Origin of the sequence: Pseudoalteromonas sp. BZB3 (genome assembly GCF_040104455.1) — a bacterium.
Taxonomy (GTDB): domain Bacteria; phylum Pseudomonadota; class Gammaproteobacteria; order Enterobacterales; family Alteromonadaceae; genus Pseudoalteromonas.
Genome location: NZ_JBECOS010000010.1, coordinates 288,357 through 346,027, shown reverse-complemented (window position 1 = coordinate 346,027; position 57,671 = coordinate 288,357). Strand labels below are relative to the sequence as shown.

At 40.1% G+C, this 57,671-nt stretch carries 57 protein-coding genes and 1 other RNA gene (2 of these 58 cut by a window edge); 46 read left to right on the top strand and 12 right to left on the bottom strand.

What is annotated here, in order from left to right; translation table 11 throughout:
* From pyrH to ABMY35_RS11825, 17 genes are all read left to right on the top strand, one after another.
* On the top strand, positions 1 to 542 hold the 3' portion of the coding sequence (gene pyrH / locus ABMY35_RS11905) for a UMP kinase (RefSeq protein ID WP_138481234.1). It extends 196 nt beyond the left edge of the window; the window shows 542 of its 738 coding nt (coding positions 197-738); its start codon lies off the left edge, out of view; its stop codon occupies positions 540 to 542.
* A gap of 23 nt (positions 543 to 565) precedes the next feature.
* A complete protein-coding gene (frr, locus tag ABMY35_RS11900; protein WP_349286405.1) occupies positions 566 to 1,123 on the top strand; it encodes a ribosome recycling factor in 558 nt (185 codons plus the stop codon).
* A 76-nt stretch (positions 1,124 to 1,199) separates the two neighbouring features.
* Positions 1,200 to 1,973, top strand: a complete 774-nt coding sequence (locus tag ABMY35_RS11895) for an isoprenyl transferase (RefSeq protein WP_349286404.1) — start codon at positions 1,200 to 1,202, stop codon at positions 1,971 to 1,973.
* Positions 1,974 to 1,984: 11 nt separating this feature from the next.
* Complete coding sequence (locus ABMY35_RS11890) at positions 1,985 to 2,851, top strand: phosphatidate cytidylyltransferase (RefSeq protein WP_349286403.1); 867 nt, start codon at positions 1,985 to 1,987, stop codon at positions 2,849 to 2,851.
* Positions 2,848 to 4,038, top strand: a complete 1,191-nt coding sequence (ispC, locus tag ABMY35_RS11885) for a 1-deoxy-D-xylulose-5-phosphate reductoisomerase (protein ID WP_349286402.1) — start codon at positions 2,848 to 2,850, stop codon at positions 4,036 to 4,038. The genes ABMY35_RS11890 and ispC overlap by 4 nt, the downstream gene beginning before the upstream one ends.
* Positions 4,039 to 4,040: 2 nt before the next feature.
* On the top strand, positions 4,041 to 5,393 hold the full coding sequence (rseP, locus tag ABMY35_RS11880) for a sigma E protease regulator RseP (protein WP_349286401.1): 1,353 nt from the start codon (positions 4,041 to 4,043) through the stop codon (positions 5,391 to 5,393).
* 68 nt (positions 5,394 to 5,461) lie between these two features.
* A complete protein-coding gene (gene bamA / locus ABMY35_RS11875) occupies positions 5,462 to 7,933 on the top strand; it encodes an outer membrane protein assembly factor BamA (protein WP_349286400.1) in 2,472 nt (823 codons plus the stop codon).
* A 10-nt stretch (positions 7,934 to 7,943) separates the two neighbouring features.
* Positions 7,944 to 8,462, top strand: a complete 519-nt coding sequence (locus ABMY35_RS11870; protein ID WP_349286399.1) for an OmpH family outer membrane protein — start codon at positions 7,944 to 7,946, stop codon at positions 8,460 to 8,462.
* The gene (gene lpxD, locus ABMY35_RS11865) at positions 8,462 to 9,493 is read left to right on the top strand and encodes a UDP-3-O-(3-hydroxymyristoyl)glucosamine N-acyltransferase (protein ID WP_349286398.1); all 1,032 of its coding nucleotides are present in this window, start codon (positions 8,462 to 8,464) and stop codon (positions 9,491 to 9,493) included. Before ABMY35_RS11870 ends, lpxD begins: the two co-directional genes overlap by 1 nt.
* A 17-nt stretch (positions 9,494 to 9,510) precedes the next feature.
* Complete coding sequence (fabZ, locus tag ABMY35_RS11860; protein ID WP_138481217.1) at positions 9,511 to 9,963, top strand: 3-hydroxyacyl-ACP dehydratase FabZ; 453 nt, start codon at positions 9,511 to 9,513, stop codon at positions 9,961 to 9,963.
* Positions 9,963 to 10,736 carry an acyl-ACP--UDP-N-acetylglucosamine O-acyltransferase gene (gene lpxA / locus ABMY35_RS11855; protein ID WP_349286397.1) on the top strand — a complete coding sequence of 258 codons (774 nt, stop codon included), beginning with the start codon at positions 9,963 to 9,965 and terminating at the stop codon, positions 10,734 to 10,736. Before fabZ ends, lpxA begins: the two co-directional genes overlap by 1 nt.
* 80 nt (positions 10,737 to 10,816) lie before the next feature.
* Positions 10,817 to 11,974, top strand: a complete 1,158-nt coding sequence (gene lpxB / locus ABMY35_RS11850) for a lipid-A-disaccharide synthase (RefSeq protein ID WP_349286396.1) — start codon at positions 10,817 to 10,819, stop codon at positions 11,972 to 11,974.
* Positions 11,964 to 12,560, top strand: coding sequence for a ribonuclease HII (rnhB, locus tag ABMY35_RS11845; RefSeq protein ID WP_349286395.1), 597 nt, complete (start codon positions 11,964 to 11,966; stop codon positions 12,558 to 12,560). Before lpxB ends, rnhB begins: the two co-directional genes overlap by 11 nt.
* A complete protein-coding gene (gene dnaE / locus ABMY35_RS11840) occupies positions 12,560 to 16,051 on the top strand; it encodes a DNA polymerase III subunit alpha (protein ID WP_349286394.1) in 3,492 nt (1,163 codons plus the stop codon). Before rnhB ends, dnaE begins: the two co-directional genes overlap by 1 nt.
* A gap of 14 nt (positions 16,052 to 16,065) precedes the next feature.
* The gene (gene accA / locus ABMY35_RS11835) at positions 16,066 to 17,022 is read left to right on the top strand and encodes an acetyl-CoA carboxylase carboxyl transferase subunit alpha (protein WP_130257115.1); all 957 of its coding nucleotides are present in this window, start codon (positions 16,066 to 16,068) and stop codon (positions 17,020 to 17,022) included.
* A gap of 53 nt (positions 17,023 to 17,075) precedes the next feature.
* Complete coding sequence (gene tilS, locus ABMY35_RS11830; RefSeq protein ID WP_349286393.1) at positions 17,076 to 18,401, top strand: tRNA lysidine(34) synthetase TilS; 1,326 nt, start codon at positions 17,076 to 17,078, stop codon at positions 18,399 to 18,401.
* Position 18,402: 1 nt separating this feature from the next.
* Positions 18,403 to 18,744, top strand: coding sequence for a hypothetical protein (locus tag ABMY35_RS11825; RefSeq protein WP_349286392.1), 342 nt, complete (start codon positions 18,403 to 18,405; stop codon positions 18,742 to 18,744).
* Positions 18,745 to 18,791: 47 nt separating this feature from the next.
* Here the strand turns inward: ABMY35_RS11825 and ABMY35_RS11820 are convergent, their stop codons facing one another.
* Positions 18,792 to 19,688, bottom strand: a complete 897-nt coding sequence (locus ABMY35_RS11820; protein WP_349286391.1) for a GGDEF domain-containing protein — start codon at positions 19,686 to 19,688, stop codon at positions 18,792 to 18,794.
* A 144-nt stretch (positions 19,689 to 19,832) separates the two neighbouring features.
* On the opposite strand from ABMY35_RS11820, the gene ABMY35_RS11815 reads away from it, so the two are divergent.
* Complete coding sequence (locus ABMY35_RS11815) at positions 19,833 to 21,806, top strand: cation:proton antiporter (protein ID WP_349286390.1); 1,974 nt, start codon at positions 19,833 to 19,835, stop codon at positions 21,804 to 21,806.
* A 49-nt stretch (positions 21,807 to 21,855) separates the two neighbouring features.
* Here ABMY35_RS11815 and ABMY35_RS11810 read toward each other — a convergent pair whose 3' ends face one another.
* Positions 21,856 to 23,007, bottom strand: a complete 1,152-nt coding sequence (locus ABMY35_RS11810; RefSeq protein WP_349286389.1) for a patatin-like phospholipase family protein — start codon at positions 23,005 to 23,007, stop codon at positions 21,856 to 21,858.
* Positions 23,008 to 23,158: 151 nt separating this feature from the next.
* Between ABMY35_RS11810 and ABMY35_RS11805 the strand changes: the two genes are divergently transcribed.
* The 8 genes from ABMY35_RS11805 (at position 23,159) to ABMY35_RS11770 (ending at position 31,008) form a co-directional block, all read left to right on the top strand.
* Positions 23,159 to 24,049 carry a DUF3014 domain-containing protein gene (locus ABMY35_RS11805; protein WP_349286388.1) on the top strand — a complete coding sequence of 297 codons (891 nt, stop codon included), beginning with the start codon at positions 23,159 to 23,161 and terminating at the stop codon, positions 24,047 to 24,049.
* 132 nt (positions 24,050 to 24,181) lie between these two features.
* Positions 24,182 to 24,278: signal recognition particle sRNA small type (ffs, locus tag ABMY35_RS11800), an RNA gene on the top strand.
* Between the two features lie 126 nt (positions 24,279 to 24,404).
* Complete coding sequence (locus ABMY35_RS11795; protein WP_349286387.1) at positions 24,405 to 24,605, top strand: hypothetical protein; 201 nt, start codon at positions 24,405 to 24,407, stop codon at positions 24,603 to 24,605.
* Between the two features lie 387 nt (positions 24,606 to 24,992).
* Entirely contained in the window at positions 24,993 to 26,042 is a 1,050-nt protein-coding gene (locus ABMY35_RS11790) for a hypothetical protein (protein WP_349286386.1), read from the top strand.
* A gap of 1,284 nt (positions 26,043 to 27,326) precedes the next feature.
* Positions 27,327 to 28,376: a hypothetical protein gene (locus ABMY35_RS11785; protein WP_349286385.1), complete on the top strand. Its 1,050-nt coding sequence runs from the start codon at positions 27,327 to 27,329 to the stop codon at positions 28,374 to 28,376.
* Between the two features lie 266 nt (positions 28,377 to 28,642).
* Entirely contained in the window at positions 28,643 to 29,692 is a 1,050-nt protein-coding gene (locus ABMY35_RS11780) for a hypothetical protein (RefSeq protein WP_349286384.1), read from the top strand.
* Positions 29,693 to 29,727: 35 nt separating this feature from the next.
* Complete coding sequence (locus ABMY35_RS11775) at positions 29,728 to 29,925, top strand: leukotoxin secretion protein D (protein ID WP_349286383.1); 198 nt, start codon at positions 29,728 to 29,730, stop codon at positions 29,923 to 29,925.
* Between the two features lie 33 nt (positions 29,926 to 29,958).
* Complete coding sequence (locus tag ABMY35_RS11770) at positions 29,959 to 31,008, top strand: hypothetical protein (protein WP_349286382.1); 1,050 nt, start codon at positions 29,959 to 29,961, stop codon at positions 31,006 to 31,008.
* A gap of 790 nt (positions 31,009 to 31,798) precedes the next feature.
* Here ABMY35_RS11770 and ABMY35_RS11765 read toward each other — a convergent pair.
* Positions 31,799 to 32,344, bottom strand: coding sequence for a TetR/AcrR family transcriptional regulator (locus ABMY35_RS11765; protein ID WP_349286381.1), 546 nt, complete (start codon positions 32,342 to 32,344; stop codon positions 31,799 to 31,801).
* A 201-nt stretch (positions 32,345 to 32,545) separates the two neighbouring features.
* Here ABMY35_RS11765 and ABMY35_RS11760 point away from each other — a divergent pair, with 201 nt between their 5' ends.
* Positions 32,546 to 33,118 (top strand): NAD(P)H-dependent oxidoreductase, encoded by a 573-nt coding sequence (locus ABMY35_RS11760; RefSeq protein ID WP_349286380.1) that lies wholly within the window; start codon positions 32,546 to 32,548, stop codon positions 33,116 to 33,118.
* Between the two features lie 860 nt (positions 33,119 to 33,978).
* On the opposite strand, the gene ABMY35_RS11755 is transcribed toward ABMY35_RS11760, so the two are convergent.
* A complete protein-coding gene (locus ABMY35_RS11755) occupies positions 33,979 to 35,718 on the bottom strand; it encodes a hypothetical protein (protein WP_349286379.1) in 1,740 nt (579 codons plus the stop codon).
* A gap of 707 nt (positions 35,719 to 36,425) precedes the next feature.
* Between ABMY35_RS11755 and ABMY35_RS11750 the strand changes: the two genes are divergently transcribed.
* From ABMY35_RS11750 to ABMY35_RS11700, 11 genes are all read left to right on the top strand, one after another.
* Positions 36,426 to 36,851 carry a DUF6882 domain-containing protein gene (locus ABMY35_RS11750; RefSeq protein WP_349286378.1) on the top strand — a complete coding sequence of 142 codons (426 nt, stop codon included), beginning with the start codon at positions 36,426 to 36,428 and terminating at the stop codon, positions 36,849 to 36,851.
* A 176-nt stretch (positions 36,852 to 37,027) separates the two neighbouring features.
* Positions 37,028 to 37,411 (top strand): hypothetical protein, encoded by a 384-nt coding sequence (locus ABMY35_RS11745; RefSeq protein ID WP_349286377.1) that lies wholly within the window; start codon positions 37,028 to 37,030, stop codon positions 37,409 to 37,411.
* 554 nt (positions 37,412 to 37,965) lie between these two features.
* A complete protein-coding gene (locus ABMY35_RS11740; RefSeq protein ID WP_349286376.1) occupies positions 37,966 to 38,436 on the top strand; it encodes a hypothetical protein in 471 nt (156 codons plus the stop codon).
* A gap of 119 nt (positions 38,437 to 38,555) precedes the next feature.
* On the top strand, positions 38,556 to 39,080 hold the full coding sequence (locus tag ABMY35_RS11735) for a suppressor of fused domain protein (RefSeq protein ID WP_349286375.1): 525 nt from the start codon (positions 38,556 to 38,558) through the stop codon (positions 39,078 to 39,080).
* Positions 39,081 to 39,185: 105 nt separating this feature from the next.
* Positions 39,186 to 39,503, top strand: a complete 318-nt coding sequence (locus ABMY35_RS11730) for a hypothetical protein (protein WP_349286374.1) — start codon at positions 39,186 to 39,188, stop codon at positions 39,501 to 39,503.
* 110 nt (positions 39,504 to 39,613) lie between these two features.
* Positions 39,614 to 40,036: a DUF4259 domain-containing protein gene (locus ABMY35_RS11725; protein ID WP_349286373.1), complete on the top strand. Its 423-nt coding sequence runs from the start codon at positions 39,614 to 39,616 to the stop codon at positions 40,034 to 40,036.
* Between the two features lie 71 nt (positions 40,037 to 40,107).
* On the top strand, positions 40,108 to 40,641 hold the full coding sequence (locus ABMY35_RS11720) for a hypothetical protein (protein ID WP_349286372.1): 534 nt from the start codon (positions 40,108 to 40,110) through the stop codon (positions 40,639 to 40,641).
* 119 nt (positions 40,642 to 40,760) lie between these two features.
* Positions 40,761 to 41,525, top strand: coding sequence for a hypothetical protein (locus tag ABMY35_RS11715; RefSeq protein WP_349286371.1), 765 nt, complete (start codon positions 40,761 to 40,763; stop codon positions 41,523 to 41,525).
* Between the two features lie 134 nt (positions 41,526 to 41,659).
* Positions 41,660 to 42,151, top strand: coding sequence for a hypothetical protein (locus ABMY35_RS11710; protein ID WP_349286370.1), 492 nt, complete (start codon positions 41,660 to 41,662; stop codon positions 42,149 to 42,151).
* A 127-nt stretch (positions 42,152 to 42,278) separates the two neighbouring features.
* Positions 42,279 to 42,716: an N-acetyltransferase gene (locus ABMY35_RS11705; protein WP_349286369.1), complete on the top strand. Its 438-nt coding sequence runs from the start codon at positions 42,279 to 42,281 to the stop codon at positions 42,714 to 42,716.
* A 161-nt stretch (positions 42,717 to 42,877) separates the two neighbouring features.
* Positions 42,878 to 43,531: a hypothetical protein gene (locus ABMY35_RS11700; protein WP_349286368.1), complete on the top strand. Its 654-nt coding sequence runs from the start codon at positions 42,878 to 42,880 to the stop codon at positions 43,529 to 43,531.
* An 83-nt stretch (positions 43,532 to 43,614) separates the two neighbouring features.
* Here ABMY35_RS11700 and ABMY35_RS11695 read toward each other — a convergent pair whose 3' ends face one another.
* Positions 43,615 to 44,385, bottom strand: a complete 771-nt coding sequence (locus tag ABMY35_RS11695; RefSeq protein ID WP_349286367.1) for a DsbC family protein — start codon at positions 44,383 to 44,385, stop codon at positions 43,615 to 43,617.
* A gap of 123 nt (positions 44,386 to 44,508) precedes the next feature.
* Positions 44,509 to 45,510, bottom strand: a complete 1,002-nt coding sequence (locus ABMY35_RS11690; RefSeq protein WP_349286366.1) for a winged helix-turn-helix domain-containing protein — start codon at positions 45,508 to 45,510, stop codon at positions 44,509 to 44,511.
* 223 nt (positions 45,511 to 45,733) lie between these two features.
* Between ABMY35_RS11690 and ABMY35_RS11685 the strand changes: the two genes are divergently transcribed.
* Entirely contained in the window at positions 45,734 to 46,642 is a 909-nt protein-coding gene (locus ABMY35_RS11685) for a hypothetical protein (RefSeq protein ID WP_349286365.1), read from the top strand.
* Positions 46,643 to 46,681: 39 nt separating this feature from the next.
* Complete coding sequence (locus ABMY35_RS11680; RefSeq protein WP_349286364.1) at positions 46,682 to 47,188, top strand: GrpB family protein; 507 nt, start codon at positions 46,682 to 46,684, stop codon at positions 47,186 to 47,188.
* Between the two features lie 24 nt (positions 47,189 to 47,212).
* On the opposite strand, the gene ABMY35_RS11675 is transcribed toward ABMY35_RS11680, so the two are convergent.
* Positions 47,213 to 48,121 carry a LysR substrate-binding domain-containing protein gene (locus ABMY35_RS11675; RefSeq protein ID WP_349286363.1) on the bottom strand — a complete coding sequence of 303 codons (909 nt, stop codon included), beginning with the start codon at positions 48,119 to 48,121 and terminating at the stop codon, positions 47,213 to 47,215.
* A 150-nt stretch (positions 48,122 to 48,271) separates the two neighbouring features.
* Between ABMY35_RS11675 and ABMY35_RS11670 the strand changes: the two genes are divergently transcribed.
* The 3 genes from ABMY35_RS11670 to ABMY35_RS11660 all read left to right on the top strand — a co-directional run bounded on the left by ABMY35_RS11670 (position 48,272) and on the right by ABMY35_RS11660 (position 50,303).
* Positions 48,272 to 48,799: a cytochrome b gene (locus tag ABMY35_RS11670; protein WP_349286362.1), complete on the top strand. Its 528-nt coding sequence runs from the start codon at positions 48,272 to 48,274 to the stop codon at positions 48,797 to 48,799.
* An 89-nt stretch (positions 48,800 to 48,888) separates the two neighbouring features.
* On the top strand, positions 48,889 to 49,452 hold the full coding sequence (locus ABMY35_RS11665; protein ID WP_349286361.1) for a YceI family protein: 564 nt from the start codon (positions 48,889 to 48,891) through the stop codon (positions 49,450 to 49,452).
* 47 nt (positions 49,453 to 49,499) lie between these two features.
* Positions 49,500 to 50,303 carry a class III extradiol ring-cleavage dioxygenase gene (locus tag ABMY35_RS11660; RefSeq protein ID WP_349286360.1) on the top strand — a complete coding sequence of 268 codons (804 nt, stop codon included), beginning with the start codon at positions 49,500 to 49,502 and terminating at the stop codon, positions 50,301 to 50,303.
* 71 nt (positions 50,304 to 50,374) lie between these two features.
* Here ABMY35_RS11660 and ABMY35_RS11655 read toward each other — a convergent pair whose 3' ends face one another.
* The 3 genes from ABMY35_RS11655 to ABMY35_RS11645 all read right to left on the bottom strand — a co-directional run bounded on the left by ABMY35_RS11655 (position 50,375) and on the right by ABMY35_RS11645 (position 54,246).
* On the bottom strand, positions 50,375 to 52,354 hold the full coding sequence (locus ABMY35_RS11655) for a TonB-dependent receptor (protein WP_349286359.1): 1,980 nt from the start codon (positions 52,352 to 52,354) through the stop codon (positions 50,375 to 50,377).
* Positions 52,355 to 52,451: 97 nt separating this feature from the next.
* Positions 52,452 to 52,835, bottom strand: coding sequence for a hypothetical protein (locus tag ABMY35_RS11650; protein WP_349286358.1), 384 nt, complete (start codon positions 52,833 to 52,835; stop codon positions 52,452 to 52,454).
* 202 nt (positions 52,836 to 53,037) lie between these two features.
* Entirely contained in the window at positions 53,038 to 54,246 is a 1,209-nt protein-coding gene (locus tag ABMY35_RS11645) for a DUF5074 domain-containing protein (RefSeq protein ID WP_349286357.1), read from the bottom strand.
* A gap of 449 nt (positions 54,247 to 54,695) precedes the next feature.
* Here ABMY35_RS11645 and ABMY35_RS11640 point away from each other — a divergent pair, with 449 nt between their 5' ends.
* Positions 54,696 to 54,911, top strand: a complete 216-nt coding sequence (locus tag ABMY35_RS11640) for a hypothetical protein (RefSeq protein WP_349286356.1) — start codon at positions 54,696 to 54,698, stop codon at positions 54,909 to 54,911.
* A 158-nt stretch (positions 54,912 to 55,069) separates the two neighbouring features.
* Positions 55,070 to 55,468 carry a hypothetical protein gene (locus ABMY35_RS11635; RefSeq protein ID WP_349286355.1) on the top strand — a complete coding sequence of 133 codons (399 nt, stop codon included), beginning with the start codon at positions 55,070 to 55,072 and terminating at the stop codon, positions 55,466 to 55,468.
* A gap of 38 nt (positions 55,469 to 55,506) precedes the next feature.
* Here the strand turns inward: ABMY35_RS11635 and ABMY35_RS11630 are convergent, their stop codons facing one another.
* Positions 55,507 to 56,280 (bottom strand): MipA/OmpV family protein, encoded by a 774-nt coding sequence (locus tag ABMY35_RS11630; protein ID WP_349286354.1) that lies wholly within the window; start codon positions 56,278 to 56,280, stop codon positions 55,507 to 55,509.
* Between the two features lie 145 nt (positions 56,281 to 56,425).
* Here ABMY35_RS11630 and ABMY35_RS11625 point away from each other — a divergent pair, with 145 nt between their 5' ends.
* Positions 56,426 to 56,824: a hypothetical protein gene (locus tag ABMY35_RS11625; protein WP_349286353.1), complete on the top strand. Its 399-nt coding sequence runs from the start codon at positions 56,426 to 56,428 to the stop codon at positions 56,822 to 56,824.
* A gap of 76 nt (positions 56,825 to 56,900) precedes the next feature.
* Here ABMY35_RS11625 and ABMY35_RS11620 read toward each other — a convergent pair whose 3' ends face one another.
* A protein-coding gene (locus ABMY35_RS11620; protein WP_349286352.1) for an alpha-amylase family protein crosses the window boundary here: on the bottom strand, positions 56,901 to 57,671 show its 3' portion. The gene runs 651 nt beyond the window's last position; the window shows 771 of its 1,422 coding nt (coding positions 652-1,422); the start codon falls outside the window, past its right edge; it ends in the stop codon at positions 56,901 to 56,903.

Genomic DNA, 57,671 nt, shown 5'->3' with positions numbered 1-57,671 from the left:
TAGCAGAAGCGGGCATGAACCGCGTAGTTGGCGATCACATGGGCATGCTAGCAACTGTAATGAATGGTTTAGCAATGCGTGACGCACTTCACCGTGCATTTGTAAACGCACGTCTTATGTCTGCTATTCCTCTTAATGGTGTATGTGACGCATATAACTGGGCTGAAGCAATTAGCTTATTAAAATCTGGCCGAGTAGTGATCTTTTCTGCTGGTACAGGTAACCCATTCTTCACAACAGATTCTGCAGCGTGTTTGCGCGGCATTGAAATTGAAGCTGACACAGTAATTAAAGCAACAAAAGTTGATGGTGTATTCAGCGACGACCCAGTGAAAAATCCAGAAGCGACACTTCACCGTCATTTGACTTATAATGAAGTGATCGATAGAGAATTAAAGGTGATGGACTTAGCGGCATTTACGCTAGCTCGTGACCATAATATGCCTTTGAGCGTATTTAACATGAATAAACCAGGTGCGCTTAAACGCGTTATCATGGGTGAAGAAGAGGGTACCCTTATTTCTTCACAAGTAGCTGAATAATCTACAAAGACTAGGATTGAATTGTGATTAACGATATCAAAAAAGACGCTGAAGAGCGCATGAAAAAAAGCGTGGCAGCACTTGCTAGCCAGCTATCTAAAATCCGTACTGGTCGTGCACACCCTGCATTATTAGACGGTATTACAGTTTCTTACTATGGTGCAGATACGCCTCTAAACCAAGTAGCAAACGTAGCAACTGAAGACTCTCGTACATTAGCAATCAATGTATTCGATAAGTCTTTAGCGCAAGCAGTTGAAAAAGCGATCATGTCTTCAGATTTAGGTCTAAACCCTATGTCTGCAGGTACTGTGATCCGCGTACCACTTCCTCCATTAACAGAAGAGCGTCGTAAAGATCTTATCAAGATTGTACGTGGTGAAGTTGAAGGTGGTCGTGTTGCTATTCGTAACATTCGTCGTGATGCCAATGGTGACATCAAGTCGCTACTAAAAGACAAAGACATCTCTGAAGATGAAGCACGTCAGGGCGAAGACGAGATCCAAAAATTAACAGACAAGTATGTTAAAGAAATGGATACTCAGTTAAGCGCGAAAGAAGCTGAATTGATGGAAATCTAACCAGCTCAAATTTATTAGTTTTGAAACGCCGTCTAGGGTATACTAGGCGGCGTTTTTTTTTACCTAAATCGGAATTATGGTTTTAAGTACTGAAACAGTTTCAAAGCAGTCTTTGCCTAAACATGTTGCTATTATCATGGACGGGAATGGGCGTTGGGCGCAAAGCCGCAATCGTCCTCGTACATACGGACACAAAAAGGGTGTAGATTCCGTTCGTTCGGCTGTTCAGTTTTGTACAAAACTGGGTATTGAATCGTTGACGCTTTTTGCTTTTAGCAGTGAAAATTGGCGACGACCTGAAGATGAAGTCAGTACCTTAATGGAACTGTTTTTATTCGTCTTATCTAAAGAAGTTAAAAAACTACATAAGAATAATGTAAAACTGACTATTATTGGTGATATCTCACGCTTTCCTGAATCTTTACAAGATAGGGTAAAAGTTGCACATGAATTAACCGCTAATAATACAGGTCTGAAATTAAATGTTGCGGCAAATTACGGTGGCCGTTGGGATATTGTACAAGCCGCTCAATCTATGGCGAAGCAAGTACAAGATGGCCAACTTACTGTGAGAGATATCACAGAAGACGCTTTGTCAGCACAATTAAGTATGGCAGATCAAAGTGAATTAGATTTGTTGATAAGGACTGGCGGAGATTGCCGCATCAGCAACTTTTTACTTTGGCAGGCAGCTTATGCTGAACTCTATTTTACAGATACACTTTGGCCTGATTTTAATGAAGAAGCTTTTTCTGAGGCAATTGCCTGTTTTGTATCTCGAGAGCGACGCTTTGGTTGTACCGGCGAACAAATAAAACAATTACTTGCCGAGTCCAAAACAACAAGTTAAAGGTTATTAATTTGCTTAAATTACGTATTTTAACGTCAGTGGTACTAGCGCCACTGGCAATGCTTTTGGTGTTTTATACACCCCTATCACTGTTTAGTTTCATAGCTGGTGCGATTACCCTGTTAGGTGCTTGGGAATGGTCTTCATTGATGGGCCTGAAAAAAATGGCGCAAAGAGGCACATTCGTGGCTTTAGTCGCCGTTATTCTTGGCGCACTTCACCTGCATTGGCCCATAGAATATCTATGGCAAAACGGGCAATTACTGTCTGATGCTAACTATGTTTTCACGCTTGCATTTGCCTGGTGGCTTGTTGCTACTTTTCTTGTTGTTAAATATCCAAGCATGTCTCGCGCTTGGTCAGAAGGTCTAGTAATGAAAGCGGTGGCTGGATTATTGACACTCGTGCCGCTTTGGCTTGCACTCAATGTCTTGCGTAGTGCTGAATATCAACAGTCTGAGCTATTCGGTTCAACCCTAATTATGGTGGTATTAGGCATTGTTTGGAGTGCTGATATAGGTGCTTATTTTGCAGGTAAAAACCTAGGTAAACATAAGTTAATGCCAAAAGTAAGCCCAAACAAAACTATTGAAGGGTTAGTAGGTGGTTTACTTACTGCGGTTATTTTTGTTGTTATCTTCTGTGCGTGTGCAGACGTCGAACAAGCTATGTGGCCAGTTTATGCCTTATTAACTGTGTTTATCGCACTGTTTTCAGCCGTAGGCGATTTACTAGAAAGTATGTTTAAGCGTGAAGCGGGTTTGAAAGACTCAGGTAGTTGTTTACCAGGTCATGGCGGTATCTTAGACCGTATTGATAGTCTTACAGCAGCAGCACCAATATTCGCTCTTTGTTATGCGTGGACGGTAGCGTTATGAGCATTCAACAGGTAGCAATCCTTGGCTCAACAGGGTCAATTGGTGTTTCTACTTTAGATGTAATAGCCCGCAATGCTGATAAATTTTCGGTATTCGCCTTAGTTGCAGGTCGTAATGTTGAGGTAATGCGTCAGCAGTGCCAGACATTTAAACCAAAATTTGCGGTGATGCAATGTGAGCAAGCGGCAAAACAACTGAAGGATGACTTAGCAGGATCAGAGGTTCAGGTTCTGACAGGCGTTCAAGCGATGCAAGATGTGGTTTCTCACAGTGATGTTGATATTGTGATGTCTGCGATTGTTGGTGCTGCAGGTTTGTTGCCGACAATCAGTGCGGTTGAGCACAGCAAAAAAGTACTTTTAGCGAATAAAGAGTCTTTGGTGATGTCAGGCCAAATCTTTATGGATAAAGTAAAGCAACATGGTGCAACCTTGTTGCCGATTGATAGCGAACATAATGCTATCTATCAAAGCTTACCAAGTACTTTCCAGCAGCACTCAGATCCTAAATTAAATCAGTTCGGTATTCGTAAAATACTTTTAACTGGCTCAGGTGGACCTTTCTTAAATCGTGATATTGATACCTTAGCTGATGTAACCGTTGAAGAAGCCGTTGCTCATCCAAATTGGTCTATGGGTCAGAAAATCTCAGTCGACTCGGCGACCATGATGAATAAAGGTTTAGAGTTTATTGAGGCAAAATGGCTATTCAACTGTAGTGCAGATGATATTGAAGTGGTTATCCACCCGCAAAGTATGATCCACTCTATGGTACAGTATCAAGATGGCTCTGTTATTGCTCAAATGGGTCAACCTGATATGCGTACACCAATTGCATATGGTTTGTCTTATCCTGAGCGAATTGATGCAGGTGTTGCACCTTTAGACTTCTCACAAATTTGTGATTTTACTTTCACAAAACCGGATTATCATCGTTACCCAAATTTAGCATTAGCGATTGAAGCCTGTAAAACGGGGCAAGCTGCTACGACTGCTGTGAATGCAGCAAATGAAATAGCGGTTGCAGCATTCTTAAATAAACAAATTGGTTTTACTGATATTTATAAAGTGAATGCTGATGTGCTTAATCGCATCGCGATTACAAACCTTTCAAGTATTGATGATGTACTTGCTCAAGATAATGAAGCAAGAGTTTTAGCTAAAAACATACTTAAAACCATGGAGTGATTATGTTTGAGTTTTTCTGGCACTTAGGGTCGTTTATTGTTGCATTGGGTATTTTAGTAACTGTGCATGAATATGGACACTTTTGGGTTGCACGAAAAGCGGGCGTAAAAGTTTTAAGGTTTTCAGTAGGCTTTGGAAAGCCTTTGTGTCGTTGGTATGACAAACTTGGCACTGAGTATGTGATTGCCATGATCCCGCTTGGTGGTTATGTGAAGATGCTCGACGAGCGTGTCGAAGCCGTCGACCCTAGCGAAGCGCATCTTTCTTTCAATAGCAAATCAGTCTGGTCTCGCATTGCTATTGTAGTCGCAGGCCCACTAGCCAACTTTATTTTTGCTATTTTCGCGCTGGCACTCATGTATATGATTGGCGTGCAAAATGCCAAACCTGTTGTGGGTGATGTGCAACCGCAAAGCCGAGCTGCATCGGCACAATTACAGTCGGGCGATCATATTTTAGCCATGGGTGGTCAAGATGTACTTTCTTGGCAAGAAGTCACCTTCAGTTTGATGTCTCACTTAGGTGAGCAATCAGTCGATGTCAAAGTGCAAGATGCACAGCAGCAAATTCAGATTCGTACCATCGATTTAACTGGTTGGAAGCTAGATAAAAAAGATCAACCGCCACTTGATGCGATTGGTATCATGCCATACAGACCAGCTTTAACACTCACTATTGGTCATGTTGCAAAAGGCTCAGCAGCAAGCCAAGCGGGTTTACAAGTAGGGGATAAGCTTCTTACTGCAGATGGTCAAGAAATCGAACAATGGCAATCTCTGGTCAGCCTTGTACAAGCTTCACCTAGTAAAGCCATTCAGCTTGAAGTGATGAGAAATGGTTATCGACAAATCTTATCAGTAACCCCTGAAGCGAGAACTGGACCAAATGGCATCCAACAAGGCTTTTTAGGTGTTGTTCCTCAGTTAGAAAGTTGGCCGCCTGGGTACATTGAAACTAGACATTATGGGCCATTGGATAGTATTGTGCTTGGCGTACAAAAGACCTACGCATTGATCACATTGAGTTTTGACATGATTGGTAACTTAATTACCGGCAAAGTGTCAGTCAATAATTTGAGTGGTCCAGTAGGAATTGCAGTAGGCGCGGGCACCAGTGTCAGTTATGGGTTGGTGGCTTTTCTCAGTTTCTTAGCGTTAATAAGTGTCAATCTTGGAGTTTTTAATTTATTGCCGCTGCCAGTTTTAGATGGTGGGCATTTAATGTATTACATAATTGAACTTATTCGCAAAAAACCAGTCTCTGAAAAGACACAAGAGTTAGGTTATAAAATTGGGGCTATGTTGCTTCTAGGCCTAACCTGTTTTGCATTGCTTAATGATGTTTCAAGGTTATAAGCCAAAATGTCATTTAAAGCCACAAAGCGCTATGTACGCTAATAGTTGTAAAGGATAAAGATAATAAAATGCCGATAAAAAAACATCTCGCAGTAACCAGTTTACTTGGCGCAAGCTTTGCGGCAGCTGGGCAAAGCTCCTTTATCGTAGAAGATTTGAAAGTTGAAGGTTTACAGCGTGTTGCACTAGGTGCAGCACTGACCCATATTCCAATTAATGTGGGTGATAACATTGATGAATATACGATTTCTCAAACAGTCAAAGCGCTATACAAATCAGGCCACTTTGAAGACATTTCAGTTTACCGTGATGATGAACTTCTCATCTTCAAAGTAAGAGAAAGACCAACAATTGCCTCTATTGAATTTGATGGCAATAAAGACATCAAAGATGAGCAATTAAACGAAAGTTTAGAGCAGCAGAATATCCGTGCTGGTGAGCCTTTAGATCGAACTGTTTTATCGAACATTGAGAAAGGCTTGATCGACTTTTTCCATAGCATTGGTAAATATAATGCCAAGATCGAAGTGAGCATCACCGAGCTGCCACGTAACCGTGTGCGTTTAAATCTTGAGTTTGAAGAAGGTGACGCAGCCTCAGTTAGGCAAATTAACTTAGTTGGTAATGAACTGTTTTCTGACGAAGAGCTATTAAACCTTGTTGAATCACAACAAGATTTGCCTTGGTGGAAGTTCTTGTCAAATGATCGCTACCAAAAACAGACGATTGAAGGCGATTTAGAAAAAATCAGAAGTTTTTATCTAGATAAAGGCTATCTGCGTTTCAACATTGACTCAACACAAGTGTCAGTGAGCCCTGAACGTGAGTCTGTGTATGTCACTGCAAATATTACAGAAGGCGAAAAGTACACGGTTAAAGGTTTTGACTTTATAGGTGATTTATTAGGCCGTGAAGAACTTCTTAAGAGCATTATCCCGCTTAAATCGGGCGAGCTTTACAATGGTTCAGTGGTAACTGCTTCAGAAGAATACATTAAAAGCTATTTAGCACGATTTGGTTATGCAAATGCTGAAGTTCGTACTATCCCTGAAATTGATGACGAAAATAAAGAAGTGAAACTAACACTGTCAGTAAATCCAGGTAATCGCATTTATGTTCGCCGTATTATGGTGAATGGTAACCAAATAACCGCAGATGAAGTTGTGCGTCGAGAAATGACGCAACTTGAAGGCGCATGGCTATCTAACCAGAGTCTAGAGCGTTCAAAACTGCAGATTCAACGTCTACCTTATATGGAAAACGTTGAGTTTGAAGTAAAACCGATAGCAGGCATTGATGACCAAGTTGACGTTGACTTCACCGTTAAAGAGCAACCTGCAGGTAGCTTCCAAGCGGGGGTTGCATATGGTTCATATGCTGGTCTGCAGTTCAATATAGGTGTCAGTGAATCAAACTTCTTAGGTACTGGTAACCAATTAGCGTTTAACATCAATACGTCGAAAGGTTCTGACCGCTATAGTATTTCATACACTGATCCTTATTTTACACCAGATGGTGTATCGCAAGGTACCAGCATTTTCTATAGTAATTACGATTCATCTGCTTTTAGTCTAGTGCCTTATAAATCTAAGAGTTATGGTATTGGTTCAAGCTTCGGCTTCCCAATTGATGCGGTGAACCGTATTAACTTCGAAGGTCGCTGGATTGAAGAGAGCTTATCTGACATTGCAGACTATGAGCAAACGCGTATTATGCGTTTGGCATTCTTTAATCCTGAAGACCCAGATGCCGCGTATGAATTTACTAAATATGAGTTAGGTCTTGGTTGGTCCCGCATCACGGTTAACCGTGGTATGTTCCCAACAGCGGGTTCTCGTCAGTCATTAACTTTGAATGCGACTACTCCAAATTCAGATCTTAACTTCTTCAAGATTAACTACAATTCTCGTTTCTATTGGCCAATCAGTAATGATCACCGTTGGGTGTTCTCGACCAGAGCAGCATTTGCATATGGTAACGGGTATGGTTCAACGAACGGGTTTGATCAAATATTACCGTTCCAAGAGTATTTCAGGATCACGGAAGAAGAATTACGCGGCTTTGACAGAAATACAATTCTGCCAGAGGCAATCAGAAGAGTAACTAAACCAATCACAGGTTCTGTTTTACCTGATGGTAGTACAACAGGTACAATTGGTTCGGCGTCAGAGTTTGACCAGCTTACTGTATCAGGCCGAATTGGTGGTAATGCCAAAGCAGTGGCAGGGATGGAGCTAATTGTTCCAACCCCATTCTTAGATGAAGATAAAACAAGTTCTGTTAGAACGAGTTTCTTCGTTGATGCTGCTAACGTTTGGGACACCGAGTTTGATATTGACCGCTACTCAGACCTAGCGGAAGATCAGGTTAATAAATTACGTGACTATGCAGACCCAGGTCGCTTCAGAGTATCGACAGGTCTGTCATTGCAATGGATTTCCCCTATGGGACCAATGCTGATTAGTTTTGCTTATCCATTGAAGAAAGAAGACAAAGACGAAACTAAAACTATCAGCTTTAATATAACGAATACATTCTAAGGAGTTTTTTGTGAAAACGATTATAAAAACAACGGCATTAAGCATTCTAGCAGCATTAATGATGGGTACTTCTGCAAGTGCATTAGCACACAAAGTAGGTATTGTAGATATGCAATCTATCTACCAGCAAATCCCGCAAATGGCTAAAATCGAGCAACAGCTTCAAACGGAATTTGCTGAGCGCCGTCAAGAGCTAGAAAAGCTTCAAGGTGATGTGCGTTTTGAAATGGAAAAATTTCAGCGTGAAAGTGCCACAATGAGCGATGAGCAAAAAACAGCGCTTCGCGACAAAATTCAAGGTATGCAAAAGCAACTTGCAGAAAAAGGTCGTCCTTTAGAGCAAGAAATTAAAGCGCGTCAAAACCAAGAATTGGCAAAAGTACAAAAGCTAATCATTGAAACCATTCAAACTGTAGCTAAAAACGGTAAGTTTGATGAAGTTAAAGTAAAAGATACGACAATTTACTTTAACCCTGATAAAGTAACCGACCTTTCTAGCAAGGTTGTTGAAGCAGTTAGCAAAAAGTAATGACAAAACAATATACCCTCGCTCAAATCAGCGAATTTCTAGACGCATCCCTTGACGGGGATGCGTCTCATTGTATTGAGAAGATAGCAACTTTAGCGAATGCTAAAGAAACAGATATCGCTTTTTTGGCAAATAAAAAATACCGTACTCAGCTTGATGAAACTCAAGCGGGTGCAGTGATTATTTCTGAAAAAGAAGCCTCTCTGTTCTCAGGCAATAAGGTAATCGTAAAAGACGCTTATATCGCTTACGCAAAACTCGCGCAAATGATGGATACTACGCCGGCATGTGCCAATGGTATTCACCCTAGTGCCGTTATAGATGAAAATGCGCAGCTCGGTGAAAACGTCAGCGTAGCTGCAAATGCGGTTATTTCAGCGGGTGTTGTGCTTGGTGATAATGTACAAATTGGCGCAGGGTGCTTTGTTGGTGAAAATACTAAAATGGGACAGGGCACAAAGCTTTGGGCTAATGTGAGTGTTTATCATGATGTTGAGATTGGAGAGCATTGTTTATTCCAATCTGGTGCGGTCATTGGCAGCGATGGTTTTGGTTATGCTAATGAAGCTGGTAAATGGGTGAAAATTCCACAGCTAGGCAGAGTGGTTATTGGCGACCGCGTTGAGATTGGTGCAAGCACAACCATCGACCGTGGCGCTTTAGATGACACCATCATCCATGACGATGTCATCTTAGATAACCAAATTCAAATCGCACACAATGTTGAAATTGGTCAAGGTAGTGCAATGGCTGCTTGTTCAGTTATTGCAGGCAGTACAACCGTTGGTAAATATTGCCAAATTGCAGGTCTTGTCGGTATCAACGGCCATATTGACATTTGTGATGGTGTAATGCTGACCGGCATGACCATGGTGACGAAGTCAATCACTGAGCCGGGTGCATATTCTTCAGGTATGCCGCACACCACTAACAAAGAATGGCGTCGTAATATGGCGCATTTTAGAAATTTATCTGATTTTAAAGAGCGTATTAAAGAGTTAGAAACGCGCTCATCTCAAAAAAACAGTTGATGAATAAGGATACTATTTTGGCTAACGAATTAAACAGTTTTGATGTTCAAGAAATCATGCGTTTATTACCACACCGTTACCCTATGCTTTTGGTAGATAAAGTGGTCGATTTTCAGCCGGGTGATTACTTGCATGCGGTAAAAAATGTTACCGTGAATGAGCCAATTTTTACAGGTCACTTTCCTGACCAAAAAATCTTCCCTGGTGTACTTATTTTAGAAGCTATGGCACAAGCAACTGGCTTATTAGGTTTTAAAACAGTGCAAAATACTGGCGACAACGAGCTATACTTGTTTGCAGGCGTTGATAATGCACGTTTTAAACAGCCTGTAGTACCTGGCGATCAAATGCATATTCACGTTAAGTTTGAAAAAGAGCGTCGTAATATTTGGCGTTTTTCAGCAGAAGCAAAAGTAGATGGTAAGGTTGTGTGTAGTGCAGACCTTATGTGTGCAAGAAGAGAGTTTTAATGTTAATTCATCCTACTGCAGTTATTGAACCAGGCGCCCAACTTGGCGAAAACGTTAAAGTAGGGCCTTACAGCTACATTGGTAATGATGTTGTTATCGGAGATAACACGATTATTGAATCTCACGTAGTTGTTAAAGGGCCTTCGAAGATTGGTAAAGGTAATCACTTTTATCAGTTTGCGTCTATTGGAGAAGCCTGCCAAGACAAAAAGTACAAGGATGAACCAACTCAATTAATCATGGGCGATAACAATATTGTTCGAGAGTGTGCGACTATACACCGTGGCACAATTCAAGACAAAGGCGTGACTAAAATAGGTAGTAATAACTTATTTATGGCTTACACGCACATTGCTCATGATGCAGTGATTGGTAATAATGTCATTTTTTCAAATGGCGCAAGTGTAGCAGGTCACGTTCATGTAGGTGATTGGGCTATTCTAGCTGGTAATACGGGTGTACATCAGTTCTGTAAAATTGGTGCGCACGCATTTATTGGTATGTACTCAGGTGTGAGTAAAGACGTTCCACCTTTTGTTACAACGACAGGTATGCCAGCAAAACCTGCAGCAGTGAATACTGAGGGTATGAAGCGCCGTGGGTTTGAAAGCGATGAAATTATGGCGGTTCGTAGAGCGTATAAAGCACTTTATAGAAAGGGCTTAAAGCTAGATGAAGCTGTGGCTTCTCTGGCTGACGATGCGAAACAGTTTGCAGCAGTGCAAAGCATGATTGATTTCTTAGACACGTCTGAGCGCGGCATTATTCGCTAGCCTCGACGGTTTATTTAGAGCATGTACAAACGCCATACAATTTAACGTGTATGGCGTTTTTATTTAAAAAGAATTAGAACATGACGACAAATACACAGCCAATCACGATTGGTGTTGTCGCAGGCGAGTTGTCCGGCGATATTTTGGGTGCAGGCTTAATCAAAGCGTTGAAAGTACATTATCCAAATGCACGTTTTATCGGCATTGCAGGCCCTAAAATGCAGGCTGAGGGCTGTGAGAGCTTATTCGATATGGAAGAGCTCTCAGTGATGGGGTTAGTCGAAGTTTTAGGCCGACTGCCACGTTTACTGAAAATCAGAAAACAGCTAGTTCAGCACTTTATAGATAACCCTCCTGATGTTTATGTGGGTATTGATGCGCCAGACTTTAACCTTCGTGTAGAAAAGCCATTAAAAGCGGCTGGTATTAAAACGGTGCAATACGTGAGCCCTTCAGTGTGGGCTTGGCGTCAAAAACGCATCTTTAATATTGCTGAAGCAACCAGTTTAGTTTTGTCGTTATTGCCATTTGAAAAAGCTTTTTATGACAAACATGAAGTACCATGTACGTTTGTCGGCCACACCTTAGCGGATGACATTCCACTTGAAACCGATACTAATGCGGCGAGAACGAAGTTAAACCTTTCTGCTGAAGATACCATTTTAGCGCTTCTTCCGGGTAGTCGTGGCTCTGAGGTTGGCTTATTAAGTGAGACGTATCTGCAAACAGCTCAAAAACTTCAAGAGCGTATTCCTGAATTAAAAGTTATCGTGCCTTTAGTAAACGATAAACGCAGAGCGCAATTTACTGAGATCAAAGAAAAAGCCGCACCAAATCTAAAAGTTCAGCTGTTAGACGGTCAATCAAGTGAAGCGATGACCGCGGCAAACGCCGTATTACTAGCCTCAGGTACTGCGACACTTGAAGCCATGCTGTATAAAAAGCCTATGGTGGTCGGGTATAAGTTTAAGCCTGTGAGTTATTGGATCTTCAAAACCTTTTTTACTTTTAATATTAAGTATTTCTCCCTTCCAAATTTATTGGCTGATGCGCCCTTAGTACCTGAATTTTTACAAGATGAATGTAATAGCGATGCGCTAGCCGATGCGCTTTTTCCTATGCTAAAAGGCGATAGCCAAGCATTGATTGATAAATTTTACGATATTCACAACAACATTCGACTTGATGCCAGCAAACAAGCGGCTCTAGCAGTTAAGGAGCTTATAAATGCAAATTGAACGACCAAATGTTAAATATATTGCCGGTGTAGACGAAGTTGGCCGTGGTCCACTAGTCGGTGATGTTGTCACCGCTGCGGTTATTTTAGACCCGAGTAAGCCCATTGAAGGTCTTGCTGATTCTAAAAAGCTTTCAGAAAAAAAGCGTAATGCACTCGCTGCAGAAATTAAAGAAAAAGCGCTTTGCTATCACATTGCTCGTGCCAGTGTGGCTGAAATTGACGAGCTGAATATTTTACATGCGACCATGCTTGCTATGAGTCGTGCTGTCGAAGGTCTGACTATTCAGCCCGAATTTGTATTTGTAGACGGCAACCGCTTACCAAAACTAAGCATGGCAGCGCAGAGTGTGGTTAAAGGCGATAGTTTAGTGGAAGAGATCAGTGCAGCATCTATTTTAGCAAAAGTTGCACGTGACCAAGAAATGCTAGAACTTGATGCACAATACCCAGAATATGGCTTTGCAGGTCATAAAGGCTATCCAACGAAAGCGCATTTTGCAGCCCTAGAGCAATACGGTGCAACGCCACATCATCGCACGTCGTTTAAGCCCGTACAGCGAATTTTGCAAAGTAAGGAGCAGTAATGCCAGCACCGCAGTTTGTTCATTTACGCGTTCACAGTGACTTCTCTATGGTTGATGGTTTGGCAAAGACCAAGCCGATCGTTGCGCGAGCACAAGAATTAGCGCTTCCAGCCTTTGCTATTACTGATCAAATGAACTTATGTGGCCTTGTTCGTTTTTATGGCGGGGCACATGGTGCAGGTATTAAGCCTATTGTCGGGGCTGATATTTGGCTTAAAAGTGATGAGTTTCCTGAAGAGCCATGCCGTTTAGTAGTACTTGCCAAAAATAATGATGGCTACAAAAACCTGACTTTACTTATCTCGAGAGCCTATCAGCGTGGTCATGTATTCCATCGTCCTGTGGTTGATAAACAGTGGCTTGCTGAGCACAAAGAAGGCCTAATTTTACTTTCGGGTGGTAAAGATGGCGATGTGGGTAAGGCGCTTCTAAAGCATAACCATCAATTGGCATTAGATGCCGTTGCTTTCTATGAAGAACACTTCAAAGATCATTTCTATCTCGAGCTGATCCGAACAGGTCGAGCTGACGAAGAAGATTATTTACATGAAGCAGTGAAACTGGCTGAGCAACGTGACTTGCCGGTTGTTGCCACCAATGAAGTGGTGTTTTTACATGAACATGACTTTGATGCGCACGAAATTCGTGTGGCTATCCACGATGGTTACACGCTTGAAGACAAACGCCGTCCAAAACGATTCTCAAAAGAGCAATATTTAAAAACCCCTGAGCAAATGATTGAATTGTTCAGTGATATTCCTGAAGCGCTCGAGAACAGTGTCGAAATTGCAAAACGCTGTAATGTGACCGTTCAGCTTGGAACTTACTTCTTACCAGATTATCCGACGGGTGATTTAAAAATCGAAGACTTCTTGGTTAAGGTATCCGAAGACGGTCTTGAAGAGCGTTTGCAGTTCTTATTTCCTGACGAAGGTGAACGCAAAGAAAAACGCGTTGAGTATGATGAACGTCTTAAAATCGAACTCGACGTTATCAACCAAATGGGATTCCCTGGTTACTTCTTGATCGTAATGGAGTTCATCCAGTGGAGTAAAGATAACAATATCCCTGTAGGACCAGGGCGTGGTTCGGGTGCTGGTTCATTAGTCGCTTATGCCCTGAAGATCACAGACCTTGATCCTCTTGAATTCGATTTACTATTCGAGCGATTCCTAAACCCTGAACGTATCTCAATGCCTGACTTCGACGTCGACTTCTGTATGGATAGACGAGACGAGGTAATCGACCACGTAGCCAAGTTATATGGGCGGGACGCGGTATCTCAGATCATCACTTTCGGTACTATGGCCGCAAAAGCAGTAATACGTGACGTAGGTCGTGTACTTGGTCACCCTTATGGTTTCGTTGACCGTATATCAAAGTTAGTACCGCCAGATCCGGGTATGACCCTAGCTAAAGCCTTTGATGTCGAACCACGTCTACCAGAAGCTTATGATGGTGATGAAGAAGTAAAAGAGCTTATCGACATGTGTCGCATCCTTGAAGGCTGTACACGTAACGCCGGTAAGCACGCCGGTGGTGTTGTTATTTCGCCTACGACCATAACTGATTTCGCCGCGTTGTATTGCGATGAAGAAGGTAAGTTCCCGGTTACACAATTCGATAAGAATGATGTTGAAACTGCGGGCTTGGTTAAGTTTGACTTCTTAGGCCTCAGAACACTGACGATCTTGCAGTGGGCGCTAGATATGACCAACGAGCGTTTAGCTCGAGAAGGTAAAGAGCCTGTAGATATTAATGCCATCCCACTTGATGACAAAGCCAGTATTGAGCTATTACTCCGCGCTGAAACCACCGCAGTATTTCAGCTTGAATCACGTGGTATGAAAGATCTAATTCGTCGTCTTAAGCCAGACTGCTTCGAAGATATGATCGCACTAGTAGCCCTGTTCCGGCCGGGTCCACTGCAATCGGGCATGGTAGATAACTTCATCGATCGTAAGCACGGCCGAGAAGACATTTCATACCCTGATGCACAGTATCAGCACGACAGTTTGCAACCTATTCTAGAGCCAACCTACGGGATCATCCTCTATCAGGAGCAGGTAATGCAGATCGCGCAGGTGCTAGCGGGTTATACGCTAGGTGGCGCTGACATGCTTCGTCGTGCGATGGGTAAGAAAAAGCCTGAAGAAATGGCGAAGCAGCGTTCAACCTTCGAAGATGGTGCCGTGAATAACGGGGTCGATGGCGAACTCGCCATGAAGATCTTCGACTTGGTAGAAAAGTTCGCAGGTTACGGTTTCAACAAATCTCACTCAGCAGCCTATGCACTGGTTTCGTATCAAACGCTGTGGATGAAAACCCATTATCCAGCCGAGTTTATGGCTGCGGTAATGTCGGCGGATATGGATAATACCGACAAAATCGTCACCTTGGTTGATGAATGTGAAAACATGAAGCTGGCCTTATTACCGCCTAACGTCAATGAAGGCTTATATAAGTTTACTGTAAACTTAAAAGGCGAAATTGTTTACGGTATCGGTGCGATTAAAGGGGTTGGTGAGGGCCCGGTTGAAGCCATTCTTGAAGCACGTGAGCAGGGTGGTGAGTTTAAAGACTTATTCGATTTTTGCGCCCGTGTTGATTTAAAGCGTTTAAATAAGCGTGTGGTTGAAAAACTTATTTATGCTGGTGCCTTAGATAAGCTGGGACCTGAGCAAAATCAAGCTGGTCGTTCAATCCTAATCGCGAGTCTACCTGCTGCAATGAAAGCTGCTGAGCAGCATCACAAAGCAGAAGCGATTGGTCAAAGTGACTTGTTTGGTTTGCTTGCGACAGAGCCAGATGAAGTTGAGCAAGCGTTTGAGTCTGCTCTTCCTATGCCAGATAAAGAATGGCTAAACGGTGAGAAAGAAACCTTAGGCTTATATTTAACGGGTCACCCAATCAATCAGTATCGTAAAGAGTTAAAGCACTATACGTCGGGTAAACTGGTTGACTTACAGCCGACTAACCGTGATGTTAGCGCAACGGCGGCCGGTTTGGTGATTAATGCAAGAACGCTGATTAATAAACGAAATCAACGTTGGGGTTTAATAACTTTAGATGACAAAAGTGCCCGAATTGATGTACGCTTATTTCCTGAACAGTACGAAACTTATCAAGAATTGCTGCAAATTAACCAAATCTTGGTAATATCTGGACAGGTCAGCTTTGATAACTTCTCTGGTGGCATTACAATGACAGCCAGAGACGTATGTACCATAGCTCAGGCGCGTGAAAAACGCATCAGAGCAATAAAAATGACTCTAAACATGGTGCAAATTGACGCGAACTTCTTCGATAATTTACGAAAAGTCTTAGAACCTTATAAGTTCGGTACTTGCGAAGTTAAGGTTCAATATCAGCGTCCTGATGCGTTAGCAGAACTAACGTTAGGTACAGAATGGTGTGTGACGCCAACAGATGATCTAATAACGCGATTATCTCAGTTGGCGGCACAAGATATAGAATTAGAATTTAATTAATTAGGTTGTAGAGCATGAGCCTCAATTATCTTGATTTTGAGCTTCCAATTGCTGAATTAGAAGCGAAAATTAAAGAATTACAAAATGTTAGCCGTTCAGGCAGTTTAGACCTGAGCTTAGAAGAAGAAATTTCTCGTTTAAAAGAAAAGAACGTTGAGCTAACTGAAAAAGTATTCTCTGAATTAGGTGCATGGCAGGTTTCTCAACTTGCACGTCACCCGTTACGTCCATATGCACGTGATTACATCGAGCGCATTTTTACTGAGTTTGACGAATTTGCGGGTGACCGTACTTTCGCAAATGACCCTGCCATTTTAGGTGGTGTAGCACGTTTAGATGGTAAGCCTGTTATGGTTATCGGTCAGCAAAAAGGTCGTGATACAGCAGAAAAAATTAAACGTAACTTTGGTATGCCAAAGCCAGAAGGTTACCGTAAAGCCCTTCGTTTAATGGAAATGGCTGAGCGTTTTAAAATGCCAATCATTACATTCATTGACACGCCGGGGGCATACCCAGGTGTTGGCGCTGAAGAGCGTGGTCAAAGTGAAGCAATCGCACGTAACTTAAAAGTAATGGCTGCGTTAAAAGTACCAACAATTTGTACGGTTATCGGTGAAGGTGGTTCAGGTGGTGCACTTGCCATTGGTGTTGGTGACCGTGTAAACATGCTTCAGTACAGCACGTACTCTGTTATCTCTCCTGAAGGTTGTGCGTCAATCCTTTGGAAGAGTGCTGAAAAAGCGCCACTTGCTGCAGAAGCCATGGGTGTATCGGCAACGCGAGTAAAAGAGTTAGACCTAATCAACAACATCATCGACGAGCCACTAGGTGGCGCGCATCGTAACTACGATGAGATGGCGAAAAACTTAAAAGCTCAACTTAACCGTGACCTTGCTGAGTTAACAGCATTAAGCACAGAAGATATGCTTGAGCAGCGTTACAAGCGACTAATGTCGTTTGGTTACTGCTAAACTTAAGCTTTTGAAAAAAGCCGCATTATGCGGCTTTTTTGCGTTTTAGAGTTATGATACAAACCATTTTATTTAAACAGTTTAAAACAGTATTAGAGCCCAAATTACATTTAGGCTCAGGCCTAACGGTGGCACTTTCGGGTGGTGTCGACTCAGTCGTGTTATTGCATTTGTGTAAGACCTACCTTGAGAGTCAAGATTCAAATCAGTCTATTCCAGTCGAAGCTATTTACGTTAATCATGGCATATCTGAAAATGCACAGGACTGGCAGCAATTTTGTGAGCAGCTTTGTCTATCTCTGGATATTCCTTTTAAAACCAAGCGCGTTAATGTTCAGCCAAAAGCGAGACAATCTCTTGAAGCGCTTGCTCGAGATGCACGCTATCAGGCGCTTGATGAGCTAGCAGAGCAGGGCAACCTAATTTTATTAGGCCAGCATGCGGACGATCAGTTAGAAACGTTTTTACTGCGACTAAAGCGCGGCTCTGGTCTTACAGGGCTCAGTGCAATGCATGATACAGTTCGTTTATCATCGGGTAGGCAGTGTATTAGGCCTCTTTTGAACATCCCACGAGAAGACATTGAAGCATTTGCTCGCACTTTTTCTTTAGCGCATATCGAAGATGAGTCCAATCAAGATGATAAGTTCGACCGCAATTTTTTACGCAACCAAATTATTCCGCTGCTGAAAAAACGCTTTAATGGTTTCTTAAAAAGTACGCTGCGCAGTATTGATCTGTTACAGCAACAGCAAGCCTTAATTGATGAAATAAGCCAAGCTGATTTATTGTTCTGTGAAGATAAAAACGATGTGCCTACTACACTTAAGCTCAATGAGTTAAAGCAGTTTAGCGAACTTAGACAGAGCAATGTGGTGAGAGCATGGTTAAGCGATTTAGGGGTAGTTATGCCTTCAAAAGCGCAAATGTCACAGATTTTAACGCAAAGCCTAGAAAGTCGTGAAGATGCACAAATGCAGGTGCAGTTATCGAAAGGGGCGATTAGACGTTACAGAGACAAGTTGTATTTTGATACGCAGGACGCCACTCCAAATCACGTCGAGAACATAGAAAGCACAACGCTAGTTTTAAATGATAAAACGACGTTAAAACGCGAGTCTGCCGGATTACTAAGACTGCCTTTTGAGCATGAGCGCGTTTCTATCCGTTTTGGGCTGTTAAAGTCACAAATAAAACCATATAAGAAAGTACGCAGTAATACGTTAAAATATTGGTTTAAAGAATTAAAAGTCCCCACTTGGCAGCGAGATAATATCCCCTTAGTGTTTTACGACGACAACCTTGTACAGGTCGTAGGTCATTTTGTATCTGCTGATTATATCAGTGAGGAAAGAGGTATTTCTTGGGAGTTAACCTAATATGCAACAGAGAAAAATTGGTCAGTCGTTGGCGCAAAAATCCCCCATCGGCATGGTATTCACCTTACTGCTTTTTATTCCTTTAGCTGTAGTAAGCGAGCTAATCGTTGGTAATTTAATCTCAGCGATAGTGCTTGGTATGGTTACAGTGATTTTATTACTGAGCTATTGGCACGGTAAAGGTGGTAGCTTTTTTATTTTTGCGCTTTTAATGCCATTGGTTTTGGTGGTGATGGCGGAGTTACCTAGTTTTGTTGCTCTGGCGTGGTTAATTAACGCTTTTTTCTTTGGAGCTTCTACTTGTTTGTTTGCTTATTTGCTATGGAGCAAGTCGAAGCAATAAAAAGGGTAAGTGCCAAAGTAAGTTAGGGGCTTACTTTGGCGAAATGTTTAGATAGCGCGTGCGCAGTTTCTGCCTGCTGCTTTCGCTTTATATAAGCCTTTATCGGCTCTCGCAAAGATATTATCTTCGCAGTCTGAACTTTCGGATAACGTGAAGCCAATACTGGTGGTTACTGCATATTTAGACATCTGTTCACAGTGCTCAACAGATGCCATAATACGTTCTGCAATCAACTTATTAGTAACAAACTCTGGATCATCAATCAGAATCGCAAATTCATCTCCGCCGAAACGATATACACTATCAGTCGCTCTAATAGAGGCTTTTAAAATATTTGAAAACGCTATGAGTACATCATCCCCCGCTTTGTGGCCAAAGTTATCATTCACTTGTTTAAAGTTGTCTAAATCAAGCAGCATCAAACTAAATTTACGTTGATGGCGACGGCCGTTCTCTATCTTCTGAACGAGGTTGTCATTAAATTGGCTGCGGTTATATAGACCAGTTAATGAATCTTTCGTTGCCAGTTGTAAAACTCGTTGATACATCAAAGCGTTTCGCAATGGGTAAACTAAAACTTGGTGTATAGATTGCAACTTGCTTTTAATGGCTGGGCTTAACTGATATTGGCAAAAATACACCAGTTTACCTAAATGCTCGCCATTGAGGTCTAAATCAAAACTAAAAGGTGTGTACTGTTTATCACTGTCTTTTAACTGAAAAGCGCCTAATGCAGTGTGAAACTGTAGTCCTGACAATTTGACGATACGTTCGGCATGCTCTGCATAAATGGCTAAAAGCTCTTCGATATCAAGTGTTGTTTGCAGCTTTTCAACTAGACGATGAGCAAACATTGGCTCTTGATTAATATATTGCTCAGTATTAAACGGCAAATAGTCGCCACGCGTTGTGAGCCTTTGCGTCAGAATATGGACGTTTTCCATTAGTTAGAACCCCTAATTATCATAACTGAGTTCATATAAGCTAATTTTGTGCCAAATTTTTAAACTGGCTGAAAAACAATCGCTTGCTATAGTTAATTAAAGTCGAATTATAAACATCAATAAAATTGACTCTCTGGAGGCCATTTGCAGAGCATTTATAGTCAAGTTTTTGCCTTATTGCTTGCCGCAATGATTCTAGTTTGGTTGTTCAAGCGCATTGGCTTGCCGGCAATTTTAGCTTATTTAGTCACAGGGGTATTGGCGAGTAGCCCGAGTATTGGCTGGATGAGTATGAGTGATGAAATGCACTTTATTGCTGAGCTTGGCATCGTCTTTTTATTATTCAGTCTTGGCTTAGAGTTTTCAGTACCTAAGTTAATGGCAATGCGTAACTTGGTATTTGGACTTGGTGGCTTGCAAGTTATCTTAACTATCTTGGTAGCTATGCCGATAGTTCGTTTCTTTGATTATGGTTGGCTAAGTGCATTTACCATAGCCAGTATTATGGCGCTTTCTTCAACTGCCGTTGTCGTTAAAATATTAAAAGAAAATGGCGCGCTCAATCAGCGGCGAGGCCAGCTCTCGGTCGGAATCTTATTGTTTCAAGATATCGCTGTCGTACCTTTGCTTATCAGTATTCCGTTATTCGCGCAGGCAGACAACCAGATGTTAGCAAGCACTTTGGCGATAGCATTAGCGAAAGGGGCGTTTGTCTGTATTTTACTGTGGGCTATTGGTAAATGGCTGTTGCCATTTGTCTTTAATGAAGTCGCACAAGTCAGAACTGATGAATTATTTGTACTGTCTACTTTAGTGGTCGCTTTGTGCGCGGCTGGTCTGACTTACTTATTTGGTTTGTCTATGGCATTGGGCGCGTTTTTAGCTGGCATGATGTTAGGTGAAAGTCAGTATCGACATCAATTAGAAGCTGAGATCCGGCCCTTTAGAGACATACTAATGGGGCTATTTTTTGTCACTGTTGGTATGCAGCTCAATGTCGGTTTTGTTATTGAAATGTTTTGGTATATCTGCGCTGCGCTAGTGGTTTTATTTGTCTTGAAGCTACTACTTATCTGGGGCTGCGCGCAATTAATTGGTGAGCGTAAAAAAGATGCCATTGCATCAGGCATTTTACTTTGGCAGATGGGCGAGTTTGGTTTTGTGCTCATCGCGTTGGCTTCAACACACCAATTAATGGCTTCTACAACCGCATCATTTTTAATCGCGCTGGGTGTGTTTTCAATGGCCCTCACACCTTATTTAATCAGTCAAACAGACCGTATTTTGGGTGTGTTAAACATCGATAGTGAACAGGGTAACGAACAATTTCAAAAAACGTTTGGTAGTCATAATTTAAATGGCCATGTTCTAATTCTTGGGTATGGACGGGTAGGGCAAACCATTACGCGCTTTTTAAAACCTGAGGCAATCCCCTATGTTGCAATTGAGCGAAACCCACTTCTTGTACAAGAGGCACAAAACGCGGGAGAACCGGTTTTATTTGGGCATGCTGCGCAAAATACCATTTTAAAATCAGCCAAAGTTGAGCAAGCTAAGTTGGTGATAGTCACTATGTCTGACTTTGAACAAAATCAACCCGTGATAGATGCGATAAAAAGAGTCGCGCCGGGTGTCTCCATTATTGTTCGCGCCACAGATGATATACATCTTGAAGACTTTAAAAAAATGGGGGTGACAGAAGTTGTGCCTGAAGCACTTGAGGCAAGTTTAATGCTTATTTCTCACGTATTGCATATGTCTGGCGTGCCGATGCGCCGTATATTTCGCCGAGTAAGCCAAGAGCGTGAAAATCGTTACGAGTTTCTCCATGGCTTTTTCACCGACGGCTCCGTGGAGCAAAATAGCGAGCCTTTAGAGCGTTTAGAATATCTGCATGCTATTGCTTTACCAGAGTCAGCCTATGCTATTGATAAACAAATTACGCAGTTAAATTTAAATAAGCAGCGAGTCGTGATCACTGCATTAAGAAGAGATGGGCAAGAAATTGAATCTCCTGATGGCGACGTCATATTGCAAGCAAATGACATTCTATTGTTAAAAGGCAAGCCCAGGCGAGTAGAGCGAGCAGAGCAATTCTTGCTGGAGGGGTTGTCATAAAGCGAAGTTTGCTAATGTTTTCAAAGCGTCAATTGAGCTGAGTGCAAGCCTAATTTAGCTCAAGAAAGTCTCTTATTTCATCTAGCCTGTTTAGCCCATCTTGATAACCAAATTCAATGAGCCTTCGGGTATAGGCTTTCTCAAACATTAAGTAACTCGCTAAGCTCGACTCCGAGTGCTTTTTGATACCAATCGAACGTAATAGCATTCTGACTGCCAGTGGCATATGTTCATAGCATTCGGTCGCTATTTCATTAAAGTTTTGCGTAGGGTTAATAACCAGTGTTGAAACTTGTTTTAGCTCTTTGTGTTTATTCTTTGAGTTAGAAGGCAGTAAACCTATGGTTCGGTTAACTCGTTCTAAACGTTCCAAATCTGATTGCAGCGTGTCAGCAAAAACACCATCTAGCAAGTGACCTGCAACCGTTGATACTCCAGGGAAATGAGGTTCGTAACCTATGGCGCGTTGGCGTTTTGGCTGCTCCACACCAATGATGAATATCTTATCGGCGCCTAAATGAATTGATGGGCTAAGCGGAGAAAGCTGGTGAATTGAACCATCACCATAGTAGTGATGCTTTACTCTGACACTTGGAAACACCATAGGAATGGCACTTGAGGCCATGAGCAAGTCTAAAGTAATTTGCCCTGCAACGCCTTCACGTTTAGCACGTTGCCAAGGGGCGGCATTATTCGACTGAAAGACTGCCACTGATTTTCCGGTTGAATAGCTCGAAACCGTAACAGATACAGCTTCTAGATATTTTCTATGTAAGTTTCTATCAATGCGTGATAAATCTAAAACATCATCAAGCAATGCTCGAAGCGGCGAGTTATCTAGTAGGCTGGCGGGGGGATGATTTAAATAGTCAGATTGAAAGCTGCGCATCATATTGCCAAGAATATAACTCGACGCGCCAGTGAAAGAGCTCTTATAGACCATATGAGTATGAAACTGGCGCCATACCCATTCTATTTTGCGCACCGCCAAGTGCATACATGAGGCGTAGCACGCCATCGCAGCTGAGTTAATTGCACCCGCAGAGGTACCATTAATAATTTGAAAAGGAATTTTGGCATTGCGAGGCATGCTTAAAGCCAATGCTTTTAACACGCCAACTTGGTAAGCAGCTCTTGCGCCACCACCGGTCAGTAGTAATGCCATTTTTGAATGCTGAGTATATTGCGGTTTTTTTTCCATATTCGCCCTTAATTATTATGAACTTTTTGCTGCGAATGCCATCAGTTACCGTATATCACTTGCAACAATTACTCAGTGATATATCTTTACTTTATAACTAATTATAGAATATTCAACGGAATATTGTGTTCAGCCATTAACCGGAGCAAACATGTCAGAACAACCTTCTTCAAAGCCTTCCCAAACCCAGCTGCTATTTGCAGCCGTTGTTGTTATGGCGTTAATCGTCGTTGCTGTTTTTATTCTTTCAAGCAAATCTGAACAGCCAGTAGAAAATGAAAAGTTCAAACAAGACGTTGTGGTACCACAAACAGACCCTGTTAGGCCGGTCAATACGGCGCAAAGTCAACCAGAGCCTGAGCCAGCCCCCGAGGTTGTAGAAACTTATGAGCCTGAACCGCAGCCAGAGCCGATCCCTGAGCCTGTTGAGGAGCGTATTGTTGAAGTAAAACCTGCTAAGCCTCAGCTTCCATCATTGGATGAGAGTGACAATGAAGTTAAACAAAGCTTGGGTGAGTACCTTACCGAGCAATCATTAGGGTTATTAGTTACAGAAGACATGGTACGTCGTACTGTTGTTTTTGTAGACAATCTAGCGCAGGGTAAAGTCGCTAAGAAGCATATTCCGTTAAGTGCACCTGTAGATAGTTTCATGGCACTTGAGTCAGATATCATCATCACAGATCCAAATAGTTTTGAGCGTTACACACCATACGTAGATATGCTTTCTCAAATGAGCAATGCACAAATTATTCGTCTTTATAAAAAGTTCCAGCCACTGATTTTTGAAGCTTATGAAGAGATTGGCTATGAGGGCGAAGATTTTAATTACACTTTAAATGAAGCAATCAGCGAACTGTTAGAGACGCAAATTCCAGAGACTAGCCTGCCGCTGATTAAAGATTCAGTGACATATAGCTATGCATACCCAGAGTGGGAAAAGCTGTCAGATGCGCAAAAACAGTTTTTACGCATGGGCCCTGCAAATATGAAGCGCGTTAAGAGCAAGCTTACGGCTGTTCAAAAATCATTAATCAAATAATCCAGTGTTACATTTTAAACCGATTGCTTAAGCATTAGGCAATCGGTTTAATTAATTCAGTTTTTCCTTGAATCTAAAGCACATAATAGAGATAATCCTTCCTGCGCCTAACAAGGCCCACAATGGTGGTCTTATTGGTCCTCTCGCAACAATAGTTCGTGAACCTGGTCAGGTCCGGAAGGAAGCAGCCACAGCGAATGACTTGTGTGCCGGGATGTGGCTGGTAAGACTACCACCCAATCCTTCAATTGATGTTTGAAGCATAAGCTGTCATATCTGAACTAATTCTTGTCATAATCTGAACAATAACCTGTCATAGTCTATTTTCTAGTCATAAGCCGTTTCGGTTTTGATTATGATCAGACGTAAAATTAAGCGTTCGCGAGTTAAAAAGCTATTTAAGTTTGCTACTCAAAAGAATGGCCGAACTTTTTTAGTTGAAAGCTCTTTAGAGTTTGATGCCTGTTTTCATATCGAATATTCTCCCGAAATAAAAGCCTTTGAAGTACAAGTAATTGGTTTTATGTATCTATTTGAGGGGAAGTCAAATAGGTAGATGCCCGATTTTCTACTCAGTAACATTTAAATAAACAGCAGTTCGTTGAGATAAAGCCTCAAAAGAAAGTAATAAACCCTGACTTTAGGGCTAGATTTACAGAAAAACAGAAAGTTGCTAAAAATGAGTTTGGCTATGAGAATCCAGTCAAAAAAGTCATAAAACTATTTTTTAAAGAGTTTTAACTATTTTCATCAAGGTTTATAGAGCCCTTACGGAAGTTGTTGATCTTAGAAATCAGTGAAATGTGTTGTTTGAATGAACTTATATTTCAGTGGTTTCTCAGAAGGTTTAATAGACTTTGGTAGCTAAAGAGCTACGCCACTTAAATAAAGGTTATTAAAGGTCTTATAAAGACTAATTTGATAAAACAATTTAAGGATAGCAATGAAAAAAGAATTATTTTTGAGCAAGCTCAGTTTGTGCTTGCTGATTATATCACCCTCAGTCTGGGCGGTGGGAGCAAATTGTAAACAACCGACGTCTGAGCTGGATAAACGAATATGTCAGTCAACCACTTTAACAGCAGCCAATGAAGCGTTGAATGTGGCGTTTCATAATCAGCGAGCCTGGCTCTGTCAGGATGCTGAAATTCTGCGTCGTGAAGATGGCTGGGATTGTATGGCCGCAAAGGAAGACTTTTGGGCTGAGCAGCAGCAGTGGGATAAATCCGTGCTGGCACAGTGTAAGACGGATGACTGCTTTACCCGTGCCTATCAGGCTCGGATAGCCCAGATCAATGGTCAGGACACGCCGCTGCCCAACTTCAGGCTGACGACTTACGGCTGGGGCGATAAAGAATGCCAGGCTTACCTAAAGGTGCTTAACCGCACGCCGAAGGAAGATTTTCGCGGCTGTAAACTCCCTAATCTGACCGACTCTGGATTTAAGACGCTGCCCTTTAAAGCGGTTGAGGGAGAGCTGCTTAAGCAACTGGATAGGCAAATAGCGCAGCTCAACCATAAAGAACAAACCAACTGGCAGGGACAACTAAAAAGATATCAAAGTGGTTATATAAAAATGGAAATGGCTTATTTAGATATTGATGGGGATGGAAAGAAAGAACGGTTGGTAAGGTATTCTAGGCCAGACGTATTTTGTGAGGGGCTTGGTTATGACGAGGATGTGGATGATAAATCAAAAAGGTGGCGTGAGCTGGGTCAGGAAGTGGTTCTTAAAAAAGCTTTAGAGCACGGTTATCACAGGGATTACTATATTGTTGGTGATGATGGAAAATTAAAGTCTGTTGGAAAAAGAAGTAAGAACAGGTTGGCTTTTTTTGAAGATAAAGTGTTCAGTTTTACAAAAAACGGGGTCGTAGCCACATTAAAGCCCGCTGATTTGGGGGCTAAGGTATATGTTAAAATGGATTATATAAAATCAATTGATAAAGGGCGTGCAGAAGAGAGTTGGTGCGGTTTTTGGTATAACTACTAGTCTGAACTGCTTTAATTAAACAGGACACTTTAATAATGGAATATAATCCAATTATTGAGGTGTAAAATGACAAAACGAACAAACAGAAGTTGTAGCTCAACCCAATCACTGTTAATGCGCTATCTGGAGCCGGAATTAATAGATGTCATACATATCTTTCAAAATTTTTAGGCTTTGAATTTACTGTTGTAGGCATAAAAGATGATTGGGATTTCCTGCAACGTTTGAATAAATTAAGAAACTCCTTAGCACATGAGGAAGGGTACATCTCTGATAAATCAAAAATTAAGAAAAAGACTATAAATGGTACTCCAAGGCTTTCGATGTATTCTAGTACGATATTAATATCTCATTAATATGTTTTGAACGCTTTTGATACTGTGGAAAGATTTCTTATTAATCTTTGTAATAAAAAAATATAACAAGAAATTAAGGTGCTAAACGACATCGTTTGGTATAAATAGATTTAAAGGTAATTTTTTAAGTCAGTCGTTTTTTGCAGACTTATGATTCAATTTTATGCTAACTTACACTTCAAATTTTCTGCTAAGTGATTGAATTAAGATTGATGTTTATGTCAAGTTATGCTTCAAACACCAATTGATGTTTGAAGCATAAGCTGTCATATCTGAACTAATTCTTGTCATAATCTGAACAACAACCTGTCATAGTCTATTTTCTAGTCATAAGCCGTTTAGGTTTTGATTATGATCAGACGTAAAATAAAGTACTCGCGAGTTAAAAACCAATTTAAATTTGCTAGTCAAAAAAAGCCAAACGCTTTTAGTTGAAAGCTCTTTAGAGTTTGATGCCTGTTTTCATTTCGAATATTCTCCCAAGATAAAAGCCTTTGAAGCCCAACCTATTGGTTTTATGTATGACTTTGAGGGTAAATCAAATAGGTATACGCCCGATTTTCTACTCAGTAACATTTAAATAAACAGCAGTTCGGTGAGATAAAGCCTCAAAAGAAAGTAATAAACCCTGACTTTAGGGCTAGATTAACAGAAAGTTGCTAAATATGAGTTTGGCTATGAGAATCCAGTCAAAAAAGTTATAAAACTATTTTTAAAGAGTTTTAACTATTTTCATCAAGGTTTATAGAGCCTTTACGGAAGTTGTTGATCTTAGAAATCAGTGAAATGTGTTGTTTGAATGAACTTGTACTTCAGTGGTTTCTCAGAAGGTTTAATAGACTTTGCTAGCTAAAGAGCTACGCCACATAAATAAAGGTTATTAAAGGTCTTATAAAGACTAATTTGATAAAACAATTTAAGGATAGCAATGAAAAAAGAATTATTTTTGAGCAAGCTCAGTTTGTGCTTGCTGATCATACCACCCTCAGTTTGGGCGGTGGGAGCAAATTGTAAAGAACCGACGTCTGAGCTGGATAAACGAATATGTCAGTCGGCAATGCTCAAAATAGAAAACAACGCGTTGCAAGTTGCTTATTACAACCAACGAGCATGGCTGTGTGAGTTAGCGAGTGAGTTACAGCATGACGATGACTGGGACTGTGTAGAAGCTAAAAAGACATTAGAGGTTGAGCAACATCAGTGGGATAAATCCGTGCTGGCACAGTGCAAGACAGACGACTGTTTCACACGCGTTTATAAAGCTCGAATATCCCAGATCAACGGCCAGGACACTCCGCTACCCAACTTCAGGCTGACGACCTACGGCTGGGGAGATAAAGAATGTCAGGCTTACCTCAAGGTGCTTAACCGCACACCCAGGGAAGATTTTCGAAGCTGTAAGCTTCCAGATTTGACCGGTTCTGGTTTTACGACACTGCCCTTTAAACCGGTTGAGGGAGAGCTGCTCAAGCAGCTGGATCAGCAAATAGCACTGAGTTACCACAGGAAACAGATCAACTGGCAGGATCAATTGCGAAAATATCAAAGTGGGTATTTAAAGCTTGAGATTGCTGACGTTGATCTTAATAAAGATGGAAAGAACGAACGTATCGTTAAATATTCTTACCCTAACTACCATTGTGAAATGTGGGAATATGATGCAAGCCCGTTGGATAAAGCAGCTGAATGGGAACTTCTTCCTGATGAAGAAGTTTTAAATAAGACCAGGAACAATGGTTACAATAATGCGTATTTTACACTGGGTGTGGATGGAGTTATTAGTTATTTTAACATTAAAGGTAGGAACGAGATTATTAGAATAAATAATGATTTCTATGCTGTTTCAAAAGGTTACTTCATGAACAGTGTTAACCCAGGCCCTGTAGGAAGTAAGCAAGACATTAAAGTTTCAAAGTTTGATTTCAGTAAATCACGTCTTGAACTGAGTTCATGGTGTGGTTTTTGGTATAATTACTAGTTTTTTAATTGCGAAAGGAGAGTGTGTTTTGACTAGTGGAAATAATATTTTTGACTTTATATCAGAGCATGAGGGTATTAGAAAAGATACCTATCCAAATCGATGGCCGCGTTGTGCCGCTTAGTGCAGGTATGAGTGTGTCTGCTGAAGTAAAAAACTGGTCAGCGTAGGATCATTGAATTTCTGTTATCGCCTGTTGTTCAACACCTGGACGAAGGTGCCCGAGAGCGTTAAGACACAACACTTAATTTAAAAAAGGAAATATTATGTCTGGTTTCACTAAAACGGCTGTACTCGGCAGTACCATGCTGCTACTGAGCCCCTGCGTCTGGGCGGTAGGAGCGGATTGTAAAAAACCGACGTCTGAGCTGGATAAACGAATATGTCAGTCGGCAATGCTCAAAATAGAAAACAACGCGTTGCAAGTTGCTTATTACAACCAACGAGCATGGCTGTGTGAGTTAGCGAGCGAGTTACAGCATGACGATGACTGGGACTGTGTAGAAGCTAAAAAGACATTAGAGGTTGAGCAACATCAGTGGGATAAATCCGTGCTGGCACAGTGCAAGACAGACGACTGTTTCACACGCGTTTATAAAGCTAGAATATCCCAGATCAATGGTCAGGACACGCCGCTGCCCAACTTCAGGCTGACGACTTACGGCTGGGGCGATAAAGAATGTCAGGCTTACCTCGAGGTCCTCAACCGCACGCCCAGAGAAGAGTTCCGGGGTTGCAAACTTCCGGACTTATCCGGTTCGGGGTTTACAACGTTGCCGTTTAAACCAGTTACGGGGGAGTTGCTGAGAAAACTAGACCCTCAAATCATAAAGAGCGTGCATTCAAAAGCATTTACTTGGAAGGAAAGGCTTAACAAATATCAAAATGGTCACATTAGATTGGAAGTGGCGAATATTGATTTAAATAAGGAAGGAAAAAAAGAGAAAGTCATAAAATACTCTATGCCAAGTTATTTTTGTGATACATGGGATGATGGTATAGAAATGCAGGGTAAAGAAGCACAGTGGGAAGCGCTAACAGAACATCAAGTTTTAGATAAAAGTATAGAGAATGGTTTTGTTAATTTTTATTATAAACTGGATGGGAATGGAAATCTCAAAGCGCTTAATGTTAAAGGTAGAAATGATATTGTCACATTCGGTAATGAGTTTTATGCCGTTTCAGAAAATAAGTTTTTAACCAACTTAGACCCGCGGAGATGGGGTGGCAAGCAAGAGGTTACAATTTTAAAGATTGAACTTGGTAATGTAAACACCACCTCAGAGAGGTGGTGTGGTTTTTGGTATAATTACTAGTTTTTTAATTGCGAAAGGAGAGTGAGTTTTGACTAGTGAAAATAATATTTTTGACTTCATATCAGATCATGAAGGTATTAGAAAAGATATCTATCCAAATCGATGGCCGCGTTGTGCCGCTTAGTGCAGGTATGAGTGTCTCTGCAGAAGCAAAAACTGGCCAGCGTCGGATCATCGAATTTCTGCTATCGCCCGTTGTACAGCACCTGGACGAAGGTGCACGCGAGCGTTAAGGCGCAACACTTAATCCAAAATAAGGAAGCATTATGTCTAGTTTCACAAAACTGGCTTTACTCAGTAGTACCTTGTTGCTACTGCCCCACTATGTCTGGGCGGTGGGAGCAAATTGTAAACAACCGACGTCTGAGCTGGATAAACGAATATGTCAGTCAACCACTTTAACAGCAGCCAATGAAGCGTTGAATGTGGCGTTTCATAATCAGCGAGCTTGGCTCTGTCAGGATGCTGAAATTCTGCGTCGTGAAGATGGCTGGGATTGTATGGCCGCCAAGGAAGATTTTTGGGCTGAGCAGCAGCAGTGGGATAAATCCGTGCTGGCACAGTGTAAGACGGATGACTGCTTTACCCGTGCCTATCAGGCTCGGATAGCCCAGATCAATGGTCAGGACACGCCGCTGCCCAACTTCAGGCTGACAACTTACGGCTGGGGCGATAAAGAATGCCAGGCTTACCTGAAGGTGCTTAACCGCACGCCCAGAGAAGAGTTCCGGGGTTGCAAACTTCCGGACTTATCCGGTTCAGGGTTTACAACGCTGCCGTTTAAACCAGTTACGGGGGAGTTGCTTAAGCAGCTGGATAAGCAAATAGCGCAGCTTAACCATAAAGAACAAACCAACTGGCAGGCACAACTAAAAAAATATCAAAGTGGTTATATAAAGATGGAAATGACTTATTTAGATCTTGATGAAGATGGCAATAAGGAAAGGTTGATAAGGTATTCTAGGCCAGATGTATTTTGTGAGGGGCTTGGTTATGAAGAGAGTGTGGACGATAAGTTAAAAGTTTGGCGTGAGCTAGGTCAAGAAGGGGTTTTTAAAAAAGCTTTAGAGCACGGCTATCATAGGAATTATTACACTATTGGTAATGATGGGGAATTAAAGTCTATTGGAAAAAGAAGTAAGAACAGGTTGATTGTTTTTGAAGATAAAGTTTTTAGTTTTACAAAAAATGGGCTTGTAACTAAACGAAGTTACGAAACATGGGGTGGAAAGTCTTATGTTGAACTTGATTATATTAAAACAGGTAATGATGGGTATGTAGAAGAGAATTGGTGTGGATTTTGGTATAACTATTAATTTAAATTTGAATTCTTAAAAGGAGTTTTTGTTTTGTCTGGTGAGATGAGTGTATTTGACTTTATAGCTAAGTATGAAGGTGTTGAGAAAGATATCTATCTTGAGCACAAAGGGAATACCGACGATTGGTGTTGGGTATAATCTTAGAAATAGTGATGTTTTAAATTTGGTTCTCGATGTGATTTGCTGTAATCAAACAGGACACTTTAATAATGGAATATAATCCAATTATTGAGGTGTAAAATGACAAAACGAACAAACAGAAGTTGTAACTCCACCCAATCACTGTTAATGCGCTATCTGGAGCCGGAATTAATAGGTGTCATACGTATCTTTCAAAATTTTTAGGCTTTGAATTTACTGTTGTAGGCATAAAAGATGATTGGGATTTCCTGCAACTTTTGAATAAATTAAGAAACTCCTTAGCACATGAGGAAGGGTACATCTCTGATAAATAAAAAATTAAGAAAAAGATTATAAAAGCTGCCGCAACTAATGTGTAAGAGCTAAACGATTCTGCTTATTATTTTTCTCTATTTACTACTGTATTCAATTCTATAAGCGGTGAGCCAAGCCAATATAGGTAAATTTTCAAGTTCTTAACAATTGGATAAGCTGAGCATATCTTTTTTCGCTAAAAAAGTTATGCATCACAACACTGCCATTCAAGATCTTACAAGTGAGTAGGACGAATTGAAATACAACGACAGCGAACATTAAGCAGTTTCTAGCTTTCTTAATGTTCAAAATACGGTTCTTTATCCTGTAGAGTCTATGTTGAACTATGGAGCTAATCATTTATTGGTTTAGTCAACAGAGCGTAAAGTGTTTCTGAGAGTAATTTAGCAATGTTTTCTCTATCAACAGGCAAAGCTTTGTGCTGAATAGAGTAACCCTCAATATAAGGTAGAAATAATGAGGCTGCTTTTTCAGCATTTTCTTTGCCATAATCTTCCCAAAAGGTACAGGCTCTGCTTACTGAAGACGAGTAGAATTGATTGAGTTTATCCTCAAGTTCATCATTTCGAGTAGAAACAGCCCAAAGCTCTCTAAAAACAAGGCACGCATCACTTATGTCTTCAGATTGCCCTAATATAAAAAGGATAAACTCATAAAGTTCTTGTTTGGGATCGTTGACCTGTTTGCTAGGTGTATATTGTTCAACAACGTCATAGCATTGAGCAAAGTAAAATTCAGCTAAGCAATTCAAAAGCATGTCTTTATTCTTGAAGTGATGTTGGACATTATTGAGACTTTTCCCCGCCATTGAAGCAACCTTTCTCATGGTAAGTCCTTCCATACCGGAGGTCTTTAAGATAGCAAGAGCTGCTTCCATAATCCGGTTTCTTGTTTCAATACTGCGACTATTCAAATTTACATACCCCTATGTCGAGATTTATAACAGAAGCTCTAATTGTATCAGTAGTTATTAATGGGTCAATCGACCCATTAAAGCATTGACAGGTTGGTTTTTTAACTTTAGCATGGTTTATTTGGGTCACTTGACCCACAAAGTAACGTAATGTGTGAGTAATTTATGAAAAATGTACTTGTGATTAATGCCAACCCTAAGACTGATAGCTTAACTAAGTCTTTAGCAGATAAATACAGTGAGACCGTTGGTAGCAAACATGATGTCAAAGCAATTCATGTCGGGGATTTAGATTTTGAGCTGGATTTACGTGAAGGTTATGACAAGATCCAAGAGTTGGAGCCGGATTTAGTTCATGCACAAGAACTAATTTCTTGGGCCGACCACATCGTTATTCTCTCTCCTGTTTGGTGGGGAACGGTACCTGCTAAGTTTAAAGGTCTAATTGATAGAGTCTTCCTGCCGGGGTTTGCCTTTAAGTACGAGGAGGGTGAGGCGCTCCCAAAAAAACTGCTAAAGGGAAAAACATCAGAGATTATTGTTATGCTTGATACCCCATTATTTTGGTATAAGTATTTTCAAGGCAACGTTATCTACAAACATTTAAAGAAAACGATACTGGATTTTTCTGGAATTCAAAACAAACGAACTACTTACTTTGGACCTGTGATCTCTTCTAAGGAGAAGGATGTCGATAAGTGGCATAAAAAAGTCAGCCAGTTGGCTGTGAACATTTAATCGCCGTTCTCTGGTAACTTGCATTCAAAGATCGAGGTTACTGATTCTGGCTCATAGTGCCTTTTCGAGAAGTATGTTTTTCAGTTAACCTGGGTAACCATATAGTCGAACACTATTGGTCAGTAATATCTTCTGTGCACATTTTGGGAGGTTTTCTTTCTCAGTGTTCTTGACCTGAACATTGTGACGGTCGTAAGTATTGTGGCCGAAATCTCTCTGCTCCAAACCTTACTGGAAAGCGCAAGGAAAGTATGCGCAAAGTTTCGACATTGGTAGAAATGTCAATAAGTATAATATTGCTTCAAGGCCAAAGATGATGATAGCGTAGAGAAAGCCGTTTCGATATTCATTCCACCTGATGAAGGTTGCTCCATGATAGCAAAGGCGTTATCGTTTGGGCTGGTTAGTATTTTGAATCAATCAGTTAGGTGGTTTTTAAACAATTAGCTTTTTAACTAAGAACATGACGTTTAAAAGGTTAGGAAGTTCGCTACCTTATATTCTCATTTAAAAGTTGTTTTTCATGAGCTACATGTTATGTGTAGCTTATACTGTTTTGGACAAATACAGCATAAAAACACTTGTCTGCGTAAACCTTCAATCGGCTTCTTTCGCCATTTTAATGATGTATTCAAGCTCCATTCCTATATCTTATGGTTTTATCAATGCATTTATGACTAAGTATTAACTGAATGACACGTATATTTTTGGTTTTCCGCATGGATTGAGCTCCAATTAGAGCTTCGGCTTATCTACTGACATAAACGCTTTTTTATAACCGCTGCCGTAAAAACGATTTTATGCCTTTCCTATAGGTAAACTAATTTAATTACTCGCTTGTTTAAAATAAAGCTGATTAGCTATATCGCACTCGTTATTCCAATATCATCCAAGATGATAGTTACATCTCTAGTCGGTGCAAAAATAAAGACAAGCTCTAATTCGCTTTCGGCACTGATTAGCTTATTCAATTCAATAGGGAGTGTGAAGGTTTGCAAAACTGGCTCCGTTGGCGCATATCTCACACCACCTTTTTCCAATTCAGAGAAGTCAGAAATTAATAAAGGCGAGACACTGCCGGATGCGGCCAAACTTTTTTTAAACACGACATCAGACTTATTAAGTAGCTCTACCTTAGTATCAGATAACAAATTGTATGATCCACATTCTTCGCTTTCTCCTGAATCAGCTCTAGCCAGTGAGAAACTTAGGTAGGGTTTTTCTTTGTGATTTTGCTGAAGCAACTCAGCACCTGTGAACTTAATGCTCAGCCGTGTTTCAACTTGTTTCTTAAGTTGAACCTTTAATACATTATTAGAGGTTTTAGTGCCGTTTCTTAAACGCTCTGAATCTATGCTGATTTGCACTTCTTCTAATGTTTTATCGGATAGGGCTTTAACGGTGCTTTCTTTTTCAGCGTCACCCTCAAAATCTTCTATAGTTTTGAAGTCAGATGTCATATGGCGACTGATATAAATATCGTCTGGAAGACCAAACTCATTAGCCACAGGTTGTCTAAAAATTTTTCGATACGCTTTTTTGTTCGCCAATGTAGCTTCTAAAAAAGCAGAAACATACACTTTAGTTAACTTCTCTTGTTGTTTGGCGGTTAATAGCTTTGAATAAAAGTCTTTGCTGCTTCCCCAATGGTAATCATCAGACATATCTTGATTAAAGTTTATGTGGTTAGCACGATAAATATAAATGGACTGCTTTAAGAAGTCTTTATCAGCATCGAAGTGAGTGCGATGCCATTGTTGGCTACCAAGAAACTGATAAACATCTGCATCATGGCCGCCTTGTAACACTAAATAGTTAACATTTTTCAGGATATTTCTGCCATCGGCATGTTGATATTGCCCGTCCATAGGGGCTAATGCGACAACGGACTTAATGTTAAAACCAAACCCTGTTGATTCAGTACTATCTGGTAAAGTTTTCCATTGATTAAATGATGCAGCTAAAGCAACAGCCTCACCCCCTCTAGACATGCCAATTAAAGCGATATTCTCTAAATCTAGGTTGTTATAAAAAGCATGACCTTGCTCAGCATTCCATTTTTTCAGCAGTTTGATATGTTCAAGTAGTATCCAACCACGGGCACCATTTTCACCCCATAAACCATTCAAATACGTTTGATCTACTTGCACAACAAAGTGCCCACGGCTGGCGAGTAACTCACCCAGATAGTCAAACCCAGGCGCAGAATTTCCATGGACTAATAATACTAACGGCAGAGGTTGGGCTGCTAACGGAAGCCAAACTTTAGCCTGCAAAGGTAAATTACCACTTTTAAATTCGTGGTAAGCATTGTTTTCATATCCTTGGTTGCGAGAATAGTCTGAAAGAAAGCTCGGCAAGCTCACATTTGGAGCAATGACATCAGGTTTTGAGATAGCAAATAAAAAGGGTTGTTCGCCATAGTTCATTACTTTGTATTTATGTTCGCCCAGTTCAGCAGGATTAGGTAAACCTGTAAACGAACTATTTGGCTGACTATATCTTTCAATAACACACTCTAAAACATCTGAAGCGAATGTTGAAAAAGAGGCGGTAACTATGGATAGGATGGCAAAAAAACACGAAAAACGAGTGAGCATCAAAATTGTCCCTAATATCAAAATTTAGCACGTGGTATTTATATCAAATTGATCTTGCTATAAAAAAATACAATTTTTTATAATTATGCTCTCTGAGACGCAAGTTGCTCAAAAAAGGTTTAAATCAGTGTTTGAATAAAAGCCTGAAGGTTGCACTCAAAGTAAAACACTAATTCAGCGCTTATAACCAACAATTTCCGCTTCTGACATGATGCCAATTCAGATAAAACCCCTTAAATAAGTCACTTTTAGCTTCAAACACTATTGGTAATAAACCCTTAAAAAACTTACATAGCCTACTCGTAGAATTGTCTCAAACACTGGGTGTTTGTTTTCATTTTGACCCAAAAAATAGCGTTTAAGGTTAATTTTAAAATTATCTTGGCAGGAAAAATAATAAGTGCAGATAACTTTTACTGCTCAAGCCTGGACAAATATTTACTCGTGTAGATAAGGCTAGAGTGTTACGTATGGTTTAACAGTTCATAGCTTCAGTAAAATGGAGCTTTGATAAAAATCCAAGTTTTTACTATTCCTGATCTTCGATATTTACAATGCCTGACTATTTCAAGTGGAGTCTACAAGATGTTGATTCTTATAGATTAGCAATGTAAGGTTAGCGAAATAAATAGGAAGCATTCCCGATTTTGTTCAGATAAAATCAGGCATTTTTCCTTTGAAAAAGCTTTATGTTTTAAGGGAACTAAGTGAATATCGAAGAAAAAATTGGACAAATTAAAGCGGATTACTGCAAGGCTTTTTCAAATTTTTCTGCTGAGGTAGGAGAATGTACTAACTGGTACTATGATCTTGATGACTTGTTTATCGAGTTAACAAGCGAAGACAATACAAAAAGGTTTAATGTCATTCCGGTTGGTTCATATTCCACTGAGTTCAATTCTTTTCTGTGGTCATGGGCAAACGAGGATTTATCTGAACATACGCGTTCTAAAGCAGCTAAGTTAAAGTCACTTTATTCGGAATTTCCATTTAAGGCATTTCAAGTTAAGGGCTTCAATTGCAAACAAGAAGAGCTAGACGAAATCTTATCTTTAAGCTTGTATCATCTAAATGGGAAAGTAATCTTCAAAATTAAAGATGAAAGCCCTTGGTTATTCCTTTGTGTACTTTAAAACATAATAAATTAATTAAACAATGGGCGCAAAACAGCAGGCTTGCGCTCATTCTTCGCTAAGTTTAGCCTGCTATTTTGCGCCGGTTAGTCAAGCGTTAGCACTACAAGGATAGTTTAGCAATTATGTTGATAATTCAGACACGCGTACAAGGTTTATTCAACAGGTTGTATACAATGTCCATTCAATACTTTTGGTTTATTGCAGTAGGGTTAATCTTTGCCATGTTCACAGGAATTTATCCGAAAGACATGGTTTTGCTTTTTTTCATTTTGATAATCTCCATAGTGCTTTTCACCATTTGGCTATTCGTTTTTAACTCTGGTAGAAGTAAGGTTATTGAATACGGCTTAGAGCTTAATGAACAAGGGATAACATTCATTGATTTTGGCGTTAAAGTCACTTTGGAGTGGAAGCATTTTGAAGGCTTTAAAATTGTTAATAGGTTACCTAGGTTAATAGTTCTAAAAAGCTCGAAAAGTAACGATATAAAGTTTAGCTATTATTTGTTTTCATCTGCTCAAAGAAAGAAATTATTCGATTATTTAGAGTCAAAATAGTGCTAACAAGCAATTCAACAGGGATTAAAAACAGCGGTCTCTTCGCTTCGCTCAATTTTAGCACACTATTTTTAACTCGTTAATCGAGCGTTATATGCCTATGATATTTTTGAACCGTTCTATAGCTTTGGTGTCTCTTCTTATAAGCTTTATCATGCTATACGGTGTAGGTGAGCGATTTTTAAGTGCGCTATGGATGCTCTATAAATTTTATGGGAGCAATGGAGAAGGGATTTCGCTTGGTGTTTCAATGACACTTATTACCTATCTCGTCTCATTTGGCTTAATAGCTGTTTCAAGGGTTATGTACACTAAATCTGGTGATAATGTTGCTTTATCACTATCCAAAGTTACGAGCTACATATTGTGGTTTGGGCTAATGCTTTTAACTATTTTGCTTGTTACACCACTAGCTCACCTTTATTCGAGATAGCGGCATATAACAAATTAATTAAATAGTGGGCGCAAAACAGCAGGCTTGCGCTCATTCTTCGCTTAGTTTAGCCTGCTATTTTTCGCCGTTTATTATAGCGTTATAAGTACTAGGAGAAATCGTGCATCCAAATAGAAATGCAATTGCATTTGGCGGTCTTATTGCCACAGTTTTATTTTTTGTAATCCTAATTGTCCTAGCGCTTTGGGCGTGGCCAAAGTACAAAGTTTATAAGCTCGAAATGAATGGTATTGCTGCTCTGAAAGAAGCGGAATGGAGTAAGCAAATTCTAATTGAAGAAGCTAAAGCTAAAGAGCAGGCAGCTTTAATGCAAGCTAAGGCTCGAGTTACTCTGGCTCAAGCGGAAGGTGAAGCGAAAATAGTCCAAGCCAAAGCTGAAGGTCAAGCTGATATCGAACGTGCAAAAGCTGCAGCTGAAGCTAATAAAATTATTGGCGAATCGCTTAAAGGTAACGAAGCTTATCTGCGTTATGTTTGGATAAAAGGGCTACAAGATGGTAATGGAGAGCGTATTTACATTCCAACAGAGGCTGGACTCCCAATTTTAGAGGCAGGAAAAGCTGGAAAATAAAGTACTAATAACAAGGCCGTTAAACCAAGGGCATAAACAGCAGGCTGTGCTCCTTCGTTGCAAATTTTAGCCTGCTATTTAGTACCGTTTACGGCAAGCGTTATGTGTAAAGGAGTCCGATGCAATTTTCAAAGTTTGAGAGTTCACTATATTTTCAGCTAGCAAAAATAATGGAGTCTGAATGCTCACTTAGAGCATCTGAATATGAAACGGGAATTAGAGCTGGATATTTTGTGGTTGGTTCTGACGACGATCCTATAAACTTAGTCTTTTCCTTTCCCTTGAAGAATGACGATTGCTATTTTACTTTTACAGATGGCGATGTTTCGGAAATAACTAAAGAAATAGCTTCAATACAAGAGTTTAACGAAACTAATGCTCATCTTTGTGATGGACATACGGTACCAACTAAAAATAAGTACTTTAATGATTCAGGTTGGGTATCACATTTAATAACTATTCCTGCTATTGCCTATGAAGACTTACCAAACACTCTGGAAATCGACGGCAGAACAATAAGGCTTCATTTAGTTATACCGCTTTCCGCGAATGAATATAACGTTAAATTGAAAAATGGTTATGATGAGTTACTTGATTATTTTGAAGAAAACCAAAGAGATATAGTTTGTTTTAATTACGCATAACAAAGTGCCTAAAGGGCGGACATAAAAAGCTTGGCTGTGTTCGTTCCTCGCAAACTGTAGCCGAGCATTTTGTGCAGTTTAGCACGGCGTTAGAAGGAGTTTAAAATGTCATTTGAACCTGACTACGATAGTTATTCATATGAGGACCTTTTGGATGTTTTTGAAAACATCGATCGAGAAAACTATCCAGAACGATTCAACAAAGTAGCAAGGTTGCTTGGAAAAGACATTAGCTCGGAGGCTTTAGCCGATGAAACTGGTGACGTCGGAGAAGAGAAAACGTCAGCTTGCTCCGAATTAGCTAAAGCAGCAAGAGCAAAATGTATAAATGATTACTTTGATTCGTTGAGTGACTCAGGTTCAGAGCTTAATGCTGGGGGTTATGATGCAGGGTCATATTCAGATGGTGGCACCGGTGACTGATTCATTCAAACAAGAGCCTAAACCAAAAGACGAAAAACAGCAGGTTTGTACTCCTTCGTCACTGGTTTTAGCCTGCTAGGCAAGTGTTATGCACATAGAGGAGAGTTTCCATGGGAACATGGAGTGAAGACAACTTTAGCAACGACGATGCCGGAGATTGGATTTGGGATTTAGAAAAGTCTAAAGGTTTAGATACTCTTTTAGCCCCCATTCAATTGGTAATAGCCGAAGAAGATTACTTGGAAGGTCCTATTTGTTCTGAGGCACTGGCGGCTTCTGAAATTATTGCTGCTTCTGTTTCAGGCGACTATTCACGTATTCCCGAAGAAGCAAAAAATTGGTTAAGTAAGAAACAAGGTCTTATCTTTGGAAGTAAACCAAAAATAAAGGCTCTTCACGCTAAGCAAGCACTAGAGGCTGTGAAAAAAATCACTGCTAACTCTGAGTTGCAAGAACTCTGGGAAGAAAATGGGGAAAACAAAGCTTGGCGAGCGGTGCAAAATTCACTCATGACCAAATTAGAAAATGCATAACAAGCTTGTAAACGCAGAAAAATAACAGTTGGCTTTGTTCGGGCCTTACGAATTTTAGCCAACTATCATTCATGGTTACAACGGCGTTAGGTGCAAGAAAAGCTCGCATAATTGAAAAGGGCACTATTAACTTGAAAATCAAAATATTCATGATCATTTCTCTATTGCTCCTAGCTTCTTGCTCATCTTTACCGCAACGAAATGAAAACGAAAGCATAGAAATTAGAACTCAGTCTTGGGTGTTACCCATCACACATGATTACTACATGCGAAAAGTAGATGGAGTTCATAACTTCTATAAAGAGAATGCTAAAGGTACTTTGCAGCTAAGCTCAATGGTTAGTCAAACCCCAATACTAGATCAACAACTGCTCGAAATCGCTCAATCACAAATTAATAGTTCAGGTGAGTTAACGGATATATCCGATGACAGTAAGAGGGGCTATAAATCAGTATTTACTTCACAGGGAGTTTATTGGATGTATTGGTTCATAATCATAGACCGATCTTTAATATTCATAACTTATAACACCGACTTTGATAAGATAGATGCTAACGAAATAAAAAATGTCGAGGCTTTGGTTAATGGAATCTCAAGTACCTAACAAGGCCGTAAAACCAATGACACAAATCAGTAGGTTTGTGCTCCTTCGTCGCTAATTTTAGCCTGCTATTTTGTGCCGTTTGCAATAGGCGTTCCACTGCCATAAAGGAGCAGTTCCCTTTGAAGAAGCTTACTTCCATTACTTTACTTTTTATTTCACTCCTACTTTGGTCTGGGGCAAGTGCGGCTATCGAGAAAGATAAAGATGAGCTCGTTTCTTCTCTAATTGAGTTATTTAAATCCAATGATAGAAAAGCCATCGCTCAAAAAGTTCGGTTTCCTCTTGCTAGGAAGAAACCTTTGTCTCCTATTAGAAATCAACTTGAATTCATTGAGCGCTACGATGAAATCTTCGATTCAAATCTCATTGAGTTCATTGTTTCATCAAACCCCATGACGGATTGGAGTGAAATGGGGTGGCGAGGAATAATGTTTAAAAGCGGTACAATGTGGTTAGATATTGATGGCACTATTTGGTCAGTCAACTATGAGTCGGAAATTGAGAAGGAAACAAGAATAAAGCTCATCAATGACCAAAAAAATAAACTGCACCCTAGTTTAAATCAATTTGAAAAACCGATTTTAGAATGGCAAACAGACAGTTCTCACATACGAATTGACGATCTAGGTAAATATAATTATCGATATGCCTCTTGGTCTATTGATAAAAGTACTAATGAAAAGCCAAACCTAATATTAACGAATGGAGAAATCGTGTTTGATGGAAGTGGTGGGAATCATTACTATGTGTTTAAAAATGGTCATTATAAGTACCGCTGTTACGTTAGTGTCATCGGGAACTCAGAATCTCCATCAGGCACTATTGAAGTGTTTAAAGCTGGCACGCTGCTACTAAAAAAAGCTGTTAAACCTAATAAGATCTAGTTATGGCACTATGACAAGGCAAATCAAAAAGTGCGGACAAAAATCAGTTGGCTGGTTTCACGCCGCTTTACATTATAGCCAACCTAATTTTGCCTTTTAATTGAGGCGTCATATAACAATGGATAGCCCTGAATATGCCCAATCCTTTTATTCCTGAAACATTTGAAGCGCCTACGCTTTTTGAAAGTGAATACTTTCATTTTAGAGTTCTAGAAGATTCAGTTGCAGAATTAGACTTTGAAGCTGTGATGTCTAGCCAAAAAAGACTGCAGGGTATTTTTGGTCCAGAGTCTGACTGGCCTAAGATTGATATGACTCTAGAAGAAAATATAAAAAGTTTGAAGATTCATAAACGAGAGTTTGAATTACGAGAGGCATTTGCTTATTCAGTATTTACGAACTCAAAAGACAAATGTCTTGGTTCTGTTTACATAGATCCAAGCCAATCACACAACTATGACTGTGAGGTCTATTTATGGGTTAGGGATGATAGTATCAGTTTGGATGAGACTCTTTACCAAACAGTTTCAAATTGGCTTCAGCAAGATTGGCCGTTTGCTAAAGTCGCATTCCCTGGCAGGTGCATTTCATGGAAAGATTGGGCAAATGAGTTAATAGTTATATAAGCAGGCAGTAAAGGCGAATTTGTAACAGTTAAGTCAGTGCCGCTTTGCAGCACATTTAGCTAAACGTTTATTTGCCCGTTAACAGGGCATTTCGGTATCTAATCTAGCAGGGAGGAAGAGTATTATTATGGATTACACGTTTCGTAAAGCAGAAGAAAGTGACTTCGATTATTTATTGCAATTACGCCGCTTAACTATGGACGATTATCTATTAAAGAATGGCCTCGATATTAGTGATAAAGAGCATACTTTTCGCATCAAATACAACTTTGATGATGCCAAGATCATACTTGTAGATGGCGTTGAGGCGGGTTTATTTAAGGCAAGCTACACAGCCCAAAATTCTCAATGGTACATCTATCAAATTCAGATACACCCTGATTACCAAGGTTTAGGTATTGGAAGAAAGTTAATCATTAATCTGTGTGAACAAGCGCTAAAAGATAATTCTTCTGTCGGCTTAAGTGTCTTAAAAAGTAATCCTGCAAAACGACTCTATGACCGACTAGGTTTTACTGTTATAGATTCTAATAGCAGCGAATTTGAAATGATATTTAATGCCTAACAACCTCTTCAAACGGTACTGCTAAAGCTTGGCTTAGTTCCGCTTTTCTAAGCATTGTAGTTGAACATTGAAAGCTGTAGAGCATGATTGCAAAATCTTAACTATATGATTATCAATATTTGCCGATAACTAAGCATGTCGTATGATGAAAATGGAATTCTATGAAAATACACAACTCGTTCAGTATAAACTCACCTAATGTTGAAGGTCATTTCGGTAAAAAAAGCGTAAATGAAGGTAACAGTCATTTAGGTACTAACCAAAAGAGTCAGGGTATCGAATCAAAGACTTTAATTTCATTTGCTGGTGAATATGAAGCATTTGACCCAACTCTGATTGAAGAGGGTAAGTATAAAGATCTTTTCAGTGAAAATGGTCATAACTTTTCTGAAATGAGCATTAATGAACTTTATGATCTTGTAAAGAAATTTAACGAACTGGATAGGGAATATTCGCAAGAGTTTTCTGATAAAGAAGAGGTTAGATATGGGAAATCTGGAAACCAGATAATATCAGAGCAAAGATCTGATATGCTCGATTTAATGATAACACTTGAAATTCTTTCTTATGGTGAAGGGGACGTAGACCCAAATGAAAAGATTAACCTTGTAGAGTACTTTAATGAAAGATCAGATAAATTAGAAAAATCTGCAGTTGCTCACCCTGAACGCGATACCTATCAAACTAGGTCGGCACATTCGAAGAAGTTAATTGATATTTTTGAGAAATTTACATCTGATGACAGTTTGAATACCTACAAAGAAAAAACTTTTTCATTACTAAAAGCACAAAAGAAAGTAGATATTACGATTTAGAAGTGTAATTTCTATAATACCCGAAAGTTAATGCTGTGCTTTCGGGCGTATATATTTACTCTCTGTACAGCAAAGTAACCTTCTTAAATAGATTCTATTTTCTGAATGATTTTCGAAATATCTTCTGTACTTATAAAGCCAGGTACTATTTCTCCGTTGGCAAATAAAATAGTAGGGGTAGCACTAAAACCAAATTTTTTTGCCAAAGCTTTTTGAATGTTGAGGTTGTTGATACATTCTGAAGTGGCTTTATTGTTCGTTTCAAAATATCCCCTGTGCATTGCAGAGTCCATCGCGGCTTGCGGATTTGTGGCGCAAAGCGCATTCACGGTTTTATTGAACGCTTTGCTACCAGCATTTCCTCTCGGCAACATGACATAATTGACACTGATACCTAGTTGGTTTAAATCTTTTATTTGAGTGTGGAGTTTTCTGCAAAATGGGCAGTCAATATCGGTAAAAATAGTTATTTGATGTCTTTCTTCTTTTGCTGAGTAGGTGAGTAGTTTCTCTCGAGGAATAGATTTGAATAATGTTTGTCTATGTTGTTGGTTTGCTTGTTCAATTAGGTCTTGGCTTGTAGAGGTGTCGATCACTTTACCCCAAAACAAATGCTGCCCATCTTTGCTAGCAAGTAAGATTTGATTGTCGATATTGACGCGCTCGAAATAGTCATTAAATGATGTGATTTCAAAGCTTGCTTTAGGACCTAGCAATCGATGTAGTTTCGCACTTAGAACTGAGTTTGAATAACTGGGTGATTGATTGGCAGGTACCTCTTCAGATAGGGCGTTATGGCTGATAAAGGATAAAGTGGCAATTGCTAAAATTGATAATTTATTAATTGCTTTCATTGGCTGCTCACAGAATTAGATAAGTGAACTCCTTTATAAAGTGAGCTGCGCATTTTATGTCAGTATAAATGCCTCTAAGTTTCTATAATTATATATATTAACTTTATTATCATTAACTTATGTCTAGGTTGTGAATTGCCTAAAGCCTATTAATTGGGCTGTATATTCAACATTTTCACACTCTCGTTTTGACGTCACAGAGTCTCTTAGTTCTTTACAAAGTTGCGCATGTTCGCTTTTTTCTATTTTGTTTTCTGAGCTATTTGAAAGTACCTGTTCACCGTCGATTTGCAGTCGTGCCTTTGAGTTAAGCGGTGTATCTTGTTGTTTATTGACTAAGGCGGCGATTTGCTGTTCGAACATGTGTGCACTGCAGCTTGCAAAACCAGCTTCAGCGGATTCTTTGCCTTGGATTGCAAAATCTAGCGCATCATTAAAGTTATTCTGAATTGCGGCGATCCTACTCAACAACGAAAACGCTTGTCCTCGATAATAGCTTTGTGATTCATTTTCTAGCACGAGTTCATGTGCTAATTGCTTAGCATGGGCTAGTTGCTGTTGACTGTATTTTATTTCAGCTAACAGCAGCTTGGCTTCTTGAGAATATGGGTTTTCTTTTAGGCTGAATTCCAGCCATTTTTGAGCTGTCGCATAGTCTTGTGAACGATAAGCATCTACTGCATTTGTATAGCTGCTAAAAGTGGGTGGTAAAGCAGGCTCAAACGTATTGTTTTCTTTAATTAACAAGCTTGCTGCAGTGATACAACTAATGGCTAGGCATGCAGCAATGGAATAGTGTGTCACTTTGTTTGACTTTTTTACTGCTAATTTGTCAGTAGGAGCTAGCCAGTAATAGCCGCGGTTTGGCTGAGTGCGAATAAGGTTGTTATTGGGCGCAAGCTTGCGTATCTCACTGATCACCTGAAAAAGGCGATAATCTTGGTGTTGTGGAGTGCCCCATAGAGCAGTGTGCAATTCATCTTTGGTGATTAGAGTCTGAGGGTTATTAACAAACAGCTCTATTGCTTGCGCTGTCTTAGGTCGGATATTAATGAGTTTACCTGAGTGGCGTAACTGGTAGCTTTGATCACAAAAGGTGAATTTTAAGAATTTAAATGTAGCCACGGATTATCCTTTTTTCGCAAGTTAGATGACCTTTATAATGCTTAATTTATGTGTGAGCAAGTTGGTAGAGCTTCTAAAAGTCATTTAAATTGGGCTTTGTATTTACCATATGTAATTATGCGCAGGTTCTCTTTTATGTATTTCAATTACAATGAAATACATCTATTGTGCTTTGAGATTATCTGTTCAATTTAACGAACCCGACAGTAAGAATAATAACAGTATGAAAGATGTTTTAAATAAAGGATTAGAAACGCTTAAGTCCGCCTCTGCAAAAATTTCAGATGACATAGCTTCAGGTTTTTCGATAGTTAAAGACAAAATTAATGGTCTGCCGATTTGGGTCTCATTAGAAAGAACAGACAGTGATGTTCACGTTGATTACGACGAAAAGCACTATTTTGTTATTCCATTTAAATTGTCAGAGCATCAGTTTGCACTTCACACCATGAGATGTTTACCGAAGGGTGTGCCTGAAGTGAATAATTTACCAAAAAGGCGGGTATTTCACTTTCCAAATGAACATGCAGAGCATCAGTTACGTGAATATATGTTAAGCAGTGTAGGTGATATTGTTCGAGCGCGCAGCTTAGAAACCCCGCATTCTTTAGAATCTCTCGCAAATGAAATTGATGCGTTAGACAAAAAGCTAACTTATGGCATGTTATTGGTTGGTGGGCTTGCTGCTTTAGTGAATCCACTTGTTGGCGCTGGTATTGCTGCCAAAGCAATGCTACCTAGCGTGACAGGGCTGCTAAGCAAATATGGATTACGTTTAACGGGTGAAAAATTATCGGCTTATCAACTGAATAAAGAGATTGAAGAAGCGCAAAAAAATGTGATTAAACAATTTGAAGAATCGAGTGCAATTCAAGTTATTAACCCTATTTTGCAAGAGCTGGAACTTGCGCTTGAGACAACTGAAAGTGAGCATGATCCTCTTTTAGATTTTGACTTATCGACCTTATCGATCCCAGCTTTAAAGAATGAGCATTGGCGTGAACTCACTCAAGTTGCCATTACGCATGTTTACAAAGAGGTTGTGGCGGCACCACATTTACATAAACAAGCAGAGCTTGGACCTGAAGACATAAGATGGTTGAAGCTTATGTTTGAAGCAAGCCAAGATTAAGTAAGTTAGTTTTTCAATAGAATATAATTAAGAATAAAGATGGCTGATGCAAAAATAGAGATAGTTGAGTTTAGTCCACACTGGTTCGAGATGTTTGAAGCTGAAAAAGCGTTGTTACAATCAGTTATTTCACCTTGGCTACATGGCTCAATAGAGCATGTTGGTAGCACGTCTGTTGAAGGGTTAGCGGCTAAACCCATTATTGATATTATGGTTGGAGTTAAATCGTTAGACGCTTCGCAGCCGGCGATAAAAGAATTAGAGCAATCTGGTTACTGCTATTACCCTTATAAAGCTGATGTGATGCATTGGTTTTGCAAACCTACGCCCGAAGTGCGCACTCATCACTTACATTTGATCCCATTTCAAAGCCCTCTTTGGAAAGAGCGTATTCAATTTCGAGATAGTTTGCGAAATAACCCTGACATCGCAAAAGCCTACCAAGCGTTAAAGTTTAAGCTCGCAGAAGCTCACCATGAAGACAGAGAGCGTTACACAAGAGAAAAGTGGCCGTTTATCAAAGAAGTATTGCGTAAATGCACTTAGCAAGCAGCTAAGTGCATTAATGTTTTAAAACTCGTCCCAATAAGGTTTTTCACCAAAAAACTCACTGAGTTCGTCAATAAAGACCCTTACTTTTGAAGAGAGCAGTTTACGGTGCGGATAAACCGCATATAACGCAATGGGCTCAGGTTCATAGTCTTCTAAGAATATTTGCAAATCTCCTTTTCTGAGCGCATGACCTGCAATGAATGTGGGCTGCACCAAATAGCCTTCTCCCGCGATGGCGGCGGCCATCAGCAGCTCACCGTTATTCGAGATAATAGTGGGGTGTTTATTTTGGCTTATTGATTTTAGGGTGTTCAACAGTAGGTTGTCGGTTTTGTCATAACTAGAATAACTGTAATGCAAAAAGTGCTTAGGGTTGAGCTCGCTCGGGTGCGAAGGCTTGCCATTATGTATTAAGTATTCAGGAGAAGCGCATAAGACCAAACGTACAGGCGCGATTTTTTTTGCAACCAAAGAAGAGCTTTGCAATTGACCAATTCGTAGCGCAACGTCAAAACCTTCTTCGATCACATCGACTTTACGGTCGTTAAGCTGAATGTTGAGCTCTATTTCAGGGTACTTTTTTCTAAATACACTGATGAATTTCGATAGGTGTAAAGTCGAAAATGAAACAGGCGCACTGATATTCAAAGTACCTGTGACCGTTGTTTGCAGCTCACCAAATTGTGCTTCTAAGTTATCTACATTTTCTAGTATTTGTTTTGCGTGTTGGCGGCACTTTTCGCCCGCTTCCGTGAGGCTCACTTTACGGGTCGTGCGATTGAACATGCGGGCATTAAGATGAGTCTCTAGTTGCGAAATGTATTTACTAACCAGTTGATTCGACATCTCTAATTTTTCTGCTGCTTTGGTAAAGCTGCCTTCATCAGCAACGCTTAAAAACACTTTGAGCAATTCAATTTTAATCATTACCACAACCCTCAATTAACAACCTACTATCAACGTAACGTTGTAAATAATACAACATAGCGCTACTTAATCATAAAAAATCGTAATAGTAATATAGCGAGCATTGAAAGAGAGGTTTGTTGATTAAGTTAACAAACGAATGAGGTTTATATGAAAAACACAACACAGAACTATGGCTGGGTGGCGAAAAGCCTGCACTGGGTGTCAGCAGTGGTCGTCATAGGTATGTTTGCGTCCGGCTGGTGGATGGTAGAGCTGAATTATTACAGTGAGTGGTACAGAACCGCACCATTTATTCATAAAAGTGTCGGTGTACTTTTACTGCTATTGACTCTTGCAAGGCTATGTTGGAAGGCAAGTAACATGAGTCCAGATGCTGTGGGTAACGCATTTGAGCAATTTGTGGCAAAAGCTGCGCATACCGTTTTATACCTGCTGATTGTTGTAATTTGTGTCAGTGGCTACTTAATTTCAACGGCCGATGGTCGCGGTATTGAAGTGTTTAACTGGTTTGTGTTGCCAAGCTTTGGGGAGCTTTTTTCACAACAAGCCGATACTGCAGGACTTATTCATAAATTCAGTGCTTATGGTTTGATGGGGTTAGTTCTATTACACGCACTGGCTGCTCTCAAACATCATTTCATAGATAAAGACAATACATTGAAGCGCATGCTTTAAAACACTTCACAAAGGTAAGTGTTTTAAAAACAAGTAGGTGCATTCATCTTCACTTATTAAATATTTTGGCTTCTAAATAGGAGATTACAATGAAAAAGCTTATTTTAACTGCAGCATTTCTAGGTGCGTTATCAACAGCGGCAAGTGCTGCTGAATATGTGATTGATACCAAAGGGGCACATGCGTTTATTAATTTTAAAACATCGCATTTAGGTGTGTCTTGGTTAACGGGTCGTTTTAACACATTTGAAGGTTCTTTTAACTACGATGGTAAAAGTTATGACAATGCACAAATTGAAGTGAATATTGATACTACGAGTATCGATTCAAATCATGCAGAGCGTGATAAACACCTTCGTGGTGGTGACTTTTTAAATGTTGGGAAATTTCCAACTGCGAAGTTTGTAAGTAGCAAAATTATCGATAAAGGCGATGGCAAACTTGAAGTGAAGGGCGCATTCACACTGCATGGAACAACTAAGAATATTGTCATTGATGCGCAAAAAATTGGTGAAGGTAAAGATCCTTGGGGCGGTTACCGAGCTGGTTTCTCAGGTACCACTGAAATTCGTTTAGCAGACTATGGTATGAAAGAAGTGCTAGGTCCAACAACGGTGATGCTCGACTTGCATGTTGAAGGTATTAGAAAGTAATACGCACTTTACTGTTAGTGCTTAGCTATTAATCTTTGTGGTGTGCTATGACAACAAAATACAATGTATTTTTTATCTCTCACGGCGGGGGACCGATGCCTTTATTGGGCGACCCCAGCCATACAGAAATGGTCAATACACTAGAGAAATTGGCGAAATGTATTGAAAAGCCAAGTGCTATTTTGTTGATAAGCGCCCACTGGGAAGAAGCTGTGCCGACAATTACCTCTTCAGAGTTACCAGATCTCATTTATGACTATTATGGTTTTCCTGAAGCGGCATATAACATCCAATATCCTTGTATTGGTTCGCCAAAGTTGGCATCTCAAGTGGCAACAGCGTTAGCGCAAGCGGGCATTGAACATCAGCTCGATGCGCAGCGCGGCTTTGACCATGGCATGTTTATTCCCTTGAAAATCATGTTTCCGGAGGCTGACATTCCCTGTGTGCAGCTATCATTGGCGAAGAGTTTAGAGCCAAACTTACACCTCAATATAGGTAAAGCTTTACAGTCACTAGAGTATGACAATTTATTAGTGATTGGTTCTGGGTTCTCTTTTCATAATATGCGTGCTTTTTTCTCGCAAAGTGACAGAGAAGTTGATGAAAAAAATTTGGCATTTGAGACTTGGCTCAGAGACACAGTAAGTAATAAAACACTTGGTGAAAATATGCGAGCAAGCCAACTCTTCGATTGGGCAAATGCGCCCCATGCAAGGTTTTGTCATCCTCGAGAAGAGCATTTGATGCCACTGCATGTGTGTTATGGGTTAGCAAACTCAGCTGCTGATGAGCAGTTAGACGTTAAGATTTTGAATCGAAACTCGACCATGTTTGCATGGTACAAATGAACGCATTACCCGAATTGACTTTATATCGAGTAATGCGTTACCTATTGATTAAGCATTAGTGAAAGCTGGTATTAATGCCCAAATTGAATTCGTACACCGGCATTGACGGTAAAGCCATCATTTCGAGACCAAATATCTGTTGTCCAGCGTCCACTTGCTGATTGCTCAGGTAAAACCAAAGCGTCGTCTTTTGTTTGACGAACATTCAGCAGGTTTTCAGCATTTACAAACCAGCTTATATTGCCAAATGTAATCTGCCCTAATAGCCCCAAGTGCCAGTAGGCATCACTTTGAGTTCGATATGGGTTGTTTTCGAGTTGTTGCGTGCCCGTGTAGTAAGCTTCAAAACCGAGTAGATGACTACCATGTTCTTCCCACATGATCACTGCGCCCGCAGAATGTTTGGGTGTTAGCGCGATAGGTAAGATTGAACCGGTTGTATCATCTTGTGTACTCGCATCTGTGTATAAATAGCTGGTAGTGAATTTAATATCATGCCAACGGAAACGAAGGAGTAGTTCGGCACCTCTGATTTCACTTTGGCCTGCTGCGTTGACAATGCGTACTGTTTTGTCACAGCCGATACAGTTCATTTCTTCTAATTCAGTGACATTATCTATGTCAGACGCAAACAGTGTCAGGCTTGTTTCAATGCTATCGACGGTATAGCTAAAATCAACAGACGCGGTGGTGGCTGTTTCTTCTTCTAGGTTGTCTAGTGGTGCTAATCGTGACAGACCTGCGTCTTCAATGTCCTCGATGAAAGGTGTTGGCGCATAGTAACCTTTACCAAAAGAGCCACGCACGGACCAATTTTCTGGTTTATATAGTGCTGAGACTCTCGGACTAAATTGAGTACCATATTCGCTGTGCCAATCTGTTCTGGCGCTTAGAGACAGCGCCAATTCGTCAGTCGCGTCATAATCAAGCTGTGAGAATAAACCGGGTACTTCGAATTTATAATCGAATTCATTGTACTGTTCTGACTCGAATTGCTCTTGTTGATATGCAAGACCTACAATCCAGGCTGTCTTATTGCTGAAGCCTGTGACTGAAGATTCAACTAAGTAGCTGTTATGCTTGTCGTCTTCTATTACACGTCCATATTGGTGTTCATGCCCTTGTTGCATCAATGAACCACGGACATTTAAGCTCAATGTGTCATTTAAAGGTTGTTCGAATATCAAACCGCCATCGAGACGCAAAGAATCCTGATTTTGCACAAATGCTTGCCCGTCTGGCATAAGTGCTCCTTCAGCGGTCCCCCCGTTTCTGCGCTCTTTCATGGCGCCCATGGTCATATACAAATTAGCGCCATTTTCACCTGACCAATATATACGGGGTCGCACTGTTGCTCTTTCGTAATAGGCCATATCGAGCCAGCCGTCATCGTCTAAGTCTTGTTCTTCTTGATGGTGTGCACCAGCGGTAATGGAAGCGCCCATTGAGTCAGAAACTGGTGCAGCCAAATAAGCGGTGACATCTTGACCATTTTTTGATGTGGCATTTAATAATACTTCACCCTCGAATTCATCCGAAGGCGTACGAGAGATCAGATTAATTACACCACCCAGTGCAGAACCGCCATACATAGATGAGGCTGAACCTTTGATAATCTCAACACTGGCTAAGTCGGTCGGGGGGATCTGCAGTAGCCCGATAGAGGCGGTTTGTCCGCCATAAAGTGGTAAGCCATCACTCAGTAACTGAGTATAACGACCATATAAACCTTGCAAGCGAATGTTAGCACTGCCCAGTGCTGGAGAGGTATTTTGTACTCGTACACCACCGGTTTCAGCAACGAGCATAGAAATATTACCAGGGCGCATTAAAGCCTTTTCTTGAACTTCTTCACCAATAATGACTTCGGTACGAGTTGCCGACTCTGTGACTATGCGACCTAGTCTTGATGCAGTGACCTGAATTTTTTCTATGGCTTTTTTTTCATGACCATGATGGTCGTGCTCATGTTCTTCATGCCCGCCAGCATATGAAGAAAGGGGGACAAATAGAAATACAGACAAAGCCAGTTTAGAAAGTTTAAATTGCATTTTTACCTCAAAGTGTACACATGACAGTATGTTCAGCTGTCATTGATAAATTGTTTTTTAATTTATTCTGAATAGGAGTGTTTTGGGCGGATCTGCCCTAAGAGGTAAAAATGGGGGGGCGGTATAACGACTCGACAATATTATTTGGCATATTTAAATGCGAGTTCACAATAGACTCTGTAAAACGCATCATTGGCTGTGAGTAGCCAAGGCTACTGACAAAGATAAAGGCAGCACAGGCATTTGCAGGGCAAATACATTCGGATTCGCAGCAGTCCACTTCGCAGCAATCATCTTCAGCGTCACTGTTTGAGCTTGAAGATAAATTCGAGACGCTATCAATTGAATTGCTTGATTGTGTTTGTGCTGAATGTGTTGATGAGATCTCAAATGAGGGCATAAAGCTATAAGCCGATGCTTGCCCAACAAAGGCAATCAAAATAACAAGTGTCACGAAGACTTTTGAAAGTGGCTTAAACATACAGTTCTCAATGATTAGACAGGGCTACTTTAATTGAATTTGATATGGATGTGAATATTTAAGTGTTGAGCGGTAGGGCACTTATATCGAAAGTAACCCATTAAATAGGGCCCTTATAAAAACTGATAGCCAAGCTTAAATTTAAAACCCCAAAGTTGAGCGAAAGCTATCGCGCTAACTTTGGGGCTTTAAAGTAATAAATTTACTTCGCTATGCTCACTAGGCCAGTATTAGAGTCATAGTTTAGTTTAAGACTGTCGTTGTCATTCAGAGTATAAGTACATACCCCTTTTTTGGCTTTAGATACCTTGAAAGCGCCATCTGCAGTAGAGTGATACCATTTAGTATCGCCATTAGATTTCTTACGGCCTGCGCCAGAGCGGTTCAGGGTATATTGATGGTCAAGTAAGTTATTCCAAAGTCTGGCACAGCGGTTTGAGTTCGGCTTTTTGGTATTTTTGTTGTGTTTGTTAAGCTTATCTTTACTCTCAACTAAATAGCCGCTTTCGTTAAAGTTAAAAGAGCCGTCCTTAAATGAGGTGACGTTTGCAGCCGCACCGCCAATATTTTGTTCTTCCCAGAATGCTTTTGCTGCATCTACTTCTTGTTGAAACTCATCGGCAATAGTAAGCAGTGGGTTTCCGCATTCAGACACATAAGTTAGATCCGCAATATGTTTTGGTCCTTCCATCACAAGCTCTGCTTCAGCAGTTTGTGGGTCTATTTTGTAGATTTTGGCATTTTCGCCACTATTTCTTGCAGAAACGTATAGTTGACCATCGTTTGCTGTCGCAATGCCAGATGGCCAATTTAAGTTATGTTCACCAATTTTATCTAGTTGCATGTTGCTTTCATCAAGGATGTAAAGTGACTTGGCATTTAGAACATAGACGGTATTACCATCAATTGAATAAGTGATGTCACCATGGGCGAAATCATCCCAACTTGCATCGTTTGTTTGCATTTTACCTAGTACAGTTTTGTCGCCCGTTTCTAAGTCAAATTGATACATATAAGTTTGGCTGGTGGCGAGTAAAAAACTGCCATCAGGTGAAACAACAGAACGCTTTATTGGATAGCTTGTTGTGTCTGCTATTTCAGTCGTCTCGCCAGAAGATAAGTCATACTGATAAATTTTTGACGCATTCGTTTCTTTACTTAATCGCTGCATCATAATCAATTGATTGTTTGTTGCAGCTAGGTTGCTAACAGGAAGAGAAGCGCCTGACATTCTGCTATATGATTTATTTTCTAAGTCTATGTGATATAGCGAATTTTTTCCTTGTTCTGCGTATCTGTCGACCGCAAATAACCCTTCTAAACAAGCATCATTTGCACTAACGTGAGAGGAAGTTAAAGTGAATGCTAAAGCAATGAGCTTATTGGTTCTGAACAAAGATCTTAAAGTCATAATGATTACCTTGATTAATCCATTATGATTTATGCAAAAATTAAACCGGTATTTTAAATTTTTATCTAAAATACTTAAGTAGGCTTAATCAACTCAGAAATTTTTAAGTAGCTTGGATTTTAAAACTGTAAATCAATAAAACACTTAAAGAAAAAACGAACTATGGTTTCGATGTGACACTAAAAGTCAAAATACAGCTATCAGGCGACCTAATTTAGGTTGTTTTATAAGTTGTTATCATTTTAGATGTCGCCAATAACACATATTCATTTGGTTATAAAAAGGGCGCTTGTTGTGCTTATTTATTGTAAAAAGCTGTCTATTTTTTCTTCCTTTTTTAAATGTTCTTCGCTAAGTTGACATAACTTAAACCATAGCGCTTTGTTGCGTTTCGGTTAGTAAATAATTTTTACTTTAAACACATTATCTTTTTAATCGAGGGTAAGTATATGGATAGAGTAGAGAAACTAATGGTTCGAATGGTGTTAAGTGATGTAAGCCAACATTTTCCTGAACCGGTAGATTTACTGTCTGCAGATAGTCTCAACACTTATGGTGATGGTTTATACCAAGTACTCAGTGAACTTGAAGCACAACAATTAGTAAAACGATTGGAAAGCGGTCATTTTACTGTGGGTGCTGCTTATAGCCACTTCAAAGGATAAATGCGGTTCAGTTGAACTATCTATTTAATCTGCGCCAAGGAAGTGTCTGTTATGAGACTAATGGCGTCAATTCATTTAAACTCCTTCCTGTTTTAATCTAACTTAATAATATTATGCTAAATAAAGGGCTTTTATATTTAACACTTTCTATCTGTGCTATGTCTTTAAATGCAAATGAATTAAAGCCATTTAAAAGTGATGGATGCAGTTTATTTCCCGACGGTACCTCTAACCAGCAAAAATTGTGGTTAGCTTGTTGTGTCGCTCATGACCTTGACTATTGGCAGGGTGGTACAGCAATGCAACGAGAACAATCTGACGCGCGTTTAAAGCAATGTGTTAAAGAGGTTGGAGAGCCTATTATCGCTAGCATGATGTTGGCAGGTGTTAGAGTCGGCGGGAGCCCTTATTTACCAACACCTTTTCGCTGGGGCTATGGTTGGCCATATCCGCGAGGGTATAAAGTGTTGTCAGAAAATGAGCGTCAACAAGTCGAGCATGCAGTTCGAAACGTAAAACTAGAGCAGTATTTTATGCCTAAAACAATAAAGCAGTAAGTTAATCTACTGCTTTATTGTTGCAAGTATTTATTCGACTAAAAAAACTTACTAAATAACAATCTCATACTTAAATTATTATCGCGGTCAACTAACGGGCTGTCAGTGACACTACTGTCATACATGGTGTAATCAATGGCTAACTGCGTGAAACCGCCAAAGAATATTGGGGTCGATACTGAAAAGCCGATTGATTGGTTTATCGCGCTATCACCTTTATAAAATGCTCTGTCTTGAGTGACTTCGAAGTCTCTTACGCCATAGTAATAATCGACATGGTTTTTATCTAAATGGCTTATTGATAAGTTTGGTTCAAAGAAGACAGGACCAAATCGATACGCTTTTCCAATTTTGGCTTTTACTTCATAGCCGTCAGATTTATTGAAGATATCGTGTAAAAAGCCAATGCTTAATTTCCAGTTATCTCGTTCATATTTAAAATTTGCGCCTAAATCCATTGCAAAGTCTCTTTCTTCCATACCGATAAAGACATCACTGTCAGACTCATCGAAGCCTTGAAAACGGGGAGAAGCTTGCACCTCAAATTCGATATCACCTAACTCTAACACCTCGTAGCTCACGAATGGCCCATATACTGATAATTTGTCACCGCGATAGCCTAATATAGGTAAAGGCGTAACTCGGTTGCCATAACCCTTATAAATTTCTTGGCTCAAGCCAAGACCAATGCCATACAAGTAACCTTTTGGTTCAAGTTGAGCACGTACATCACCTCGTTCATCAGCGGAGACATTTGAAGAAAAAATTACGGGCAATGAAGCAAGTACTAAGGCTTTTATAATTCTGAGCATTTTGAGGTCCTTTTATTGTCAGAGTATCAGTATGGATGAAAAATCACTTTAGATCAGTGTTATGACATTTTTTATACTTGTACCTTTTTAGGTTTTATGTATTATCGCGCAGTTGTTACAAAAGAGAATTATAAGGAAGTAACGTATGCAGTGTTACCAATGTAATGTAAAACTTGAATATGACTTAACCGAAATTCATACAGGTTATGGTTGTTCAGAATGTCATGGAGCTTGGTTACCTGCAAAATTTTTAAAAGCAATTGGCACCGTCAAAGAGTTCGATTACATGGCATTTGTCGGGCAAGTTCAAAGCCAAGTGAAAGAAACGACAGAATTAACTTGCCCATCTGGCTGTGGTCAATTGCATCGTCATTTTTTCGAAAATAGTCATTTTAGTTACTGTCATAGCTGCTTTGGTGCTTGGTTTAAGCAAGGTGAGTTAAAAGGTTTCTTACATAATTTCAGAGATGCGAAAGATATTCGAGTTCTAGATACCGCAGATAGAATTAATGGTCTCGATTTATTGTTTGATCTTTTAAAATGAAAGCGTAAAAAAGGCCGCATAAATGCGACCTTAGGTTACTTCTAGGGAGTTAATCTAAAACAATAGAGTTTGAGTGTTATTCCATCAACCACATTCTTGCTGTTCTCGCTGGTAGGTAAAACTTATGCCACTGACTCGAGATATTTTGCACATCGTTGCTTAATGTATCTCGGTAGTTGCGGTGCCACCATAAATTATCGGCTTGTGTATCTACCCAGATATCTTGGCCAATGCCACACTTATTGATACCAACCACGCCTTTGTGCTCACGTTTAAATAATAAAATACAGCTATTGTGGCTTAGCACCTGCATGCTACTGCCTTGGGTGGCATTGTGGAATTTAAGCATGCCTTTAATGTCTTCACGACTATAGAGATTATTCCAGCGGTTATCACCACTTTCGTTATTATCCGAATACACTAGTGGTACACCTCCATCTCTGCCCAAAACATATGCGTTCGCAAGTTTTTCGTCGGTGGCATCCATAATTTGATATCTAAAGCCATCATTCAATGGGATATCATGAGTAACGCTAAACGTAATGGCTTTGTTACCGGCCAATGCTTGACCATAGGCTGTAGGGTCAACAAGTTGACTCATTGAACCACCAAAACTAAATGCGCCTCTGATCTGTGCAAACAGTGGAAAGTCATAAGCTGAGTGGCCTGTTTGTGCCAAATAAGGCACTAAAAAGTTATCGTAATCACCGCTACCTGAACCACCTGTCGTTATAATTTCACCAAATACATGCGTATCTTTTTTAATGTTGGCATCGAACACGGCATTAATATGGTAGTTGGTCATGTGTTTTGCGGCATCAACTCTAAAGCCCGTTACGCCAATTTG

Coding starts and splice junctions, on each gene's coding strand:
- ABMY35_RS11895 (WP_349286404.1), top strand. CDS start 1,200: ATGGTTTTAAGTACTGAAACAGTTTCAAAGCAGTCTTTGCCTAAACAT.
- ispC (WP_349286402.1), top strand. CDS start 2,848: ATGAGCATTCAACAGGTAGCAATCCTTGGCTCAACAGGGTCAATTGGT.
- rseP (WP_349286401.1), top strand. CDS start 4,041: ATGTTTGAGTTTTTCTGGCACTTAGGGTCGTTTATTGTTGCATTGGGT.
- bamA (WP_349286400.1), top strand. CDS start 5,462: ATGCCGATAAAAAAACATCTCGCAGTAACCAGTTTACTTGGCGCAAGC.
- lpxD (WP_349286398.1), top strand. CDS start 8,462: ATGACAAAACAATATACCCTCGCTCAAATCAGCGAATTTCTAGACGCA.
- lpxA (WP_349286397.1), top strand. CDS start 9,963: ATGTTAATTCATCCTACTGCAGTTATTGAACCAGGCGCCCAACTTGGC.
- lpxB (WP_349286396.1), top strand. CDS start 10,817: ATGACGACAAATACACAGCCAATCACGATTGGTGTTGTCGCAGGCGAG.
- rnhB (WP_349286395.1), top strand. CDS start 11,964: ATGCAAATTGAACGACCAAATGTTAAATATATTGCCGGTGTAGACGAA.
- dnaE (WP_349286394.1), top strand. CDS start 12,560: ATGCCAGCACCGCAGTTTGTTCATTTACGCGTTCACAGTGACTTCTCT.
- accA (WP_130257115.1), top strand. CDS start 16,066: ATGAGCCTCAATTATCTTGATTTTGAGCTTCCAATTGCTGAATTAGAA.
- tilS (WP_349286393.1), top strand. CDS start 17,076: ATGATACAAACCATTTTATTTAAACAGTTTAAAACAGTATTAGAGCCC.
- ABMY35_RS11825 (WP_349286392.1), top strand. CDS start 18,403: ATGCAACAGAGAAAAATTGGTCAGTCGTTGGCGCAAAAATCCCCCATC.
- ABMY35_RS11820 (WP_349286391.1), bottom strand. CDS start 19,688: ATGGAAAACGTCCATATTCTGACGCAAAGGCTCACAACGCGTGGCGAC.
- ABMY35_RS11810 (WP_349286389.1), bottom strand. CDS start 23,007: ATGGAAAAAAAACCGCAATATACTCAGCATTCAAAAATGGCATTACTA.
- ABMY35_RS11805 (WP_349286388.1), top strand. CDS start 23,159: ATGTCAGAACAACCTTCTTCAAAGCCTTCCCAAACCCAGCTGCTATTT.
- ABMY35_RS11795 (WP_349286387.1), top strand. CDS start 24,405: ATGATCAGACGTAAAATTAAGCGTTCGCGAGTTAAAAAGCTATTTAAG.
- ABMY35_RS11790 (WP_349286386.1), top strand. CDS start 24,993: ATGAAAAAAGAATTATTTTTGAGCAAGCTCAGTTTGTGCTTGCTGATT.
- ABMY35_RS11785 (WP_349286385.1), top strand. CDS start 27,327: ATGAAAAAAGAATTATTTTTGAGCAAGCTCAGTTTGTGCTTGCTGATC.
- ABMY35_RS11780 (WP_349286384.1), top strand. CDS start 28,643: ATGTCTGGTTTCACTAAAACGGCTGTACTCGGCAGTACCATGCTGCTA.
- ABMY35_RS11770 (WP_349286382.1), top strand. CDS start 29,959: ATGTCTAGTTTCACAAAACTGGCTTTACTCAGTAGTACCTTGTTGCTA.
- ABMY35_RS11765 (WP_349286381.1), bottom strand. CDS start 32,344: ATGGAAGCAGCTCTTGCTATCTTAAAGACCTCCGGTATGGAAGGACTT.
- ABMY35_RS11760 (WP_349286380.1), top strand. CDS start 32,546: ATGAAAAATGTACTTGTGATTAATGCCAACCCTAAGACTGATAGCTTA.
- ABMY35_RS11755 (WP_349286379.1), bottom strand. CDS start 35,718: ATGCTCACTCGTTTTTCGTGTTTTTTTGCCATCCTATCCATAGTTACC.
- ABMY35_RS11745 (WP_349286377.1), top strand. CDS start 37,028: ATGTCCATTCAATACTTTTGGTTTATTGCAGTAGGGTTAATCTTTGCC.
- ABMY35_RS11735 (WP_349286375.1), top strand. CDS start 38,556: ATGCAATTTTCAAAGTTTGAGAGTTCACTATATTTTCAGCTAGCAAAA.
- ABMY35_RS11730 (WP_349286374.1), top strand. CDS start 39,186: ATGTCATTTGAACCTGACTACGATAGTTATTCATATGAGGACCTTTTG.
- ABMY35_RS11725 (WP_349286373.1), top strand. CDS start 39,614: ATGGGAACATGGAGTGAAGACAACTTTAGCAACGACGATGCCGGAGAT.
- ABMY35_RS11720 (WP_349286372.1), top strand. CDS start 40,108: ATGGTTACAACGGCGTTAGGTGCAAGAAAAGCTCGCATAATTGAAAAG.
- ABMY35_RS11710 (WP_349286370.1), top strand. CDS start 41,660: ATGCCCAATCCTTTTATTCCTGAAACATTTGAAGCGCCTACGCTTTTT.
- ABMY35_RS11705 (WP_349286369.1), top strand. CDS start 42,279: ATGGATTACACGTTTCGTAAAGCAGAAGAAAGTGACTTCGATTATTTA.
- ABMY35_RS11700 (WP_349286368.1), top strand. CDS start 42,878: ATGAAAATACACAACTCGTTCAGTATAAACTCACCTAATGTTGAAGGT.
- ABMY35_RS11695 (WP_349286367.1), bottom strand. CDS start 44,385: ATGAAAGCAATTAATAAATTATCAATTTTAGCAATTGCCACTTTATCC.
- ABMY35_RS11685 (WP_349286365.1), top strand. CDS start 45,734: ATGAAAGATGTTTTAAATAAAGGATTAGAAACGCTTAAGTCCGCCTCT.
- ABMY35_RS11680 (WP_349286364.1), top strand. CDS start 46,682: ATGGCTGATGCAAAAATAGAGATAGTTGAGTTTAGTCCACACTGGTTC.
- ABMY35_RS11675 (WP_349286363.1), bottom strand. CDS start 48,121: ATGATTAAAATTGAATTGCTCAAAGTGTTTTTAAGCGTTGCTGATGAA.
- ABMY35_RS11670 (WP_349286362.1), top strand. CDS start 48,272: ATGAAAAACACAACACAGAACTATGGCTGGGTGGCGAAAAGCCTGCAC.
- ABMY35_RS11665 (WP_349286361.1), top strand. CDS start 48,889: ATGAAAAAGCTTATTTTAACTGCAGCATTTCTAGGTGCGTTATCAACA.
- ABMY35_RS11660 (WP_349286360.1), top strand. CDS start 49,500: ATGACAACAAAATACAATGTATTTTTTATCTCTCACGGCGGGGGACCG.
- ABMY35_RS11655 (WP_349286359.1), bottom strand. CDS start 52,354: ATGCAATTTAAACTTTCTAAACTGGCTTTGTCTGTATTTCTATTTGTC.
- ABMY35_RS11650 (WP_349286358.1), bottom strand. CDS start 52,835: ATGTTTAAGCCACTTTCAAAAGTCTTCGTGACACTTGTTATTTTGATT.
- ABMY35_RS11645 (WP_349286357.1), bottom strand. CDS start 54,246: ATGACTTTAAGATCTTTGTTCAGAACCAATAAGCTCATTGCTTTAGCA.
- ABMY35_RS11640 (WP_349286356.1), top strand. CDS start 54,696: ATGGATAGAGTAGAGAAACTAATGGTTCGAATGGTGTTAAGTGATGTA.
- ABMY35_RS11635 (WP_349286355.1), top strand. CDS start 55,070: ATGTCTTTAAATGCAAATGAATTAAAGCCATTTAAAAGTGATGGATGC.
- ABMY35_RS11630 (WP_349286354.1), bottom strand. CDS start 56,280: ATGCTCAGAATTATAAAAGCCTTAGTACTTGCTTCATTGCCCGTAATT.
- ABMY35_RS11625 (WP_349286353.1), top strand. CDS start 56,426: ATGCAGTGTTACCAATGTAATGTAAAACTTGAATATGACTTAACCGAA.